The organism is Streptomyces sp. NPDC002499 (assembly GCF_053595415.1).
In genome coordinates this window covers 562,658-616,651 of sequence record NZ_JBSFXO010000005.1, presented here as the reverse complement: position 1 = coordinate 616,651, position 53,994 = coordinate 562,658, and the positions used below count along the sequence as shown (strand labels likewise).

At 69.6% G+C, this 53,994-nt stretch carries 61 protein-coding genes (1 of these 61 running past the window's edge); 34 read left to right on the top strand and 27 right to left on the bottom strand.

All coding sequences use genetic code 11. From position 1 onward, the window contains the following. Together ACWD5F_RS17010 and ACWD5F_RS17005 are read right to left on the bottom strand one after the other, a co-directional pair. A protein-coding gene (locus ACWD5F_RS17010; RefSeq protein ID WP_451255036.1) for an ABC transporter ATP-binding protein crosses the window boundary here: on the bottom strand, positions 1–278 show its beginning. Its footprint begins 628 nt before the window's first position; only the first 278 of its 906 coding nucleotides appear in the window; its start codon is at positions 276–278; the stop codon falls past the left edge of the window. Next, entirely contained in the window at positions 275–664 is a 390-nt protein-coding gene (locus tag ACWD5F_RS17005; protein WP_401716948.1) for a GntR family transcriptional regulator, read from the bottom strand. Before ACWD5F_RS17005 ends, ACWD5F_RS17010 begins: the two co-directional genes overlap by 4 nt. A gap of 166 nt (positions 665–830) precedes the next feature. On the opposite strand from ACWD5F_RS17005, the gene ACWD5F_RS17000 reads away from it, so the two are divergent. The 5 genes from ACWD5F_RS17000 to ACWD5F_RS16980 all read left to right on the top strand — a co-directional run bounded on the left by ACWD5F_RS17000 (position 831) and on the right by ACWD5F_RS16980 (position 5,346). Continuing rightward, entirely contained in the window at positions 831–1,385 is a 555-nt protein-coding gene (locus ACWD5F_RS17000; RefSeq protein ID WP_401715622.1) for an RNA polymerase sigma factor, read from the top strand. Beyond that, entirely contained in the window at positions 1,382–2,194 is an 813-nt protein-coding gene (locus ACWD5F_RS16995) for a zf-HC2 domain-containing protein (protein ID WP_451255034.1), read from the top strand. Before ACWD5F_RS17000 ends, ACWD5F_RS16995 begins: the two co-directional genes overlap by 4 nt. Then, positions 2,191–3,054 carry an ABC transporter ATP-binding protein gene (locus ACWD5F_RS16990; RefSeq protein ID WP_451255032.1) on the top strand — a complete coding sequence of 288 codons (864 nt, stop codon included), beginning with the start codon at positions 2,191–2,193 and terminating at the stop codon, positions 3,052–3,054. Before ACWD5F_RS16995 ends, ACWD5F_RS16990 begins: the two co-directional genes overlap by 4 nt. Then, the gene (locus ACWD5F_RS16985; RefSeq protein WP_451255031.1) at positions 3,051–4,583 is read left to right on the top strand and encodes an ABC transporter permease; all 1,533 of its coding nucleotides are present in this window, start codon (positions 3,051–3,053) and stop codon (positions 4,581–4,583) included. The genes ACWD5F_RS16990 and ACWD5F_RS16985 overlap by 4 nt, the downstream gene beginning before the upstream one ends. Positions 4,584–4,701: 118 nt before the next feature. Next, positions 4,702–5,346, top strand: a complete 645-nt coding sequence (locus tag ACWD5F_RS16980) for an ABC transporter (RefSeq protein WP_451255029.1) — start codon at positions 4,702–4,704, stop codon at positions 5,344–5,346. Positions 5,347–5,349: 3 nt separating this feature from the next. Here ACWD5F_RS16980 and mshD read toward each other — a convergent pair whose 3' ends face one another. Further along, positions 5,350–6,276: a mycothiol synthase gene (gene mshD, locus ACWD5F_RS16975; protein ID WP_123996615.1), complete on the bottom strand. Its 927-nt coding sequence runs from the start codon at positions 6,274–6,276 to the stop codon at positions 5,350–5,352. 156 nt (positions 6,277–6,432) lie between these two features. Here mshD and ACWD5F_RS16970 point away from each other — a divergent pair, with 156 nt between their 5' ends. Beyond that, positions 6,433–8,238: a bifunctional metallophosphatase/5'-nucleotidase gene (locus ACWD5F_RS16970; protein ID WP_451255027.1), complete on the top strand. Its 1,806-nt coding sequence runs from the start codon at positions 6,433–6,435 to the stop codon at positions 8,236–8,238. 646 nt (positions 8,239–8,884) lie between these two features. Further along, entirely contained in the window at positions 8,885–10,669 is a 1,785-nt protein-coding gene (locus tag ACWD5F_RS16965; protein ID WP_451255026.1) for an ABC transporter ATP-binding protein, read from the top strand. Here the strand turns inward: ACWD5F_RS16965 and ACWD5F_RS16960 are convergent. Further along, complete coding sequence (locus ACWD5F_RS16960) at positions 10,659–11,363, bottom strand: response regulator transcription factor (RefSeq protein WP_451255024.1); 705 nt, start codon at positions 11,361–11,363, stop codon at positions 10,659–10,661. The genes ACWD5F_RS16965 and ACWD5F_RS16960 overlap by 11 nt on opposite strands. 130 nt (positions 11,364–11,493) lie before the next feature. Here ACWD5F_RS16960 and ACWD5F_RS16955 point away from each other — a divergent pair, with 130 nt between their 5' ends. Continuing rightward, a complete protein-coding gene (locus ACWD5F_RS16955) occupies positions 11,494–11,781 on the top strand; it encodes a hypothetical protein (RefSeq protein WP_451255022.1) in 288 nt (95 codons plus the stop codon). Continuing rightward, entirely contained in the window at positions 11,778–12,176 is a 399-nt protein-coding gene (locus ACWD5F_RS16950; protein ID WP_451255020.1) for a hypothetical protein, read from the top strand. Before ACWD5F_RS16955 ends, ACWD5F_RS16950 begins: the two co-directional genes overlap by 4 nt. Here the strand turns inward: ACWD5F_RS16950 and ACWD5F_RS16945 are convergent. The 6 genes from ACWD5F_RS16945 to ACWD5F_RS16920 form a co-directional block, all read right to left on the bottom strand. After that, on the bottom strand, positions 12,170–13,630 hold the full coding sequence (locus ACWD5F_RS16945; RefSeq protein WP_451255018.1) for a HAMP domain-containing sensor histidine kinase: 1,461 nt from the start codon (positions 13,628–13,630) through the stop codon (positions 12,170–12,172). The genes ACWD5F_RS16950 and ACWD5F_RS16945 overlap by 7 nt on opposite strands. Beyond that, a complete protein-coding gene (locus ACWD5F_RS16940) occupies positions 13,627–14,358 on the bottom strand; it encodes a response regulator transcription factor (protein WP_123996621.1) in 732 nt (243 codons plus the stop codon). The genes ACWD5F_RS16945 and ACWD5F_RS16940 overlap by 4 nt, the downstream gene beginning before the upstream one ends. 100 nt (positions 14,359–14,458) lie before the next feature. Continuing rightward, positions 14,459–14,647: a hypothetical protein gene (locus ACWD5F_RS16935; RefSeq protein WP_451255016.1), complete on the bottom strand. Its 189-nt coding sequence runs from the start codon at positions 14,645–14,647 to the stop codon at positions 14,459–14,461. 54 nt (positions 14,648–14,701) lie between these two features. Beyond that, on the bottom strand, positions 14,702–15,919 hold the full coding sequence (locus ACWD5F_RS16930) for a S1C family serine protease (RefSeq protein WP_451255014.1): 1,218 nt from the start codon (positions 15,917–15,919) through the stop codon (positions 14,702–14,704). Positions 15,920–16,091: 172 nt separating this feature from the next. Continuing rightward, on the bottom strand, positions 16,092–17,120 hold the full coding sequence (locus ACWD5F_RS16925) for a LacI family DNA-binding transcriptional regulator (protein ID WP_451255012.1): 1,029 nt from the start codon (positions 17,118–17,120) through the stop codon (positions 16,092–16,094). A 115-nt stretch (positions 17,121–17,235) separates the two neighbouring features. Next, entirely contained in the window at positions 17,236–18,015 is a 780-nt protein-coding gene (locus tag ACWD5F_RS16920; protein WP_451255010.1) for a response regulator transcription factor, read from the bottom strand. Positions 18,016–18,208: 193 nt separating this feature from the next. Between ACWD5F_RS16920 and ACWD5F_RS16915 the strand changes: the two genes are divergently transcribed. From ACWD5F_RS16915 to ACWD5F_RS16905, 3 genes are read left to right on the top strand one after another with little or no spacing between them, the layout of a single operon-like run. Further along, a complete protein-coding gene (locus tag ACWD5F_RS16915) occupies positions 18,209–19,108 on the top strand; it encodes an alpha/beta hydrolase (protein ID WP_451255008.1) in 900 nt (299 codons plus the stop codon). Between the two features lie 56 nt (positions 19,109–19,164). Then, positions 19,165–19,419, top strand: coding sequence for a MoaD/ThiS family protein (locus ACWD5F_RS16910; RefSeq protein ID WP_123996627.1), 255 nt, complete (start codon positions 19,165–19,167; stop codon positions 19,417–19,419). A gap of 2 nt (positions 19,420–19,421) precedes the next feature. After that, positions 19,422–20,582 (top strand): hypothetical protein, encoded by a 1,161-nt coding sequence (locus tag ACWD5F_RS16905; protein ID WP_451255006.1) that lies wholly within the window; start codon positions 19,422–19,424, stop codon positions 20,580–20,582. Positions 20,583–20,731: 149 nt separating this feature from the next. Here ACWD5F_RS16905 and ACWD5F_RS16900 read toward each other — a convergent pair whose 3' ends face one another. From ACWD5F_RS16900 to ACWD5F_RS16875, 6 genes are all read right to left on the bottom strand, one after another. After that, positions 20,732–20,992 carry a DUF3099 domain-containing protein gene (locus ACWD5F_RS16900; RefSeq protein ID WP_280879399.1) on the bottom strand — a complete coding sequence of 87 codons (261 nt, stop codon included), beginning with the start codon at positions 20,990–20,992 and terminating at the stop codon, positions 20,732–20,734. Positions 20,993–21,092: 100 nt separating this feature from the next. Beyond that, the gene (locus ACWD5F_RS16895) at positions 21,093–21,380 is read right to left on the bottom strand and encodes a DUF1416 domain-containing protein (RefSeq protein ID WP_004986406.1); all 288 of its coding nucleotides are present in this window, start codon (positions 21,378–21,380) and stop codon (positions 21,093–21,095) included. Positions 21,381–21,421: 41 nt separating this feature from the next. After that, a complete protein-coding gene (locus ACWD5F_RS16890; RefSeq protein ID WP_451255003.1) occupies positions 21,422–22,261 on the bottom strand; it encodes a sulfurtransferase in 840 nt (279 codons plus the stop codon). 124 nt (positions 22,262–22,385) lie between these two features. Then, entirely contained in the window at positions 22,386–22,466 is an 81-nt protein-coding gene (locus tag ACWD5F_RS16885) for an Ms5788A family Cys-rich leader peptide (RefSeq protein WP_350751515.1), read from the bottom strand. 201 nt (positions 22,467–22,667) lie between these two features. Continuing rightward, a complete protein-coding gene (locus tag ACWD5F_RS16880; RefSeq protein WP_451255001.1) occupies positions 22,668–23,408 on the bottom strand; it encodes an LmeA family phospholipid-binding protein in 741 nt (246 codons plus the stop codon). A gap of 230 nt (positions 23,409–23,638) precedes the next feature. After that, positions 23,639–24,001 (bottom strand): DsrE family protein, encoded by a 363-nt coding sequence (locus tag ACWD5F_RS16875; RefSeq protein ID WP_451254999.1) that lies wholly within the window; start codon positions 23,999–24,001, stop codon positions 23,639–23,641. A gap of 101 nt (positions 24,002–24,102) precedes the next feature. Between ACWD5F_RS16875 and ACWD5F_RS16870 the strand changes: the two genes are divergently transcribed. From ACWD5F_RS16870 to ygfZ, 6 genes are all read left to right on the top strand, one after another. Then, positions 24,103–24,840 carry a hypothetical protein gene (locus ACWD5F_RS16870; protein WP_451254997.1) on the top strand — a complete coding sequence of 246 codons (738 nt, stop codon included), beginning with the start codon at positions 24,103–24,105 and terminating at the stop codon, positions 24,838–24,840. Then, positions 24,837–26,222, top strand: coding sequence for a hypothetical protein (locus ACWD5F_RS16865; RefSeq protein ID WP_451254995.1), 1,386 nt, complete (start codon positions 24,837–24,839; stop codon positions 26,220–26,222). Before ACWD5F_RS16870 ends, ACWD5F_RS16865 begins: the two co-directional genes overlap by 4 nt. Further along, positions 26,219–27,085, top strand: coding sequence for a hypothetical protein (locus tag ACWD5F_RS16860; RefSeq protein WP_451254993.1), 867 nt, complete (start codon positions 26,219–26,221; stop codon positions 27,083–27,085). The genes ACWD5F_RS16865 and ACWD5F_RS16860 overlap by 4 nt, the downstream gene beginning before the upstream one ends. A gap of 242 nt (positions 27,086–27,327) precedes the next feature. Further along, on the top strand, positions 27,328–27,903 hold the full coding sequence (locus ACWD5F_RS16855) for an FABP family protein (protein WP_401715661.1): 576 nt from the start codon (positions 27,328–27,330) through the stop codon (positions 27,901–27,903). A 15-nt stretch (positions 27,904–27,918) separates the two neighbouring features. Further along, entirely contained in the window at positions 27,919–28,356 is a 438-nt protein-coding gene (locus ACWD5F_RS16850) for a Fur family transcriptional regulator (protein ID WP_451254991.1), read from the top strand. A gap of 10 nt (positions 28,357–28,366) precedes the next feature. Beyond that, positions 28,367–29,332 (top strand): CAF17-like 4Fe-4S cluster assembly/insertion protein YgfZ, encoded by a 966-nt coding sequence (gene ygfZ, locus ACWD5F_RS16845; RefSeq protein ID WP_451254989.1) that lies wholly within the window; start codon positions 28,367–28,369, stop codon positions 29,330–29,332. Positions 29,333–29,377: 45 nt separating this feature from the next. Here ygfZ and dtd read toward each other — a convergent pair whose 3' ends face one another. Further along, on the bottom strand, positions 29,378–29,803 hold the full coding sequence (gene dtd / locus ACWD5F_RS16840; protein WP_401715663.1) for a D-aminoacyl-tRNA deacylase: 426 nt from the start codon (positions 29,801–29,803) through the stop codon (positions 29,378–29,380). Between the two features lie 158 nt (positions 29,804–29,961). On the opposite strand from dtd, the gene ACWD5F_RS16835 reads away from it, so the two are divergent. The 3 genes from ACWD5F_RS16835 (at position 29,962) to ACWD5F_RS16825 (ending at position 33,068) form a co-directional block, all read left to right on the top strand. Next, positions 29,962–30,612, top strand: coding sequence for an RsiG family protein (locus tag ACWD5F_RS16835; protein ID WP_451254987.1), 651 nt, complete (start codon positions 29,962–29,964; stop codon positions 30,610–30,612). A 103-nt stretch (positions 30,613–30,715) separates the two neighbouring features. Then, positions 30,716–31,678, top strand: a complete 963-nt coding sequence (locus ACWD5F_RS16830) for an asparaginase (protein ID WP_451254985.1) — start codon at positions 30,716–30,718, stop codon at positions 31,676–31,678. Positions 31,679–31,814: 136 nt separating this feature from the next. Then, positions 31,815–33,068 (top strand): GNAT family N-acetyltransferase, encoded by a 1,254-nt coding sequence (locus ACWD5F_RS16825; protein ID WP_451254983.1) that lies wholly within the window; start codon positions 31,815–31,817, stop codon positions 33,066–33,068. Positions 33,069–33,273: 205 nt separating this feature from the next. On the opposite strand, the gene ACWD5F_RS16820 is transcribed toward ACWD5F_RS16825, so the two are convergent. Next, a complete protein-coding gene (locus ACWD5F_RS16820) occupies positions 33,274–33,456 on the bottom strand; it encodes a hypothetical protein (RefSeq protein ID WP_401715669.1) in 183 nt (60 codons plus the stop codon). Positions 33,457–33,626: 170 nt separating this feature from the next. Here ACWD5F_RS16820 and ACWD5F_RS16815 point away from each other — a divergent pair, with 170 nt between their 5' ends. Continuing rightward, on the top strand, positions 33,627–34,544 hold the full coding sequence (locus ACWD5F_RS16815; protein WP_451254981.1) for a winged helix-turn-helix domain-containing protein: 918 nt from the start codon (positions 33,627–33,629) through the stop codon (positions 34,542–34,544). Positions 34,545–34,589: 45 nt separating this feature from the next. Here ACWD5F_RS16815 and ACWD5F_RS16810 read toward each other — a convergent pair whose 3' ends face one another. Continuing rightward, positions 34,590–34,778, bottom strand: a complete 189-nt coding sequence (locus ACWD5F_RS16810; protein WP_123996644.1) for a hypothetical protein — start codon at positions 34,776–34,778, stop codon at positions 34,590–34,592. 183 nt (positions 34,779–34,961) lie between these two features. Here ACWD5F_RS16810 and ACWD5F_RS16805 point away from each other — a divergent pair, with 183 nt between their 5' ends. Further along, complete coding sequence (locus ACWD5F_RS16805) at positions 34,962–35,840, top strand: GntR family transcriptional regulator (protein ID WP_451254979.1); 879 nt, start codon at positions 34,962–34,964, stop codon at positions 35,838–35,840. Between the two features lie 29 nt (positions 35,841–35,869). Further along, a complete protein-coding gene (locus ACWD5F_RS16800; RefSeq protein ID WP_451254977.1) occupies positions 35,870–36,583 on the top strand; it encodes an HAD family hydrolase in 714 nt (237 codons plus the stop codon). An 18-nt stretch (positions 36,584–36,601) separates the two neighbouring features. Here the strand turns inward: ACWD5F_RS16800 and ACWD5F_RS16795 are convergent, their stop codons facing one another. Then, a complete protein-coding gene (locus tag ACWD5F_RS16795; RefSeq protein WP_451254975.1) occupies positions 36,602–36,784 on the bottom strand; it encodes a hypothetical protein in 183 nt (60 codons plus the stop codon). Positions 36,785–36,955: 171 nt separating this feature from the next. Here ACWD5F_RS16795 and ACWD5F_RS16790 point away from each other — a divergent pair, with 171 nt between their 5' ends. Beyond that, positions 36,956–37,879: a winged helix-turn-helix domain-containing protein gene (locus tag ACWD5F_RS16790; protein WP_451254974.1), complete on the top strand. Its 924-nt coding sequence runs from the start codon at positions 36,956–36,958 to the stop codon at positions 37,877–37,879. On the opposite strand, the gene ACWD5F_RS16785 is transcribed toward ACWD5F_RS16790, so the two are convergent. Then, entirely contained in the window at positions 37,839–38,612 is a 774-nt protein-coding gene (locus tag ACWD5F_RS16785) for an HAD family hydrolase (RefSeq protein ID WP_451255125.1), read from the bottom strand. The two genes, ACWD5F_RS16790 and ACWD5F_RS16785, sit on opposite strands and share 41 nt — an antisense overlap. A gap of 243 nt (positions 38,613–38,855) precedes the next feature. Between ACWD5F_RS16785 and ACWD5F_RS16780 the strand changes: the two genes are divergently transcribed. The 4 genes from ACWD5F_RS16780 (at position 38,856) to ACWD5F_RS16765 (ending at position 45,011) form a co-directional block, all read left to right on the top strand. Next, complete coding sequence (locus tag ACWD5F_RS16780; RefSeq protein ID WP_451254972.1) at positions 38,856–39,944, top strand: phosphotransferase; 1,089 nt, start codon at positions 38,856–38,858, stop codon at positions 39,942–39,944. A 155-nt stretch (positions 39,945–40,099) separates the two neighbouring features. After that, complete coding sequence (locus ACWD5F_RS16775) at positions 40,100–42,232, top strand: phosphotransferase family protein (RefSeq protein ID WP_451254970.1); 2,133 nt, start codon at positions 40,100–40,102, stop codon at positions 42,230–42,232. Positions 42,233–42,262: 30 nt separating this feature from the next. Continuing rightward, complete coding sequence (locus tag ACWD5F_RS16770) at positions 42,263–42,886, top strand: TetR/AcrR family transcriptional regulator (RefSeq protein ID WP_451254968.1); 624 nt, start codon at positions 42,263–42,265, stop codon at positions 42,884–42,886. A 40-nt stretch (positions 42,887–42,926) separates the two neighbouring features. Further along, positions 42,927–45,011 carry a HelD family protein gene (locus tag ACWD5F_RS16765; protein ID WP_451254966.1) on the top strand — a complete coding sequence of 695 codons (2,085 nt, stop codon included), beginning with the start codon at positions 42,927–42,929 and terminating at the stop codon, positions 45,009–45,011. Positions 45,012–45,059: 48 nt separating this feature from the next. Here the strand turns inward: ACWD5F_RS16765 and ACWD5F_RS16760 are convergent, their stop codons facing one another. Beyond that, positions 45,060–45,944 carry a nitroreductase/quinone reductase family protein gene (locus ACWD5F_RS16760; protein ID WP_451254964.1) on the bottom strand — a complete coding sequence of 295 codons (885 nt, stop codon included), beginning with the start codon at positions 45,942–45,944 and terminating at the stop codon, positions 45,060–45,062. Positions 45,945–46,127: 183 nt separating this feature from the next. Between ACWD5F_RS16760 and ACWD5F_RS16755 the strand changes: the two genes are divergently transcribed. Both ACWD5F_RS16755 and ACWD5F_RS16750 read left to right on the top strand, forming a co-directional pair. Beyond that, a complete protein-coding gene (locus ACWD5F_RS16755) occupies positions 46,128–46,751 on the top strand; it encodes an RraA family protein (protein WP_451254962.1) in 624 nt (207 codons plus the stop codon). Between the two features lie 72 nt (positions 46,752–46,823). Beyond that, the gene (locus tag ACWD5F_RS16750; RefSeq protein ID WP_451254961.1) at positions 46,824–47,318 is read left to right on the top strand and encodes an HAD domain-containing protein; all 495 of its coding nucleotides are present in this window, start codon (positions 46,824–46,826) and stop codon (positions 47,316–47,318) included. Positions 47,319–47,581: 263 nt separating this feature from the next. Here the strand turns inward: ACWD5F_RS16750 and ACWD5F_RS16745 are convergent, their stop codons facing one another. From ACWD5F_RS16745 to ACWD5F_RS16735, 3 genes are all read right to left on the bottom strand, one after another. Beyond that, positions 47,582–48,436 carry a GNAT family N-acetyltransferase gene (locus tag ACWD5F_RS16745; RefSeq protein ID WP_451254959.1) on the bottom strand — a complete coding sequence of 285 codons (855 nt, stop codon included), beginning with the start codon at positions 48,434–48,436 and terminating at the stop codon, positions 47,582–47,584. A 28-nt stretch (positions 48,437–48,464) separates the two neighbouring features. Beyond that, complete coding sequence (locus tag ACWD5F_RS16740; protein WP_451254957.1) at positions 48,465–49,007, bottom strand: ATP-binding protein; 543 nt, start codon at positions 49,005–49,007, stop codon at positions 48,465–48,467. A 77-nt stretch (positions 49,008–49,084) separates the two neighbouring features. Beyond that, positions 49,085–49,678: a TetR/AcrR family transcriptional regulator gene (locus tag ACWD5F_RS16735; RefSeq protein WP_451254955.1), complete on the bottom strand. Its 594-nt coding sequence runs from the start codon at positions 49,676–49,678 to the stop codon at positions 49,085–49,087. 125 nt (positions 49,679–49,803) lie between these two features. On the opposite strand from ACWD5F_RS16735, the gene ACWD5F_RS16730 reads away from it, so the two are divergent. From ACWD5F_RS16730 to ACWD5F_RS16720, 3 genes are all read left to right on the top strand, one after another. Further along, positions 49,804–50,538 (top strand): SDR family NAD(P)-dependent oxidoreductase, encoded by a 735-nt coding sequence (locus ACWD5F_RS16730; protein WP_451255123.1) that lies wholly within the window; start codon positions 49,804–49,806, stop codon positions 50,536–50,538. Positions 50,539–50,611: 73 nt separating this feature from the next. Further along, complete coding sequence (locus tag ACWD5F_RS16725; protein ID WP_451254953.1) at positions 50,612–51,238, top strand: NADPH-dependent F420 reductase; 627 nt, start codon at positions 50,612–50,614, stop codon at positions 51,236–51,238. A gap of 571 nt (positions 51,239–51,809) precedes the next feature. Beyond that, a complete protein-coding gene (locus tag ACWD5F_RS16720; RefSeq protein ID WP_451254951.1) occupies positions 51,810–52,286 on the top strand; it encodes a hypothetical protein in 477 nt (158 codons plus the stop codon). A gap of 29 nt (positions 52,287–52,315) precedes the next feature. Here ACWD5F_RS16720 and ACWD5F_RS16715 read toward each other — a convergent pair whose 3' ends face one another. Beyond that, a complete protein-coding gene (locus tag ACWD5F_RS16715) occupies positions 52,316–52,897 on the bottom strand; it encodes a DUF6368 family protein (RefSeq protein ID WP_451254949.1) in 582 nt (193 codons plus the stop codon). 555 nt (positions 52,898–53,452) lie between these two features. Further along, positions 53,453–53,944 carry a hypothetical protein gene (locus tag ACWD5F_RS16710; protein ID WP_451254948.1) on the bottom strand — a complete coding sequence of 164 codons (492 nt, stop codon included), beginning with the start codon at positions 53,942–53,944 and terminating at the stop codon, positions 53,453–53,455. Positions 53,945–53,994 lie beyond the last annotated feature (50 nt).

The window sequence follows — 53,994 nt, the reverse complement described above, 5'->3', positions numbered from 1 at the left end:
AGCGGCTTGTCCTGGCCTACGAAGCCCACCCGGGACCGCGCCGACGCGGGGTCCGTGCCCAGGACTCGGATCGTGCCCTCGGTCGGCACCAGCAGCCCGGCGGCGAGCGCGAGCAGCGTGGACTTGCCGGCGCCGTTGTGGCCGACGACGGCGCAGACCCGGCCGGCGGGCAGCCGGAAGGCGCAGCCGCGCAGCGCCCACGCGGGGGACAGCCGGGCCCGGCCGAATCGCCTGCCCAGATCGGTCGCCTCCATGGCGAGGCCTGCGGTGTCGGTCATGCGGGGTCTCCCTGGAAGTGCTTCTCGAGTACGGCGGTGAAGAGCGCGGCCATGTCGTCCCGGTCGAGACCGGCCTCGCGGGCCTTCTCGGCCCAGGCGTCCAGCTCGTCGCGGAGCGGGGACTCGGCGGCCGGGGCGGTGCCCAGTGAGCGCCGGACGAAGGTGCCCAGGCCCCGCCTGGCCTCGACCAGGCCCTCGCGCTCCAGCTCCCGGTAGGCCTTGAGGACCGTGTTGGGGTTGATCGCGGTGGCCTCGACCACCTCGCGTGCGGTGGGCAGTTTGTCCCCCGGTTCCAGCAGGCCGAGACGCAGGGCCTGCTTGGTCTGCTGAACGATCTGGACGTAGGTGGAGACGCCGGAGCGCCGGTCGATGCGGTACTCGACCACCCGTTCCACCACCCTTTCACTAATTGAGTAGTGAAAGGGTGGTGGAGGGGAGGGCGCACTGTCAAGCCCGGTCGGCGAACGCGGTCGGAACAGCGGTCGGAGAAGCCCTCCGAAAAACAGGCGTGGTTTCGTGAACCGGACGGGACGCCCGGTGCGAAGAGGAGACGTGAGCGAAACGAGAAGCGACGCGGAGCTGCTGCGGGCCATCGCCGCGGACGCCGACCGGCGCGCCTTCGAGGAGCTGTACCGCCGGTACGCGCCTTGGCTGACCGCCCGGCTGCGCGGCCGCTGCGCCGACGCGGGGATCGTCGACGACGTCGTACAGGAGACGTTCCTCGCGGTGTGGCGGGGCAAGGCCCGCTATCGGGAGGAGGCCGCCGGGGCCGGTGACGCGGCCGGGTGGCTGTGGCGGATCGGGTCGCGGCGGCTGGTCGACGCGCTGCGCGGCGACGGGGCCCGCGGCCGGCTGCGGCAGGCGCTGTCCCGGCTGCGCCACCGCGACGAGGCGTCCGCCGAGGAACGCGTGCTCGCGGGGGTGGAGCACGGGGACCTGGCGGGCGCGCTCGTCCGGCTCTCGCCGGAACTGCGGGCCGTCCTCCAGGCCACGGTCATCGACGGGCTGACCACCCGGGAGGCGGCCGTCCTGCTCGGGATCCCGGCCGGCACGGTCAAGACGCGGGCGATGCGCGCCCGCAAGCAACTGCGGGAGGCGCTGGCATGACATGGCATGTGGATGCCGAGGACCTACGGGCCTACGCCCAGGGCGAGTTGGCGCCGCCGCTGCTCTGGTCCGCCGACGCGCACCTGACCGGCTGCGCCGAGTGCCGGGGCGTGCTCGCCTCGGTGAGCGAGGGCGTGGACGCCGGCTGGGACCGGATCGACGCCGAACTCGACGCGCCCCGCGCGGGGTTGTGGGAACGGCTGCTGGTGCGCGCCGGGATCCCCGACCACACCGCACGGCTGCTCGCGGCCACCCCGGTGCTGCGCCGCTCCTGGCTCGCGGCCGTGGTGTTCGTCCTGGTGGCGACGGTAGGGGTGGTGTACACGGCCGACTCGCCCACCGCGTTCCTCGCCCTCGCGCCGCTGCTCCCGCTCGCCGGGGTCGCGCTGGCCTACGGACCCGTACTGGACCCGACGTACGAGATGGCGGTCGTCTCGCCGGTGCACGGGTTCCGGCTGCTGATGATCCGTACGGTCGCCGTGCTCGTCACCGGGCTCGGGCTCAACCTCCTGGCCACGCTCGCCCTCCCGGCCTACGGGCTGCGCGCGCTGGCCTGGCTGCTGCCCGCCCTCGCGCTCACCGCCACCGGGCTGGCGCTCACCCCGCGGCTCGGGCAGGTCCTCGCGCCCTCGCTGGTCGGCGGGGTGTGGATCGGCCTGCTCGTCCTGGCCCGGGCCGACGGCGGACCGCTCGTGCAGTTCACCGCCGCCGGTCAGGGCGCCGCCGCCGCGGTGGCCGCCCTCGCCGCGGGCCTGCTCTTCCTCGCCCGCGACCGTTTCGACGTCTTCTTCTCCAGGAGTGCCGCATGACACCGACCGTCTCCGCCTCGGGGCTCAGCCTCCACTACGGCGGTACCCGCGCCCTCGACGACGTGTCGCTGCGGCTGACCCAGGGCGTCACCGGGCTGCTCGGGCCCAACGGGGCCGGAAAGACCACCCTGTTGCGAGTGCTGGCCACCGCCGTGTCCGCGGACCGCGGCGCCTTCACCGTCCTCGGGCACGACCCGGGCAGCGCGGCAGGGCGCCAGGAGGTGCGGCGCGTGCTCGGCTATCTGCCGCAGACGCCCGGCTTCCACCCGGACTTCACCGCCTTCGAGTTCGTCGACTACGTGGCGATCCTCAAGGAGCTGACCGACCGGACCGCCCGCCACCGCGAGGTGCGCCGCGTGCTGGACGAGGTCGACCTCGCCGACGTGCGCGGCAAGCGCATCAAGAAGCTGTCCGGCGGTATGCGGCAGCGGGTCGCGCTCGCCGCCTCCCTCGTCGGCGACCCCGGCTTCCTCGTCCTGGACGAGCCGACCGTCGGCCTGGACCCCGAACAGCGCATGCGGTTCCGGGAGTTGATCGCCCGGGCCGGCGAGGGCCGGACCGTCCTGCTGTCCACCCACCAGACCGAGGACGTGGCGATGCTCTGCCACCGCGTCCTGGTCATGGCCGCCGGCACCGTCCGCTTCGACGGCACCCCCGCCGAACTGACCGCGCGGGCCGCCGGACACGTGTGGAGCAGTGCGGAACGCGACCCCGGAGCGAAGGCGGGCTGGCGCACCGGCGTCGGCTCCTTCCGCAACGTCGGCGACCCGCCGCCCGGCGCGGACCTGCTCGAACCCAGCCTGGAGGACGGCTACTTGCTCACCCTGGACGGCATGAACGCGGAGGTGGCGGCGGCATGAGCGCGGTACTGACCCAAGAGATCCCCACGGCCGTGCGGACCCCCGGTCCCCGCCGCACCTGGGCGGCCACGCTCGCCCTGGCCCTGTTCGAGGCGCGCCGACTGCTGCTGCGCATCCCGGTGTTGCTCGCCTTCGCGGCCTACATCGGCTGGACCGTGTGGCGCGCCCCCGACTTCGAGGACGGCTTCCCCGCGCTCCAGGACGTCGACCGGGCCACCCAGGCCGCCCCGCTGCTCGTCGCCCTCGCGGTCCTGCTGTCCGTCAACCACGCGGTGCTGCGCTCCAGGCGGTACGACACGGAACGCCACTTCCAGGTCCTCGTCCTGGCGCCCGGATGGCGTACGGCGGCCCACGCGCTGTCCGTCGTCGCGGCGGCGCTGGTCACCGCGCTGGTCGTGCTCGGCCAGTTCGGCTGGGCGGCACTCCAGTCCGGCGCGGTCGGCGGCGGCTCGCCGGGCGAACTGCTCGTCGGCCCGCTGACGGTGCTGCTGTTCGGCGCGATCGGTGTGCTGCTGGCCCGGCTGATCCCGTCGGCCATGGCCGCGCCGATGGCCGTCGTACTGCTGCTCTTCCTGTTCGTCGCCGGGGCGTTCCCCGCCGGGGGCGGCGAGCGCGGGACGCGCTGGCTGGCGCCGATCGTCACCGAGTCGAGCAGCAACATCCTCCCCTCGGACCTGATCGGCCGCCCGGCCGCCTGGCACGCCCTCTACCTCGCCGGGCTCGCGCTGACCGTGCTGCTGCTCGCGGTCCTGGTCGGCGCGCCGCGCGACTGGAAGGTCGGTGCGGCCACCGTCGGGGCGCTCGCCCTCGCGGTGACCGGCGGTGTCGCGCAGACCGCGGACCTCCCCGGCCGGGTGCAGACGGCCCGCGAACAGGCCACCAACGCCCCGGAGAAGACGCAGAAGTGCGTCGAGCGGGACGGTTCGAGGTACTGCGCCTTCCCGGAGTGGACGGCCCGGACCGCCACCTGGGCCAAGGCCGCGGACCAGGTCAGGTCCCTGGCCGGTGGCACCGCCCACGACCAGCCGATCGTCGTACGGCAGCGGATCGAGGCCCGTTACGGCCTCCAGGGCGACGGCGCGATCGCCCCCGCCACCGCACCCCACCAGGTCACCGTCGGCACCGCCTGGGGCGGCAACCGCGTCCCCGAGTTCTCGGTCGCCGTCGCCGGTGTGCTGGTCGCGGGCGACGAGAAGGCGATGGACTCGCTGTGCGACGGCCGCACGGTGACCGTCATGTGGCTCGCCCTGGCCGGACAGGACGACCCGATGCAGTCCCTGCGCGACGTCCGCCTCGACGACAGCGTCAGCGGCTCGGCCATCGTCGTCTCCCAGACCGACCCGCTGCACATGGGCGCGGCCCAGACGACGGTCGTCCGCGAACTCCTGGGCAAGCCCCGCGACACGGTCGCCGCCCAGGTCAAGGCGCACTGGACCGAGTTGACCTCCCCGAAGCTGACGTCCGCGCGCGCCGCCGAGCTGCTCGGTGTGCCGGCGCCCAAGGAGAAGGACGAGAAGTGCGAGTCCTGATCGGCGAGTCGGAGCTCCCGGCGAGGCGGATGCCTTGCGTCTCGGATGCCGGGGCGAGCGGACGCGCGGCCAGCGGTTCGCTGCGTGGCGGTGCCGCGTGCACGAGAGGGGACGAGAAGTGCGCAGTCTGATCCGGGAGTTGACGCTCCCCGTGTGGCGGTCCCTGCCCTGGCGGGCCCTGTTGGCGAGCGGCGCGATGGCCCTGCTGCTCGCCGCGATACCCCGTATGTCCGACGAGCCGTCGACCTGGCTGGCCGTCAACCTCCTGCGCACCGCCGCCCTCGTCCTCGCCCTCGGCCTCGCCTTCGTCCTGGACGACCCGGCCCGGCACACCACCGCCGCGGTGCCGGTACGGCGCCCGGTACGGGCCGGGCTGCGGCTCGCGCTGGTCGCCCCGGTCCTCGCCTCGTGGTGGACGGCGGCGCTGCTGCTCGTCCCGTCGTCCGTCCGCCCCCCGGTCGGTGACATCACCCTGGAGGCGGGGGCGGCCTTCGCCCTCGCGCTCGCCGGCGCGACGGCCGCGATCCGGTTCACGGACCAGGCGGAACCGGGCCAGGCGGTCGCGGCCGGCCTCCTGGTCCTCGCGATCCTCACCCCGCTGCTGCTGCCGGAGAGTTGGGCCCTGTTCGTGGCGGTGGAGGACAAGCGGTGGGCGGCGGCGCACGACCGGTGGGCGGTGCTGTTGACGGGGGCGGCGGTGGTGTGGGGTCTGTGCATGCCGGAGCGGATCAAGCACCGGTCCGCGTCCCCCGTACTTCAGTGACGCTCACGTCTCCGTGCGGTACATCAAGTCCGTCTCGTACGTGACGAACCCCAGCCGCTCGTACACGGACACCGCCGCCTTGTTGTCCGCGTCCACATAGAGCATCGCCGTCGGCACCCCCTGACCCGCGAGATGGCGAAGCCCGATCGTGGTCAGGGCTTTGCCCAGGCCCCCGCCCTGCGCCCCCGGCCGCACACCGACCACGTACACCTCGCCAAGACCCTCCTCCGCGTGGACCTTCGTCCAGTGGAAGCCGATGAGTTCACCGTCGCGGAAGGCGAGGAAGAACCCGGCGGGATCGAACCACGCCTCGGCCGTCCGGTCGTCGAGATCCCGCTGGGTGAGGGACCCCTGTTCGGGATGGTGGGCGAAGGCCGCGGAGTTCACCGCGAGCCAGGCCGAGTCGTCCACGCCGGGACGGAAGGTGCGGACGGCGACCCCGTCGGGCAGCACCGGCTCGGGCAGGTCCAGGTCGGTCAACGGCCGCCGCATCTGCCGCAGTTCGCGGAAGAGGGTGAGCCCGAGGACCTGCGCGAGGTGCCGCGCCGCGGAGTGGCCGCCGTGGGCCCACACCCGAAGCCGCTTGCCGGACGCGCCGAGCAGCGCCGAGCCCAGCGCCCGCCCGTGCCCGTGGCCGCGGTGCGCGGGGTGCACGACCAGCTCGGCGGCCGGCGCCTCCACCGGGTCGGTGTCCTCCAACTGCGCGTAGCCGACGAGTTCGTCGCCGACGCTCAGCAGCAGATGGGTCACGCCCGTGCGCTCGCCGCCGCGCAGTTGCAGCCGCCCCTGTTCGGACACCGCCTGCTGTCCGTCCTGCCGGGCGGCCTCGGCGAGCAGCGCGAGCACCGCCTCGGTCTGCTGCGGGGTGAGCGCGGTGAGGTTCTCGATGGTGCGGGCCCGGTCGGGCCCGGCGGTGTCGTCGCTGGTCATGCGTATGAGGGTAAGCCGAGGACCCGGCAAAGTGGCCGCAAAGAGAAGGGCAAAGGGAAACCAGGATGTAACCCGGAAACCCCTGTCGCGCTACGCGCGTTGACCCTAGGCTGCGCCCGGACGGGCCACTACCTCAGCAGACCCACAGGGGGGCGCATGCCAGCCACTTCCCAGCCGAACCCGCGTCGCAGACGGGCGTACCGACTCCTGACCGCGGCCGCCGCTCTGGCCACCGTCGGGGCCCTCGGTGCGGCGATCCCGGCGGACGCGCACGACACCGGGCGCGGTCAGCACGACCGGTGGCCCAACCGCTATCAGGACGTCCAGTTGCTGTCCTTCAACGACCTGCACGGCAACCTGGAGCCCCCGGCGGGCTCGTCGGGCCGGGTGACCGAACTCCAGGCGGACGGCACGACGAAGACCATCGACGCGGGCGGTGTGGAGTACCTCGCCACCCACCTGCGCGAGGCCCGCAAGGGCAACGCGTACTCGGTGACCGCGGCCGGCGGCGACATGGTCGGCGCCTCCCCGCTGATCTCGGGCCTCTTCCACGACGAGCCCACCATCGAGGCGCTCAACAAGCTGGACCTGGACGTCACCTCGGTCGGCAACCACGAGTTCGACGAGGGCGCGAAGGAACTGGCCCGCCTGCAGAACGGCGGCTGCCACCCCACCGCGGGCTGCTACACGGACAAGAAGTTCAAGGGCGCCGACTTCCCCTACCTGGCGGCCAACGTCCTGGACGAGAAGACCAACAAGCCGATTCTGAAGCCGTATTACGTCTGGAAGAAGAAGGACGTCAAGATCGGCTTCATCGGCGTGACCCTGGAGGACACCCCGGGTGTCGTCTCCGCCGAGGGCGTCAAGGGCCTCAAGTTCAAGGACGAGGTCGAGACGATCAACAAGTACGCCAAGGAGCTGCAGAAGCAGGGCGTGAAGTCGATCGTGGCGCTCATCCACGAGGGCGGTCTGCCGGCCTCCGGCGCGTACAACTACAACTGTGACGCCTCGGGCGCGGGCAGCGGCATCTCCGGTCCGATCGTCGACATCGCGAAGAACATCTCGCCGTCGGTCGACGCCCTGGTCACCGGCCACACGCACGCCGCGTACGTCTGCACGGTCCCCGACCCGGCGGGCAACCCCCGCATGGTCACCTCGGCCGCGTCCTTCGGCCGCCTCTACACGGACACCACGCTCACCTACGACCGTCGCACCGGTGACATCGCCCGTACGTCGGTGAAGTCGGCGAACCACGTGGTCACCCGGACCGTCCCCAAGGCGGCCGACATGACCAGCCTGATCAGCAAGTGGGGCACGCTCGCCGCGCCCATCGGCAACCGCGCGATCGGCTACATCTCCGCCGACGTCCCGAGCACCGGCACCGAGTCCCCGATGGGCGACCTCATCGCGGACGCCCAACTGGCGCACGGCAAGGCGCTCGACGCGGACACCGACCTCGCGTTGATGAACCCGGGCGGGGTCCGTGCGGGCCTCACCTACGCGACCACGGGCGCCGAGGGCAACGGCGTGGTCACCTATGCCGAGGGCTTCACCGTGCAGCCGTTCTCCAACACCGTGAACCTTCAGAACTTCACCGGCGCCCAGCTGATCCAGGTGCTCAAGGAGCAGGTCAGCGGGACGAACGCGAGCGCGCCGAAGATCCTTCAGCCGTCCGCCAACCTCGCCTACACGCTGGACCTGACGAAGTCCGGCGCGGACCGGGTCGTCACGGACTCCATCAAGCTGAACGGCGTGGCGATCGACCCGGCCGCCACCTACCGCGTCGCCACCAACAGCTTCCTGGCGGGCGGCGGCGACGGCTTCACCACGCTGGGCCAGGGCACGAACGACCTGGTCGGCGCGGACGACCTGACGGCGCTTGAGCAGTACCTGACGGCCAATTCGTCGGCGAGCAGCCCGCTCGCCCCGCCGACGCCGAACCGGATCACGATCGTGCAGTAGTCTCTCGCTCCATCTGAAGGCGGTCGCGTTTTTGACGCGGCCGCCTTTTGCGTGCGCGACATAAAACCTGTGTGAATGCGGGTTCGGTTCCGCCCTTCCCCTGAGAGTTTTATTTCAGAGGCAACTCCTATCTATCCTTATTGAGGTCTAAGGTGAAAAGGCTTCTTTGGCTTCGGAAATCCCGTAGTGTTTTCCATGTCGAGAACGAACGACAACGCAAAACCGCAACCGAAGTCCAAGGAGACCAAGATGAGCTTCCACAAGATCGCCCCGGTGAAGAAGAACCACAAGCCCGCCCCGGCCCCCAAGAAGCCCGCTCCGAAGAAGCCTGCTCCGGCCCCGAAGCGTCGCCCCGTCGGCCACAAGTAAATTCGACATAAGAAATCCAGGGAGGGAATTACATCATGAGTTTCCACAAGATTGTTCCGGTCAAGAAGCACCGCAAGCCCGCCCCGGCCCCCAAGAAGCCGGCGCCGAAGAAGCCCGCCCCGAAGCGCCCCGTCGCGCACAAGGGCTGACGTCCGCCACGAGGCGGGGTCACCGGTCGGAGAGTCGCCCGACCGGGGCCCCGCCTCGGCCATGTCCGGCGCCGGGTCCTCTGCCGGTCCGGCGCCGAGACCGCCGTAGGAAAAGGGAGTCGTAGACCATGAGGGAAGTGCGTGCGGCCTTCCGGCGGTTCTGGCCGCTGACCCGCGGCGATCGCAGGTGGCTGCTGGTGATCATCGGGTGCGTGGTGCTGTCCGCGCTCGCCGAGACCGCCTCGATCCTGCTGTTCGCCGAACTCACCGACAACGCCCTCAAGGCCGGCTCGCTCTCCGCGTTCTGGGGCCCGGCCGGTGCCTGGCTGGGCGTGGCCGCGCTCGGCGCGCTGGTCGGCTACCTCGGCAACTCGCTCGCCACCTGGACCGCGGAGAGATTCGTCCTGCGGCTGCGGGCGGGCGTCTTCCGGCATGTCCAGGACCTGCCCCCGGACTTCTTCCAGAGGCACCGCCAGGGCGACCTCGTCGAGCGGCTCACCGGTGATGTCGAGGCCATCGAGCAGATGGTCGTCTCCGGTGTCGTCGGCACGGTCTCCGCCCTCTTCTCGGGGGTCTTCTATTCCTGCGCGGCCCTCTATCTGCGCTGGGACCTGGCCCTCGCCACCTTCGTCCTGGCGCCCCTTTTCCTGCTCGCCGCCCGCCGCTTCTCCGGCCGGATCCGCACCGCCTCCCGGGACGAGCGGGTCGCCGACGGCGCGATCACCTCCGTCGTCGAGGAATCCCTCGGCAACGTCGTCCTCACCCAGGCCTACAACCGCCGCCGCGACGAGGAGAAGCGGCTCGACGTCGAGGCCCGCGCCTGGATGAAGGCATCGGTCCGCGGGGCCCGGCTGAGCGAGTTGTACGAGCAGTTCGTCGAGGTCGTCGAGACGCTGTGCGTGCTGCTGGTGATCGGGCTGGGCGTGTGGGAGATCTCGGCGGACCGGATGACCCTCGGCCAGCTCCTGGCCTTCGCCGCCTTCATCGGCTACCTCTACCCGCCGGTCCGCAGCCTCGGCCAGCTCGGCCTCACCCTCACCGCCGCGACGGCCGGCGCCCAGCGCCTCAACGAGATCCTGGACACCCGCCCGGCCGTCGCCGACCCGGCCCGACCGGTCGCCGAGTGGCCGGTGAACGGCTGGGTCGCCTTCCACGACGTCTCCTTCCGCTACCCGGAGTCCCTCCGCGCCTCCCTGCGCGACGTGACCTTCCGCGCGAGCCCCGGCGAGCTGGTGATCGTCACCGGGGCGAGCGGCGCCGGCAAGTCGACCCTGTCCAAACTGCTGACCCGCTTCTACGACCCCTCGCAGGGCGTGATCACCCTGGACGGCGTCCCGCTGCGCGACCTGCGCCTCGAGTTCCTGCGCGAGAAGGTGGCGCTGCTGCCCCAGGAGACGCTCATCCTGAACGGCACGATCCGCGAGAACATCGCCTGCGGCCGCCCCGGCGCGAGCGACGCGGAGATCGAGCAGGCGGCCCGCGAGGCGGCGGCGCACAACTTCGTCACCGCGCTGCCCGAGGGGTACGACACCCACCTCGCCCCCGGCACGGCCGCCCTCTCCGGCGGCCAGCTCAAGCGCATCGCCATCGCCCGCGCCATGCTGCGCTCCGCCCCGGTCCTCGTCCTGGACGAACCGACGGCGGGCCTGGACGCGGTGGCCGCCCGCCAAGTGGTGCAGCCACTGCGCACGTTGATGGCGGGCCGTACGACGATCATGATCACGCACGATCTGAGCCTCGCGCCGGACGCGGACCGCATCCTGGTCGTCGACCGGGGCCGCCTGGTGGAGTCCGGCACCCACAAGGAACTGCTGGCCGGCGGCGGCGCCTACGCGAGCCTGGCCGAGCCGCTGCCGGACGCGGTGGCGGACCTGCCGCCGGCGCCGGACGAGACGATGATCCTCAGGTGGTGACCTTCAGCGAGTAACCGAGCCCCCGCACGGTCTGGATGAGCCGCGGTTCGCCGCGGCTCTCCAGTTTGCGGCGCAGGTACATCACGTACACGTCCAGCGTGTTGGACGTCGGCTCGAAGTCGAAGCCCCAGACGTCCTTGAGGATCTGCGCCCGGCTGAGCACCTTCGCCGGGTGCCGCATCAGGTACTCGAGGAGCAGGTACTCGGTCTTGGTGAGCCCGAGCGGCCGTTCGCCCCGGGTGACGGTCCGCGTCCGCAGGTCCATGGCGACGTCCTGGAAGTCCAGCCGCTGGTCCCGCCTCGGCTCGACGACCGCCCCGCGCGGGGCGCGGCGCAGCAACGCCCTTACCCGGGCGAGGAGTTCCTCGGTGGCGAAGGGCTTCATCAGGTAGTCGTCGGCGCCGTTGTCGAGGGCGACGATCCGGTCGCCGACCGCGTGCCGCCCGGTGAGCATCAGGATCGGGACCATGCACCCGGAGGCCCGGATCCGCCGCGTCGCGGCCAGCCCGTCCAGCTCCGGCATGGTCACGTCCATCAGCACCAGGTCGGGATCGCCCTCGGGCACCCCGATCAGATCGAGCACGGCCCGGCCGTCCCCCGCGAGGACGGTCTCGTACCCCTCGAACCTGAGCAGCCGCCCGACCCCGTCACGCACGGCCTCGTCGTCATCGGCCAGCAGAATCTTCCGTGCCATTCGAACACGGTGGGGCGGACGGCTGTGGCGGAGCTGGCAGAAGGATGTGGCTCAGCAAAGAGACCGCACGTTCGGGTGAGGTGAGTACGGAGGCGACACCAAGGAGCCATGACGGGACTATGGTGGCGCCATGGCTGAGAACACGACCATTCAGGTGTCCCGGCAGGCCCGCGATCACCTGGCCCAGGTCGCCAAGGAGCGAGGGATGACGCTGGGCCAGCTCGTCGAGCAGCTGGCCTCGGAGCAGCCGACGGCGGAGCAGATCGCGGAGCGTGTGGCAGCCGACCGGCGGGTGGTCCGCGAGGTGATCGGCCTGGACATCAGCGACGAGGAGTTCGACCGGGCGCCCGACGTCCTCGGCAACATCTACAAGATCGCGGCCGAGAAGGTCCGTCTGGCCAAGGGTACGGCCGCGTGATCATTCTGGACACCGGTGCCACCAGGGCGCTCGCGGACGGCCACAAGACCTTGAACCTGCTCGCCGCGAACATGGCGAACACCCCCGGCGACGTGCTTCGAGTTCCCGCTCTGTGCCTCACGCAGGCGGAGTCCGAGGACGCCGGCGCCGCGCGCAGGGTGCTCGCTTTCTCGTCGGTCGTCGTCGACCCTCTGGACACCGTCTCATCGGTCACGGTCGGCACCATGATCCGCGACGGGTTCGGCGGGCCCGACACCTGCCACGCCCTGTACTGTGCGCTGCCGCGTGCCGAGTTCACGGGCATGTCGATCCTGCTCACCACTCGGGCGGAGGCCTACCCACCGGGTGTGGTCACCGTCGACGTCGATTCCCCCGGAATGCTGGGCTTCTACTGAGCCGGACTCTCCGGCGGCGGTGTCGGCGCACCCGGCACGCGTACCGTCGCCACCGTGCCGCCGCCGGGTGCGCGGGCCAGGGTGACCTCGCCGCCGGCCTGCTCGACCGTGCGGGCGACGATGGACAGGCCCAGGCCCGAGCCGGGGAGGGCGCGGGCGCTGGGGGAGCGCCAGAAGCGGTCGAAGACGTGCGGGAGTTCCTCGGCGGGGATGCCGGGGCCGTGGTCGCGGACGGTCAGGACGCCGCGGCCGAGCTGCACCTCGATCGTGCCGCCCTCGGGGCTGAACTTCACCGCGTTGTCCAGGATGTTGACCACCGCCCGCTCCAACGCGGACGGCTCCGCCCGGACGTACCAGGGCTGGAGGTCGGCGTTGATCGTCAACTCCGGCCCCCGCAGCCGTGCCCTGCGCAGCGCGGCCTCGACGGTGTCCTGCATCGACACGTACTGCACGCGCTCGCCCCGCTGGCCCTCCGAACGGGACAGTTCCTGCAAGTCGCCGATCAGGGAGGCCAGTTCGGTCATCTGCGCCTTCACCGAGGCGAGCAGCGCCTTGCGGTCCGCCTCCGGCAAGGGGCGGCCGGTCTCCTCGCTGCGGGTGAGGAGTTCGATGTTCGTACGGAGGGAGGTGAGCGGGGTGCGCAGTTCGTGCCCGGCGTCCGCGATCAGCTGCTGCTGGAGCTCGCGGGAGCTGGCCAGGGAGGAGGTCATCGAGTTGAACGACCGCGACAGCCGGGCGACTTCGTCCTCACGGTCCTCGTCGACGGGGATCCGGATGCTCAAGTCCTCGGTACGGGCGACGTGTTCGACGGCTTCGGTGAGCTTGTCGACGGGCCGCAGTCCTGCGCGGGCGACGAAGAGACCTGCGGCTCCTGCGCCGAGCACACCGATACCGGAGACGAGGAGCAGGATCAGGGCGAGTTCGTTGAGGGTGGATTCCGTGCTCTTCAGCGGGACCGCGAACTGGAGCGCGGTGTCCTTGACGATGTAGCGGCCACTGGGGCCCTCCACGACCAGAGCCGTGGTCAACACACGCACCGAAGCGCCGTCACTGTCCGTCCCGTTGCGCAGCGTGATGGTGTCGATCTGCGGCTTCTTGGCCACCGCCTCATCGCTGCCGGTGGTCTTCACCAGGGTGGTGGATCCGCCGTACAGGCATGCCTTGCCGTCGGACTTGACCAGTTGGATGTAGCCCTTGAACCGGGACCCGAGACCGAAGGTGTCTGTCGGCGACTGCGGACAGGAGGTCAGCGCAGCCGCGATCTGAGCGTCCGGCAACCCGCGGGGAATGCTCGACTGCAAGTCGTTGTCGAGCTCGTCGTACAACTTCCCCTGCACGATGAACCAACACGTCACCGAAACCGCCGCCACCGCGAACGCCACAGCGGCAGCGACCAGCATCGACAACCGGGCCCGGATCGGAAGGGTCCGGAACCGGCGTAGGACCTTCCTCACTCCGCCCCACCCTGCCGCAACACGTAACCCACTCCACGAACCGTGTGCACGAGCCGCGGCTCGCCCCCGGCCTCGGTCTTGCGGCGCAGGTACATCACGTACACGTCCAGCGAGTTGGACGACGGCTCGAAGTCGAAGCCCCAGACCGCCTTCAGGATCTGCTCCCGCGTGAGCACCTGGCGCGGGTGCGCCATGAACATCTCCAGGAGCGTGAACTCCGTCCGGGTCAGTTCCACCGGCCGCCCCGCCCGCGTCACTTCCCGCGTCGCCAGGTCCATGCGGAGGTCCGCGAAGGTGAGCGCCTCGTCCTCCTGGGCCGCGCCCGCCGCCGCGGCGTAGGAGCTGCGCCGCAGCAACGCGCGGATGCGGGCGAAGAGTTCGTCGAGTTCGAAGGGCTTGACGAGGTAGTCGTCGGCGCCCGCGTCGAGCCCGGTGACGCGGTCGCCGACCGTGTCACGGGCGGTCAGCATGAGGATCGGGGTCGTCGTGCCGGCGCCCCGCATGCGGCGTGCCGCGGTCATGCCGTCCATGCGCGGCATCTGGATGTCGAGGACGACCAGGTCGGGCTGGTAGGCCGTGGCCTTCTCCAGTGCGTCCGCGCCGTCCACGGCGACCTCGGTGTCGTACCCCTCGAAGGCGAGGCTGCGCTGGAGTGCTTCGCGCACGGCCGGCTCGTCGTCGACGATCAGGATGCGCTGGGGGTCACGGTCGCCATCGGCGGGGCTCATGGGCTTCGGATTCCTCGGGTGCGGTGGGACGACATGGGCTGATTGTCATCAGCCTCGCATGTTTCCCTGCGGGCGCGTAAAGGGCGGAGCGGGACGGATCTCAGCCGCGGGCGGCGGTGCGGCGCCGTGCGCGGGCCGGGGCCGTGGCCCGACGGCCGGCGCCGTGCGCGACCGCCACCTCGGGGGCCCGGGCGGCCGGCGCGTGCAGTTCGTACGCCACGGCGAGGGCGAGGCCGAGGTCGGCCGCGCCGCCGGCGGCGCCGAGGTGGGAAACCTGCTGGATCTTCATGACGTACTCCCTGCTGGTTGCCGTGGATCCGGTGGTACGGAGGGGCACACGAGGTCAGCTGTCGCTGCCGCCCGCCCGCAGTGTGGCCAGGTCGGCCTTGACGGTGTTGATCGGGATGGCGAAGCCGAGGCCGACGCTGCCCGCGTCGCTGGAGGTGGCCGACGAAGCGGCCGAGTACATCGCGGAGTTGATGCCGATGATGTTGCCGTTGGCGTCGATCAGCGCGCCGCCGGAGTTGCCGGGGTTGAGCGAGGCGTCGGTCTGAAGCGCCTTGTAGGTCGTGGTGGAGGAGCCGGTGTCGCCGTTGAACTGCTGGCCGCCGAACTGGAAGGGCCACTGGTCGTCGCCCTGTCCCTGACCCTGGCTCTGGCTCTCGTCGGTCGAGACGGTCACGTCACGGTTGAGCGCGGAGACGATGCCGCTGGTGACCGTGCCGGTCAGGCCCTCGGGGGAGCCGATCGCGACGACCTGGTCGCCGACCTGGACACCGGCCGAGTTGCCGAGGGTGGCCGCCGTGAGGCCGGAGGCGTTCTCCAGCTTGATCAGGGCGAGGTCCTTCTTGCTGTCGGTGCCGACGACCTTCGCGGTGTAGCTCTTGCCGTTGCTGGTCTGCACCTTGATCGTGGAGGCGCCGGAGATGACGTGGTTGTTGGTGACGATCTCGCCGTTGCTGGTGATGATCACGCCGGCGCCGGTGGACTGACCGGCGTTGGACGTGGCGCTGATCTCGACCACGCTCGGGCTGACGGCCGCGGCGATGCTGGCGACGTCGCCCTTCTTGCTGGACGGCACGACGCTGGTGGTGGTGGAGCTGGTGGCGACCGTGTCGCTGCCGGTCAGCTCCTGGATGCCGTAGGCGGTGCCGCCGCCCACGGCCGCGGCCACGATCGCGACGGCGGCCAGCAGGGCCAGGGGCCCCCGGGTCCGCTTCTTCGCGTGCGGCGCGGCCCCGCCCGGCTCGGCGGTCAGTACGGCCGTACCGCCACCGTTGCCGTCACCGCCGTGTCCGGCACCCGCGCCCTCGGCGGTGAAGTCGGCCGGGGCGGCGGCGTGCGAGGACTGGGCGGGCCAGACCGTGGTGCCGGGCTCGATGGTGACCGGCTCCACCGGGGGCTGCTGGGCCGGCTGCTGCTGAACGGGCGGCTGCGCGGGAGGCGGCGGCCACTCCGGGTTCACGGGGGAGGAGGCGTGCTGCTGGGGGTACGCGTCCTGCTGCTGCTCGCCCTGGTACGGGTTCTCGTACTCGCCGCTTCGGCGGAGGCTCTCGGTCATGACAATGAGCATGTCGCCCGACCATGAGAGCTCCCTGAGTGCCCGCTGAGAAGCCCGGCAGAACCTCGTATGCCCGATATAAAGCCCGCTCAGGCGCCAGGAAGGGCTCTCTCAGAAAGCCTTCATACAGCCGGGGAAACCCCTAGTACGGCCATGAGAGAGCCTCAGCCGGTCAGGCCGCGGCGCATCCGCACGACCGTCGCGTCACCAGCCGCGAGGGGAACACCTTCAGCCGCTCGCGCCGGGAGCCGGCCACCCGCAGGCCGTCGTCGAGGACGAGGTCCACGGCCGCGCGGGCCATCGCCGAGCGGTCCGAGGCGATCGTGGTCAGCGGCGGGTCCGTCAGGGCCGCTTCCTTGATGTCGTCGAAGCCGGCCACCGCCAGCTCGCCCGGCACGTCGATGCGCAGCTCGCGGGCCGCGCGCAGCACGCCGATCGCCTGGTCGTCGGTGGAGCAGAAGACGGCGGGCGGGCGCCGGGGTCCGCCGAGGATCTCCAGCGCTATCCGGTAGGCGTCGTAACGGTTGTACGGCGCCTCGAACAGCCGGTCCTCGGTGTGCTTGCCGGCCTCCTCCATCGCGCGCCGCCAGCCCTCGACGTGGTCGGAGACCGGGTCGCCGACGGCGGGGGTGTCGGCGGTGCCGCCCATACAGGCGACGTACTCGTAGCCGTGCTCCAGGAGATGGGACACGGCGAGATGGGCGCCGCCCAGGTCGTCGGTGACGACGGCGACGTCGTCGATGGCCTCGGGCCGCTCGTGCAGCAGGACGACCCGGGCGTCCCAGGCCTCGATCTCGGCGGCCGCGTTGTCGTTGAGCGCGTGGCTGACGAGGATGAGTCCGGAGACCCGCATCCCGAGGAACGCGCGCAGATAGTGGACCTCGCGCTCGCCGATGTAGTCGGAGTTGCCGACCAGCACCATCTTGCCGCGCTCGGAGGCGGCCTGTTCGACCGCGTGCGCCATCTCGCCGAAGAAGGGCTGGCGGGCGTCCGGGACGATCAGGCCTATGAGGTCCGTGCGCCGTGACGCCATCGCCTGGGCGACTCGGTCGGGTCGGTACCCCAGCTCCTTGATCGCGGCGAGTACACGCTCGCGCGTGGCCGGTGCGACCGGCCGGGGTCCGTTGTTGATGACATAGCTGACCACGGCAGTCGACGTACCTGCCAGCCGCGCCACATCGTCCCTGGTTACCTTGGCCACGCGCGGAGTCTACGCGGAGAGACCCGCTCTGGGCAGGGCGTGAGGAAGCTTGCCTCGCTGCTCCCGGCGCCGGGAGCGTCCCCGGTGCGGGGACCATGCCCTGCCCACGCCTCCGCTACGCCTCTACCTGGACCTCGGTGTCCTCCAGGGCGGGCGTCTCGTCCGGCTCCTCCACCTTTGCCCGGGCCGCCTTGGCCTTGGCCTCCTCGGCGGCGCGGTCGACCTTCTCCGGCGTAACGAATCGATAACCCACGTTCCGGACGGTCCCGATCAGCGATTCGTGCTCGGGTCCGAGCTTGGCGCGCAGCCGTCGTACGTGGACGTCGACCGTTCGCGTACCGCCGAAGTAGTCGTAGCCCCACACCTCCTGCAGCAGCTGCGCGCGCGTGAAGACGCGGCCCGGGTGCTGCGCGAGGTACTTCAGCAGCTCGAACTCCTTGAAGGTCAGGTCGAGGACCCGGCCCTTGAGCTTCGCGCTGTACGTCGCCTCGTCCACGGAGAGATCGCCGTTGCGGATCTCCATGGGGGAGTCGTCGTTGACGATCTGCTGCCGGCCCATGGCGAGCCGCAGCCGCGCCTCGACCTCGGCCGGACCGGCCGTGTCGAGCAGCACGTCGTCGATGCCCCAGTCGGCGGTGACGGCGGCGAGGCCGCCCTCGGTGACGACCAGGATGAGCGGACAGCCGGGGCCGGTCGACCGGAGCAGCTGACACAGGCTGCGCACCTGGGGCAGGTCACGCCGGCCGTCGATGAGGATGACGTCGGCACCGGGGGTGTCGACGAGAGCGGGGCCCTCGGCCGGGGCGACCCGCACGTTGTGCAGCAGCAGTCCGAGGGCGGGGAGCACCTCCGTCGACGGCTGGAGGGCATTGGTCAGGAGCAGCAGCGAACTCATACGTCTGGTTCCTCCTCGGTCCCTGCGAGGACGTGTGTCGTGCGGCACAGCTCTTGCGATCCCGAGGGCCCTGTATCACCTGCGGCCACCTTTGGTTTCCCGAGGTTTCCCGCTTCGTATACAACGCTTCCGAAAGCACAAAAGGACCCGGGGGCTTCGCTGCCCGAGTCCTCTGCCGAGCAGAATAGCCCACATGAGCACTGGTCCGGCAGGTCATGTGGCACGATCCACCGTTCGTCCGAACTCTGAGACGATCAGACGTACACCTTTGCGGACGTTTCTGCACACCGACGACGGGGTGACGATCGATTCCGTATACGACCCGGGTCCGCCCGTATACGACGCTTCCGCGCCACCGTCCGTTGATCTCGCGTTCGTCGTGGCCCACGGTTTCACGGGCGATGTGGACAAGCCGCATGTACGGCGGGTGGTGGAGGCGTTCGCGCAGTACGCGCCCGTGGTCACGTTCTCCTTCAGAGGGCACGGGGCGTCCGGCGGGAGCTCCACCGTGGGCGACCGCGAGGTCCTCGATCTCGCGGCGGCGGTCGCCTGGGCGCGTGAACTCGGCCACGCGCGCGTGGTCACCGTCGGCTTCTCGATGGGCGGTTCGGTAGTGCTGCGGCACGCGGCGCTGTACGGCGGCGCGGACGGCGAGGGTGACGCGGATGCTCCGGACCGTTCGGGGCGCGCGGGGCGCACGGAAGCGCGTACGGACGCGGTGGTTTCGGTGAGTGCGCCGGCCCGTTGGTACTACCGGGGCACCGCCCCCATGCGTCGCCTGCACTGGTTGGTGACGCGTCCGGAGGGCCGCCTCGTGGGCCGCTACGGCCTGCACACCCGTATCCACCACCGCGAGTGGGACCCGGTCCCGCTCTCCCCGGTGGAAGCCGTCCCCAGGATCGCCCCCACCCCCCTCCTCATCGTCCACGGCGACCGCGACGGCTACTTCCCGGTCGACCACCCCAAGATGCTGGCCGAGGCCGCCGCGGGGCAGGCCGAGCTGTGGCTGGAGCCCATGGGGCACGCGGAACACGCGGCCAGCGACGAGCTGCTGGCCCGCATCGGGGACTGGGCTGTCGCCAAGGCGGGCTAGCCTGACGGGGTACACAGCCGAGTACACAGCCGATCGACAGAGGAACCGGTATCCGGATGCCAAAGGTGACGGTGCGCTATTGGGCCGCCGCGAAGGCCGCGGCCGGGGTAGCCGAGGAGCCGTACGACGCGGGCACGCTCGCCGAGGCGCTCGACGCCGTGCGCGAGCGACACCCCGGCGAACTCGCGCGCGTCCTGCGCCGATGCTCGTTCCTCATCGACGGTGACCCCGTGGGGACCCGCGGACATGAGACGGTACGGCTGGCCGACGGCGGCACGGTCGAGGTGCTCCCGCCGTTCGCAGGAGGGTGACGATGACCGACCAGCCGTACGACCCCAGAAACCAGGGCTACGACCCGTACCAGCAGCAACCCCAGCAACAACAGCAGCCGCAGCAACAGCAGTGGCCGGGCCAGCAGGGCTACGAGGACCCGCAGGCGGCCCAGCAGTACACGCAGCAGTGGCAGGGCCAGACCTGGGAGACGCAGGTCCACCAGCCGGTGCCTCCGGCGGCCCCGGCGGACACGGCGTATCTGCCGCCCCAGACACCCCCGGCCCATGGGTCGTACGGCAACGGGTCATACGGCAACGGGTCGTACGGCGATCAGCCCCAGCCCTGGCAGCAGCAACCGCCGGCTCCCGCGCCCGAGCCCCTCGCGACGGACGCCCCCGCTTCCGCCGCCGCCTACGGACCGGCCACCGTCGCGGGCAACGCCCGCATCACGGACGCCCAGCGCGCCCGCCTGGAGGGCCGCTCCCCGATCATCGACCCCGGCATGCAGCCGGCGGCGCTGACGGCACTGCTGGGCGTACTCCTCTCCGCCACGGCGGCAGCGGGCTCGTACGCGCTCCTTCTCCCCCTGATCGCCCTCCAGGGCGTGACGGCGGCGGGCTGGTTCCGGCTGAACGGCATGTGGCCGGCCCGCCAGGGCATCGCGCTGGCGTTCCTCGGCGCGCTCGTGGCGGACGTGGCCCTGCTGACGGCGGGCCGGGAGAACGGCCCGGCGGCGATCCTGGGCACCCTGGGCGTCTGGGTCCTGCTCTCCCTGGTCCTCCAGCTCCGCTCCCACGCCGACCCGGACGAGCGGATGTACGGCCTGATGGCAGGCGTTGCCTCGGCGGCCCTGGCGATCATCGCGACCGGCTACCTGGCGGCGGACCCGGAAGCGGTCACGGTAGGAGCGGCGGCGGCAGCGGTGGCCGTCCTGGCCCGAGCCCTCCCCCTCCCGACCCCCGCCTCCGTGATCGTCTCCCTGCTGGCCGCGGCCGGCGCGGGCATCGCGATGGGCGGCCTGACGGACTACGGCACGAAGGGCGCGCTCCTGGGCGCGGCAGCGGCGGCCTGCGCCCTGATCGGCCACCGGGTGGCGGCGTACGACTACCCGTCCCGCTTCGTCCACTTCACAGCGGGGGTCGCCCTGCCGCTGGCGGCTGCGGCACCGGTGGTGTGGGTACTGGGGCGGGCGCTGGCGTAACCGAGATTCCCCCGCGGGCTCGGCGCCTTCTCGGCGGGGGTCTGCATATTTCAGCCCGTCCGGCGTTTGAGGACGAGGCCGTTCAGGCCGAAGCGGGGGTCTGGGGGCGCAGCCTCCAGGGCACGCGAGCGACGGGCGAGTCCAGCGGCTCAGGGACGCCGTTTCTTGCCGTCCAGTTCGTCCCACCAGTCGTCCGACTTCGGGTCGCCCGACGGGTCGTCCCACCAGCGGTCGTCCGGGCCGCGCCGGTTCGCCACCATCGCGGCGACCGGCGGGATCAGCATGGCGACCACGCACATGCCCACCGCGACCGGTACGGACCACAGGCGCACGACACCCCACGCCAGGACGAAGAGCCCGATGCACGTGCCCATCATGGCGAAGTAGACATGACGCCGGCGAGCCAACATACGTCCAGCGTAGGCCCGAAACGGGCGGAGGGCCGCACCCCCGACGGGGTGCGGCCCTCCGGCCCACCAGGTACCGCTCACGTACCGCGCAGGTACCCGCTCAGACCGCGATCGCGACCTCTGCCAGCCCACCCTGCTGGGCGACGACCGTGCGGTCGGCCGTGCCACCCGGCACCAGCGCGCGAACGGTCCACGTGCCCTCGGCCGCGTAGAAGCGGAACTGCCCCGTCGCCGAGGTCGGAACCTCCGCGGTGAACTCGCCGGTCGAGTCCAGGAGCCGGACATAGCCCGTCACCGGCTCGCCGTCACGCGTCACCTGGCCCTGGATCGTGGTCTCACCGGGCTTGATCGTCGAGGCGTCCGGGCCGCCGGCCTTCGCTCCGCACATGTCGTCTCTCCTGAGGGGTGATGAAAGGTCGGTCGGTGGTCCTACTTGTTGGCGCCGAGCTCGATCGGCACGCCGACGAGGCTGCCGTACTCGGTCCACGAGCCGTCGTAGTTCTTGACGTTCTCGACACCGAGCAGCTCGTGCAGCACGAACCAGGTCAGGGCCGAGCGCTCGCCGATACGGCAGTACGCGATGGTGTCCTTGGCGAGGTCGACCTGCTCCTCGGCGTAGAGCTCCTTGAGCTCGTCGTCCGACTTGAAGGTGCCGTCGTCGTTGGCGTTCTTCGACCACGGGATGTTGCGCGCGGACGGGACGTGACCCGGACGCTGCGACTGCTCCTGCGGCAGGTGGGCCGGCGCGAGCAGCTTGCCGCTGAACTCGTCGGGCGACCGGACGTCGACCAGGTTCTGCGAGCCGATGGCCGCCACGACGTCGTCGCGGAAGGCACGGATCGCGGTGTTCTGCGGCTTGGCCTTGTAGTCGGTGGTCGCGCGCTCGGGCACGTCCTCGACCAGCTCGCGGGCGTCCAGCTCCCACTTCTTGCGGCCGCCGTCGAGCAGCTTGACGTTGTCGTGGCCGTAGAGCTTGAAGTACCAGTAGGCGTAGGACGCGAACCAGTTGTTGTTGCCGCCGTAGAGGATCACCAGCGTGTCGTTGGCGATGCCCTTCGCCGACAGGAGCTTCTCGAAGCCCTCCTGGTCGATGAAGTCGCGGCGGACCGGGTCCTGAAGGTCCTTGGTCCAGTCGATGCGGATCGCGTTGCGGATGTGGTTCTTCTCGTAGGCGGACGTGTCCTCGTCCACCTCCACGATCGCGATGTCGACGTTGTCCAGGTTGTCCTGGACCCAGTCGGCGTCGACCAGGACGTCGCTGCGGCTCATGCTCTTTCTCCTCCGGGGCAGGTGCGGCGGGGCGTGCGAGGTGCGGGGTGCGCGCGCTCGTGCGAGGGCGTGCGCACGGATGCCCTGAACAGGGCGGGGAGATGCGGAAGCCGAACGCTCCCGCTCAGAAGGGGCGACAGAGCATGGCGGCGACGCGGCACAGGTCGACTGCCCGCCGCTTCGTGAGATCCGCCTGTCGCTTCATGAGGACGATCGTAGGGACGGAAAGCCGGACATGTCACCGGCGTGTCAAATCCTGAGACGCGATCGTCCGCACTGTGGGATGCGGTGACAGGGCGCACGCGTCCCGCACGGCCGCCGGGCCCCTGCATGGGGTGTCGCATCTACGGTACGGACGGCACTGTCTCGTCTGTCGGACACCGTCCGTTCGTCAACGCCCCTCGTCCTACCCGGCCAGGTTGACGTTCGAACCCTTCACCGCGATCTCCACACCGCTCTTCGCGGCCTGCACACTGTCCAGCTTGATGCCGCCCGGCAGCTGGTCGATGGTCTGCTGGAAGTCGGTGATCGAACGCATCCGGGAGTCCGCGAGATCGACGACCAGCTTGGGCAGGTTGTCGGCGTGCACCTTGACCGTGTCGCCGGCGACGGTGACCGTGCTGAGCACGGGGTACGTCTGCGACTGGCCGAGCGCCGTGACCTTCACGTCGACCTTGATCTTGCCGTTGCCGCCGTCGGAGAGGCCGATGACCTGGGCCCGGACGCCGGTGAAGACCTGCGTCGGCTCGGACTTGGCCGCCTTGAGCAGTTCGTCGTAGGCGATGGTGGCGGTGCCGGTCGCGTTCGCGGCGGTGGCGGAGCTGTAGTCGCCGGAGAAGTCGACGCCCTTCATCTGGGCCTTGAGGTCGTCGATACGGATGGTCTGGGGACCGTCGCCCGCGCTGTTGCCGGTGTCGGCGTCGTAGTCCTTGATGCCGATCTCGACGTCGTCCAGCTCTCCGGACGCGACCTGGGTGAGGAACGGGAAGCCCTTGATGGACACGTCCGGGGTGGCGGACAGGTTCTCGGTGGTCTTCAGCTTGTCCGCGACCTCGCCCTGGGCGAAGTGCACGGCGACCCGGTCCGCGATCACGAAGAGGCCGCCCAGGATCACGACGACGATCAGAAGTATTCGCAGGGCGCGCATTCGGGTCCCCTACCTAGGCGGTCATCAGACGACGGTCACTGACGACCGGGTGGCCGCCCAGCGTGAGATTAACCCCGTGGCCTAGGAACGCAGTCGGATTGTTGATCAGCTGTGACAGGAGAACCCCCGACGCCTCACGCCCGGGAGCTGCCGGCGACCGGCGGCGGCAAGGACCCCGACCGAGGCGCCCTCGTCCTCTCCGTGGACGCCTGATCCGACTTCGTCGCGGCTCAGTAGACGAGCGCCTGCGTCCCGTCGGCCATCGCCTCCTGGACGAACACCTGCGCCCCCGCGATCCGTACGCCCTCGATGACGTCCTTCTCCGTGATGTCCCGCCGGGCCGCGCACTGGGTGCACAGGGTCACCTTGCCGCCGATGAGCAGCGAGTCGAGCAGATCGGGCAGCGGCGCGGCATGCGGGAGGTCGAACTCGGCCGCGCGCCCCGGAAGCGCGAACCACGCCGACTCGCCGGTCAGCCAGAGGGAGACGTCGACCCCGCTGGCCACGGCGACGGCAGCCACCGTAAAAGCCTGGGAGCACCGTTCGGGAGCGTCCGCGCCGGCCGTCACCTTGATCACGAGCTTCTTCGCCATGGCCGAATCGTAATCAACACCTCCGCAACTACCGCCGAGACCCATGAGTCTTCTGTGCGCGTACATATGGCATGTGCGCTACACGTTTCGTGGGGGACGTCTTGGAAGTACCCGAACCGGCGGAGCCGACCGCGCGCCGGCGTCGTGGCCGTACCACCCTGCTGATCGCCGGAGCCGCCGTGCTCGGCGTCGTCGCGGGGACCTGTGTCGGCTACCTGATCCAGGCCGACCGTGAGCCGACGAAGCTCCCCTCCCTGTCCCAGCCGGTGCTGACGCAGGCCAAGGGCCCGGCGCCCGAGCCGCTGTCGGCCGCGCAGGACCGTCAGGTGAAGGTCGACGGCGACCTGCGCAAGCTGCTGCTGAAGAAGCCGGGCGGCGCGAAGGAGGCCGACTGGCTGACCGGCGACGACGGCTGGATGGACCTGGGCACCTACGCCGACTCCTACGAGGAGCCGGGCGACATGTTCGGCGAGCTGGTCGGCGACGAGTTCCGCCGGGCCGCCGTCACCGGCTGGGAGTCGGGCAACCAGACCGTCGAGATCCGGCTGCTCCAGTTCCGCCAGGAGGAGTCCGGAGCGGCGGCCGACGTGGTGGACAACAACGAGTACTGGGCCGACGCCGAGTCCGGCACCGACAGCTGGTCCGTGCCGGGCACCGGCGAGGGAATGGCGTACGTCCACACCAAGCCGAAGACCGAGGCGGGCTACCTGCCGCAGTACAGCGCCGAGGCCACGGCCTCCCGCGGTGACATCGCCGTGGAGATCTGGGTCTACGACACCAAGCCGATCCCCAAGGCGAAGATCATGGACCTGGCCAAGCGGCAGATGGAGCGGCTGTGACTGAGAACGAGAAGGAGCCGGTCGACTCCGTCGGTGAGGCGGGTCCTGCCCCCGAGGCCGGTCCGGTCGGTGAGGCGGGTCCTGCCGCTGAGGCTGGTTCCGTTGGTGAGACGGGTTCTGGCCCCGAGGCTGGTTCCGTCGGCGAGGCGAGCGCTGCCCCCGAGACCGGTCCGGTCGACGAGGAGAGTCCTGCCGCTGAAGCCGGTCCTGTTGGTGACGTCGATCCGGTCCGCGAGCCGGGTTCTGCCCACGAGGCGGGTTCTGTCGGCGAGGTGAGTGGTGCCGGCGAGACCGGTCCCGTCGAGGCCGCCGGTCCGATCGACGCGGTCGGTCCGGTCGGAGAGGCGAGCTCTGCTGCCGGGGTCGTTCCGGTCGGCGAGGCGGCTTCTGTCTCCGAGGCGGGTCCTGCTGCCGGGGTCGGTTCAGTCGGCGAGGCGGGTCCTGCTGCCGAGGTCGGTTCCGTCAGCGAGACAGTTCCTGCCCCCGAGGTCGGTCCTGTCGCCGAGGTCGCTTCCCTCGGGGAGGTCCGTCCCGTCGCCGAATCCGGGCTCGTCGGTGCGGTCGGCCCCGTCGAACCCCTCGGGGAGAGCACCGCTCCCGTGCCGTCCGGCAAGAAGCCCGGGCGTCGTCGCCGTACCGTCTCCGTCACCGCCGTCGTGCTGCTCGTCGCCGCTGTCGCCGCCGGGGTCGCGTACACCGTCATCACCGTGCGCAACGCCGACCGTGACGCCCAGGCGCCGGAGTGGAAGTTCCCGTCGAGGCGGCTGGACGGGCAGGGCTCGGGCAGCCGGCCCAAGGTCGCGTCCGAGAGCGGGCTCGGCGGGATGCTCGTCCCGTACGGGACCGACGGCTGGAGCCGCGGGCCCGACCTCGGAGAGTTCGGCTCGGACGCGGAACTCAGCGGCGCGCAGGCCTCGGCCCTGCGCAAGGAGTCGCTGAGCGACCTGCCCCGCTCCCAGCGCACGCAGCTGCAGAAGCAGTACGACAAGCACCCCATCAAGGGCATGGCGATGCGCAGCTACCTCAACTCCGACGCGAGCAACCTCAGCACCAACAAGGGGATCTTCACCGTCAGCGTTCTGCTGACGCGGATGGACAGCCGGGCGCAGGCCAAGACGCTCTCCTCGGTCGAGAACGAGCTCTTCGAGGCCTTCGACCTCTTCCGCGAGGGCCCCGCCGTCAAGGGCCACAAGGACGCCAAGTGCTTCCTGCCGCCCAAGGACGCCGACTCCGACCTCACCGGCATGTACTGCTCCGCGCACGTCGGCGACGTCATGGTCAGCGTCAGCGCGGACGGGCCCAAGCCACTCGACACCAAGGGGGTCGCGTTGCTGATGAGCGAACAGCTCGACCGCATCGCGGAGCCGGGAGAAGCCGTATGACCGAGCAGACGGAAGCGACGACAGCGGTACCGCCCATGCCGACCGCCCCGCCCCTGGTACCGGAACCGGTCCCCGTACCGGAGACGGCCGCCCCCAAGAAGGACCGGCGAGTCCTGCGGAGCGTGCTGCGCTGGACCGCCGCCGTCGTCGTGTTCGCGGCGGTCGGGGCGGGGACGGCGTACGGGATCACCGGCATGGAGCGGACGGACGTACCCGGACTGGCCACCGCGTCGGACGGGCGGTGGGACTACCCGACGCTCACTCTGCCGCCGCTGCCCTCCGGCAGCCCGGGGCCCTTCGCCGAGGCGAACAAGGCCGGCGCGCACTACGCCGACCTGCGCGCCCTCGTCCTGCCCGCGCCGAAGGGTGCGACCGAGGACAAGAAGCTGCGCGGCGCTGACGGGTGGCTGGCGACGAAGGACTTCCTGGCGGTGTACGCCGAGAAGGACGACCGGACCGAGCTGGCGCAGAAGTTCGTCGACGCGGGGCTGCGGCACGTCGCGGCCCGTGGCTGGACCACCGCGGACGGCACGCACACCCGCGTGTACCTGCTGCAGTTCGGCACGGCCGCGGTCGTCGACGAGATGTTCAGCGCCGACATCGCGCCGTACAGCAGCCCGGGCTACACCCTGCGCGGCGCCGGTGCCTCCGTCTTCGACGAGGACTTCCCGGAGGCGGCCCGGCTGGAGAAGATCCCGCACTCCGCGTACGTCGAGACCAAGCCGTACGGCGCCGAGCAGGTACGGCAGGCGTACCTGTCCGCCGGTGACGTGCTGGCCCTGGTCGTGCAGTCTCGCAAGGGCGGCGCGGCGGCCGTGCCCTTCCAGCAGACGGTCACGCTGCAGAGCCAGCTGCTGGACTGACCCCGCAGGGTGTACCTCGCGGAGAGAGCCGGGCCCCGGCCGACTAAGCTGGGGCCCGGCTCAGTACCGCCCACTTCCGATCGTCCGAGGAGCCCCCCGTGCTTGAGGCATTCTTCGAAGCCCTGCTCGCTCTTGTCTGCGTCGGCGTCCTCGCCTTCGCCGGGCTGACCGTGAAGAAGCTGTACCAGGGCCAGCGCTGACCCCCGAACCACCTTTGAAGCCTTAGAGGAACTGCCGATCCCATGATCGAGATCCCGTCCGACCTCCACAAAGACCTGGTCCCCCTCGTCTTCCTGCTCGGCGACTGGGCCGGCGCGGGCGTGCACGACTTCCCCGGCTCCGAGAAGTGCAACTTCGGCCAGGAAGTCAGCTTCAGCCACGACGGACGGGACTTCCTGGAGTACCACTCCCACACCTGGGTGCTGGACAACGACGGGAACAAGGTCCGCCCCCTGGAGTCCGAGTCCGGCTTCTGGCGCATCGACGCGGACCGCAAGGTCGAGGTCACGATGACCCGCGACGACGGCGTCATCGAGATCTGGTACGGCGAGCTGGCCAAGCAGAAGCCGCAGATCGACCTGGTCACGGACGCCGTCGCCCGCACGGCCGCCTCCGCCCCCTACACCGGCGGCAAGCGCCTCTACGGCTACGTGAAGAGCGACCTCATGTGGGTCGGCGAGAAGCAGACCCCCGACGTCGAGCTGCGCCCCTACATGTCCGCGCACCTCAAGAAGGTCGTCACCCCGGAAGACGTCGAACGCTGGGCGAAGGCCCTCCCGGACGACATGCCGGACGACGGGATCGCTTTCTTCAAGTAGTCCTACACTTCCAGTGTGGTGAGCACCGACTGGAAGAGTGACCTCAGGCAGCGCGGCTACCGGCTGACGCCGCAGCGGCAACTCGTGCTCGAAGCCGTGGACACCCTGGAACACGCGACCCCCGACGACATTCTCGGCGAAGTACGGAAGACGGCTTCGGGGGTCAACATCTCCACCGTGTACCGGACCCTGGAGCTGCTGGAGGAGCTCCAGCTGGTCAGTCACGCGCATCTCGGGCACGGGGCGCCGACCTACCACCTCGCGGACCGGCACCATCACATCCACCTGGTCTGCCGGGACTGCGACAACGTCATCGAGACGGACGTGGCGGTGGCCGGCGAGTTCACGGCCAAGCTCCGCGAGACCTTCGGCTTCGAGACCGACATGAAGCACTTCGCCATCTTCGGTCGCTGCCAGGACTGCTCGCTCAAGAGTTCAACTACCGAGTCGTAGGCTTGTGCGCATGAAGAGCCCTCTGCTGTCCCTGCCCGGCGCGGTTCCCGCCGAGGGCGTGGACGAAAGCGTCGCCGCCCACTACGGCGACCTGTTCCGCGAGCAGCGTGCCCTCGCCGACGGCACCGGATTCGTCGACCTCTCCCATCGGGGCGTCGTCGCCGTCACCGGTGCGGACCGGCTGAGCTGGCTGCATCTGCTGCTCACCCAGCACGTCAGCGACCTGCCGGCCGGCCTCGCCACCGAGGCGCTGATCCTCTCCGCGCACGGTCATATCGAGCACGCGCTGTATCTGGTCGACGACGGCACGACGGTCTGGATCCACGTGGAGCCCGGCACCCAGGAGGCGCTGATCGCCTACCTGGAATCGATGAAGTTCTTCTATCGGGTCGAAGTCGCCGACCGCAGCGATGAGTTCGGGATCGTGTACCTTCCCGCCGGGTCCATCGCCGAGGTGCCCGAAGGCGTCGTCGTGCGCGAGACGCCGTACGGCCGTGATCTCTTCCTGCCGCGCGCCGAGCTGGAGTCCTTCGCCGCGAAGGCCGGACCGGCGGCCGGGATCCTCGCCTACGAGGCCCTGCGCGTCGAACACCACCAGCCCCGCCTCGGCTTCGAGACCGACCACCGCACGATCCCGCACGAGCTGGGCTGGATCGGCACGGCCGTTCACTTGCAGAAGGGCTGCTATCGAGGGCAGGAGACCGTCGCCCGGGTCCAGAATCTCGGCAAGCCCCCGCGTCGGCTCGTCTTCCTCCACCTCGACGGCAGCGAGGTCCACCTCCCCGCCGCGGGCACGGAACTCCGCGTCGCCGACGACGGCCCCGACGGCCGCAAGATCGGCTTCATCACGACGGCCGTACGCCACCACGAACTGGGGCCGATCGCCCTGGCGTTGGTGAAGCGGAACGTGGCGGTGGACGCGAGGCTGCTCGCCGACAGCACGGCCGCGGCTCAGGAAGTCGTCGTAGAACCGTAGGTCTTGGGGGGTGGGTGCGGCTCACATCTGGCTGTGGGGCGCCGCTCACATCTCCAGCAGGACCGTGAACGGGCCGTCGTTCGTCAGTGACACCCGCATCTGCGCGCCGAAGCGGCCCGTCGCCACCGTCGCGCCCAGGGCGCGGAGTTGGGCCACGACCTCCTCGACGAGGGGTTCGGCGATGTCGCCGGGGGCGGCCGCGTTCCAGGTGGGGCGGCGGCCCTTGCGGGCGTCGCCGTACAGGGTGAACTGGCTGATGACCAGGAGCGGGGCGTCGATGTCGCTGCACGACCGCTCGTCGTGCAGCATGCGAACCGACCAGAGTTTGCGGGCGAGTTGGGCCGCCTTCTCCTTGGTGTCCTCGTGCGTGACGCCGACCAGGACGCACAGGCCCTCGCCCTCGATCGCCCCGACCGTCTCGCCGTCCACGACGACGCTCGCGCCGTCCACCCGCTGCACCACTGCTCGCATGCCGACCATGATGCCGTGTCCGGAACACGAGTCCGAAGCCGGCTTCTTATTGATCCTTAACCCCCCATCTGGGGCCGATCGGGGGCACTCGGTCACATAGCGGCCACTTGGGGTGGCACGATGCTTCACACATCCGGTCGAGGGGACGGTAGAGGCACATGAGCACACCGAGTACCGGGCAGCCACCCGGGGCGGTCTCGTCGATCCGTGACGAGGACCGCACGCCGCTACGGCCGCCCGCGCAGCGCACCGACAGCCCGGGGCCGAGCAACGGGGGCCCGGGACAGCGCGGCGACAGCTCCGGTCTGCCCGCCGATCCGCCCGAGCCCGACCTGCCCGTGCTGAGCCTGCCCGAGCTGCGCACCCTGCGCCGCGACGCGCAGCGCGACGAGGCCGACCTCAGCTACGTACGCCGGCTGCTCCAGGGCCGTATCGACATCCTCCGCGCCGAACTCGCCCGGCGCTCCCCGGCCGGCGCCGCCTCCGTGGTCGTCGTCGAGCGGCTCGGCGAGATCCTGACCGACGCCCCGGCCCGGCACCGCTCCTCGGCCCGCCATGTGACGCTGGGTACGCCGCACAGCGAGGAGTACCGGCGGCTGGCCGCGGACATGCTCGCGGAGGTCGAGCTGTCGGACCTGGACGCCCGTACGGACCTGGAACTGAACACGGCGATGGGCCGGCTCGTGCGCTACGAGCAGCAGGTCTCCCGGCGCCGGCAGCGGCTGCAGCGCACGGCGGACGACTGCAGCGGGGAGATCGCCCGCAGGTACCGTGAAGGGGAAGCGCAAGTCGACGACCTGCTGATGTGAGGCGGGGCCCCGGCGATCCCGGGTGCGCCGGGCCTTGAGGCGGGTCCGTTCCACCCGGGTGCGGCAGGCCTCATCCGGGACCCTCTCCGGAAGGCCACCGCCGATGTCCGTCTCCGCCATATCCGTGCTGTCCCCTGTGCTCGCTGAGGTCGTCCGCTCCGGGTTCGTCGAGAGCAGACACCGGGGCAGCCTGGTCCTCCTGGACGCGGACGGGGCGGTGGAACTGGCCTTCGGCGAGGTGACGGAACCGGTCTTCCCGCGCTCCTCCAACAAGCCGATGCAGGCGGCCGGAGTACTGCACGCGGGCCTCGACCTCACCGGCGAACGGCTCGCACTCGCCGCCGCGAGCCACTCGGGCGAACCCTTCCACCGGGACCTGGTCCAGAAGATGCTGGACGAGCACGGGCTCGACGCGGGCCTGCTCCAGTGCCCGCCCGACCTCCCCCTCGACGAGGCGGAGCGCGAGACGTACCTGGCCGCCGGCGCCGTACGCGACCGCGTCACCATGAACTGCTCCGGCAAGCACACCGCGATGCTCGCCGCGTCCGCGCTGAACGGCTGGCCGCTGGACACCTACCTCGACCCGGCCCACCCGCTCCAGCAGCTCATCCACAGGGTTGTGGAGGAAGCGTCGGGGGAGCGGGTCGCGGCGGTGGGTACGGACGGCTGCGGGGCGCCCCTGATGGCGATCTCCCTGACCGGCCTGGCCCGCGCCTTCCACACCTTCGTCCTGTCGCCCCCCGACTCCCCGGAACGCCGAGTCGCCGACGCCATGCGCGCCCACCCCGAATACGTCGCCGGCACCCACCGCCACGACACTTGGCTCATGCGCGAGGTCCCGGGCGTCCTGTCCAAGATGGGCGCGGAGGGCGTCCAGGCGGTGGCCCTCCCGGACGGCCGCGCCCTCGCCTTCAAGATCGAGGACGGAGCGGCCCGGGCCCTGCGGCCGGTGCTCGCGCGGGCACTGACCCTGCTGGGGGTCGAGTCGCCGGTGGTGGAGCGGATCGGGCGGGTGGGGTTGTCGGGCGGTGGGCGGGTGGTGGGGGAGATCCGGGCGGGGTTCTGAGGACGTTGCCTGGGCGGACGAGGCGTCTCGCGTGTGGAGGAGGCGTCTCCGTGACCGGGGAGGCGTCCCCGTGACCGGGGGAGGCGTCTCGAAAATCCGCGCGACGACCCCACCGCCGTGGATCTACGGTGATTCCATGAGCCGATCCACGCATGTCGACGTCCGTCCGATCACCGAGGCCGAGTTTCCCGACTGGCTGCGTGCGGTGAACACCGGGTTCCTGCGGGAGCCGGTGGTGGGGGAGGACGAACTGGCGGCTCGGCGTACGCAGTTCGTGGCGGGGCGGTATCTGGGGGCCTTCGACGGTGACCGGTGCGTGGCGACGTTCCGGTCGTTCGCGCAGGAGGTCACCGCGGTCGGGGGTGCGCCGGTGGCCGCCGACGCCGTCACGGGGGTCACCGTCACGGCCACCCACCGCCGGCGCGGGCTGCTCACGCGCATGATGAACCAGGACCTCGCGGCCGCCAAGGAACGCGGCGATGTGGTCGCCACGCTGATCGCCGCCGAGTACCCGATCTACGGGCGGTACGGCTTCGGGCCCGCCGCCTCCTCGACCGAGTGGGTCGTCGACGTGCCGCGCACCGGACTCGACCGGCGTTGGTCGGGACCGGCGGACGGTGGGCGGATCGACCTCGTGGAGCCCGAGGAGGTGCGCAAGATCGGCCCGGAGCTGCATGAGCGGGTGCGTCGCGGCACGCCGGGTGCCATCAGCCGCGACGACTGGTGGTGGCAGCTCAGGACCGGCGCCGTGCGCGTCGAGAAGTCGTGGACGGTCCCGTTCTTCGTCGCGTACCGCGCTCCGGACGGCACGGTCGAGGGCCTCGCGGCCTACGAGGTGGACGACAACTGGGGTGACGCGAAGCAGCCGTTGGACACGGCGACCGTGCGCTGGCTGAGCGCGGCGACGCCGGCCGCCGAGCGCGCCCTGTGGCACTACCTCTGCTCGATCGACTGGGTGACCCGGGTGAAGTCCGGCCCCCGCGCCTCCGACGACCTGCTCCCTCTCCTCCTGCCCGACCCGCGCGCCGCGCGCATCACGACGCAGTCGGACTGGTTCTGGGTGCGGATCCTGGATGTCGTACGGGCTCTGGAGGCGCGTACGTACGAGGGGACGGGGTCCCTGGTCCTCGAGGTGGCCGACCGGGCCGGACTGGCGGGCGGGCGCTACCGGTTGGAGGCGTCGCCGGCGGGCGCGTCCTGTGTGCCGACCACGGAGAGCGCCGAACTCTCCCTCGACGTGGCCGAGTTGGCGGCGCTGTGGCTCGGTGACGAGTCGGTGGCGCGGCTGCTGGCGCTGGGCCGGGTCCGGGAAGAACGAGCGGGCGCCGGCCGGTCGGCCGACGCCCTGCTGCGTACGTCCAGGCGGCCTTGGTGCCCGGACATGTTCTGAGGCCTCCTCTTCTTCCGACGGCGATGACTGTTGCGGTACTCATCCGTAGCTGTGCTGTTCAGTTGTGACTGTGCCGGTGGAGCTGTTCAGTTGTCGGTGTTCAGTTGTGGCTGTGCGGTTGGTGCAGACTGACCAAGCTCCCGGCTCCCCTCCGGAAGGGAGCTCGGTCAGCCGGACTGGAGCGACTCGGCCGAACTGGGTCGGCTCAGCCGGACTGGGCGAGCAGCATCACGAGGATGACCGCTCCGATGCCGCTGATCATGGTGTTGCGGGCTTTGATCCCGACGGTCAGCGCGACGATGGCGATGATGCCCATCGGGCCGTACCGCCACTGGACGAGCTGCTCGAAACCGATGGCGAGGGCGGCGACGAAGAGTGCGAGCGGCATGAACGGTCCCTCCTTCGGGACGGGGAGGCGGACCCCGGTTGGCCAACCCTCCTGAAGTTTGACCATGTTGCTCAAGTTGGCGACCAACTTCACTTCACTTATCTCCACTTGGAAGCGTCTCATAACCACCTTCAGGAGAACTGCCCAAAGATGGCGGGAAGTTGTAGTGTTTGGTCGTGGACCCGAAACACGGCTCCGTCAATGGGCGGACGAGGTCACAGCGGCCACAGTTGTCCCATCACGACGTGGCCGACGAGCTGCGCGCCCGCATAGCGAGCGGCGCGCTGCGTGCGGGCCAACGCATGCCCACCCAGGCCAGGTTGGCCGACGAGTTCGGCGTCGAGCGCGGTGCCGTACGCCAGGCGCTGCGGATTCTGCAGTCCGAGCACCTGTTGACCAACGTGTCCAAGGGCAGCCCCGCGACCGTCGCCCTCGACCTGGGCCTCGGCAACGCCCTGACCGGCCCCGCAGCGCCCCCGCAGCCCACCACCGTCGCCCTCGCTCCCCGCATAGCGGCCGCCTTCGCGACCCCGCACGTCGAGATAGACGCCCTGTGTCTGACCTCGGTTTCGCTGACCCTGGCGATGGGGGAACCGCTGCGCCAGATCCACGCCGGACAGCTAAATCCGGCCAAGGTGGATGTCCGGGTGCTGCTTCCCTCGCGAGACATCGACCTGGCTTTCCCGACCCCGGTGGACGACGACTCCACCGACGACCGGCTGCAACGCCGTTGGCTGGCCCAGCGCAACGCCCAGGGTCAGGTGCTCCAGCACAACCTGCTGGCGTTGCGCGCCACGCACGGCATCGACGTGCACGTCACCTTCCGCGCCCTGCCCTTCACCCCGCCGGTGAAGCTGTACCTGGTCAACGGCAACGAGGCGCTCTTCGCGTACTACACGCTCACGCGGCGCGAGGAGGAGATCGGCGAGGAGCACCTGGAGATGTACGACGCCGAGGGCACGCAGTCCATGCTGTTCTCCTTCGCGCAGGGGGCCGGCCTGCGGGACACCACCTTCGTCGAGCAGTCCCACCTGTGGTTCAACGCACTGTGGGAGACGATCAGTTCGGAGCTGACGCTCACGAGCTGATGTCTCCCACGGGTTCCTTGGTGAGCGGTCGGACGGTGGCACCGCTCATAGAGCGGGCCCTGTCACCAGCAGGGCGAGCACGACGGCGCCGATGGAGCTGACGGCCGGGCTCTTGGCCTTGATGCCTATGGTGAGCAGGAGCAGCCCGATGATCCCGGTGACGCCGTACTTCCACTGGAGGGTCTGCTCGATGCCGACGACGAAGACGGCGGAGAGGAGAGCGAGGACTGGCACGGTGGTTCCCCCTTCAGGCTTCGCGGGCGGGACGGTGCGTGGGGGGTGTTGCCGGTAGAGGAAGCAAAACTTCCGCCAACTCAACCAAGTTGGCAACCAACTCCACCTAAGTTATCCCCACTTGGTACCTACTCATAAACAAGTCACCAACAACTCCCCGTAGATGGATTCGAGTTGTAGCGTTTGGTCGTGACACAGGAGAACGTGGCAGTGAACGGCAGCAGAAAGCTCTCCCCCCAGGAGATCGCCGACATCCTCAGGGACCGCATCCGCACCGGCGACCTCAAAGCCGGAGACCGCCTGCCCACCCAGGCCGAGCTCGCCGACGAGTTCGGCGTGGAACGCGGCACCGTCCGCCAGGCACTCCGCGCCCTCCAGGAGGACGGCCTCCTCAGCAACGTCAGCAAGGGCAGCCCGCCGCGCATCGCGGAGCCACCGGCGGTGAGCGGGGAGCCGCAGCCGACGATGGTGGGGCTGGCACCGCGGCTGGTGGAGGCGTTCTCGGTGCCGCATGTGCATGTGGACGCGGCCTGTCTGACCGCCGAGACCCTGATGCTCGGGCTCGGCGAACCCCTGCGCCGTATCCACGCGGGCGAGGTGCGCCCCGAGTCGATCAACGTCCGGATCATGCTGCCGTCCCGGGACATCCCGCTCGCGTTCCCGGTCCCGGTCGACGCCAGCGGCAGCGGCGACCCGGTCCACCAGCGTTGGCTGGCGCAGCGCAACGCTCAGGGCCAGGTCCTGAAGCACAACCTCCAGGCGCTGCGTGCCACGCACGGCATCGACGTCCATGTCACCTTCCGCGCACTGCCGTTCACCCCGCCCATCAAGCTCTACCTGCTCAACGGCACCGAAGCGCTGATCGCGTACTACATGATCACCAGGCGCGAGGAAGAGTGGGACAGCGGGACCCTCGAGATGTACGACACCCTGGGCGGCAAGTCCCTCCTCTTCTCCTTCGAGCAGCGAACCGGCCTACGGGACGCCGCTTTCGTCGAGCAATCCCAGAAGTGGTTCGACGCCCTCTGGGAAACCATCACCACGGACCTGACACTCTCTTAGTGACTTCTGAGACGACGCAGACTGAACTGGTGGCAGCTGAGATCGAGTACGACCCAGAGAGGCTTCAGGAACTGATCGCGCACGCTCGCGTCGTGCTGTGGGACTTCGACGGGCCGATCTGCCGGCTCTTCGCGGGGCACTCGTCGGAAGACGTGGCCGACCGAATCGTGGCGTGGTTGGGGACGCGCGGCCTGTCCGGCCTGCTGACGGAGGAGGAACGGGAGTGGGCCGATCCCCAGGCGATACTGCGGGTGGTCGACCGTCGGCACCCCGGCAGCGACCTGGTGGCGGAGATGGAGAAACGTCTCACTGACGAGGAACTCCACGCCGCTCCCACGGCGATGCCCACCGCCTGGGCCGATCCGCTGATCCGGACCTGGAAGGCCGTGGGCGCCGGTCTGGCCATCACGACGAACAATTCGCCGCAGGTGGTCCGCAGCTATCTGAGCACCCGCGGTCTGGACTCATGCTTCACCCCCCACATCTACGGCCGTACGCAGGTGCTGGAACACCTCAAGCCCCACCCGCACTGTCTCAACCGGGCGTTGAGTGCAATGGGGGCCGCGCCGTCCGCCGCGCTGATGATCGGTGATGCGCCCACGGACCTGGCGGCAGCGCGGCTGGCCGGTGTTCCGTTCCTTGGCTACGCGAGTAGCGAGCGCAAGGCCAAGCTCCTGAAGGACGCCGGAGCCGAGAACGTCCTGGGCTCACTGGAGCCCTTGTTGGGCCTGTTGCGTCGATAGCCGGCAGCGCGGAACCGATCAGGCCTGCATCATGAGCAGGACAAGCATGACTGCCCCCGCTGAGGCCCATGTCGGTCGGTGCGCCTTGATCCCGAGCCCCACAACGAGCAGGCACAGTAGGCCGAGACCGCCGTAGTGGTTCTGGATCACCTGATCCAGAACCACGGCGAACGCGGTGGACAGCAATCGCGCCTTGATCATGTCTCCCCCTGCCGCCAGTTCCGTGAAGCGATCAACTTGCAGTCCAATTGGACTGGTTGGCTTATCTGGGTTCTGCCCTGTCGTGCTGATCCCTTAACAAGCAGTCAAGTTGGCTTGTGGAGATGGCTGGAAGCAGGTTTGTGCGGCGGTCAGGAGAGGTACGGTCGCGATGTGAGCGGCGAGTACGGCAGCGAAGTCGGTGGCGGCAAGGAGTTCGATCGGGTCGCCGATGAGTTGCGCGCTCGTATGGCCGACGAGGTCTACCCGGTGAAATCCATGCTTCCGTCCCAACGGCTGCTGGCGGAGGAGTTCGGCGTCTCCAGGGACACCGTGCAGCGAGTCGTGAGGGAGCTGAGGGACGAGGGCTGGATCGAGTCGCGGCAGGGAAGCGGCTCCCGGGTGATCAGAACTCAGAAGGTCCATTCACCGAAGAGCAGCAAGCGAGAGGACCGCACGGTCACGCTCGGGCCGCTCATCGGCCGGGCCTTCGAGCAGAGCGAAGTGGTCCTGGACGTCTTCACGTTGTCGTCGGAGTCCCTGGACACACACATCCGGGTTCAGGCGGAACGGATCCAGAACGGGTTGATCGCTCCGCAGCGCCTGGCTCTGCGCATGCTGTTGCCCGACGAGTCGCTCGAGTTCCCCTACTGGCGGTCCGGGGAGAGCGGGCACGACCAGATGCTGAAGGACCGGTTCCTGGCGATCATGCGCCGGCATACCGCATCGCTTCGCGACAAGTTGAGCGACCTGAGGAGTCTGAAGCTCGTACCCTCCATGAGTGTCGAGGTACGTCGTGCCCCGCTGGTGCCGACGTTCAAGCTCTACCTGTTCAACGAAACAGAAGCGCTGCTGGGGCCTTACCGAGTCTTCAAACGACTCATTGCCGTTGGTCCGGACGAGATCGAGGCAACGGATGTGTTCGGCCGTGATGCCGGGCTCACACACCATGTCAAGGATTCCGACCCCCACTCCCAGGAAACGGTTCTTGTGGACCAGTGGCAGAGTTGGTTCGATTCGGCCTGGGATTTTCTTGCCGTCGCCGACGAGTCTTTTGTCATCCCTGACGAGCGGCGCGGAGCTTCTTCGCAGCCGTGACCACAGGTTGATGTGAGGCGACCACGACCTTGGCCCCTCTGTCCGTCATTTCCGCGGCCCGGTCCTTCTTCTTGGTGTATCCAAGAAATCGAGTTCCGGTCCGCTGGGCGACTTCCAGATCGGATAGCTTGTCGCCGACCAAGAGACAGTCGGAGGCGTCGAGGGCGAATCTGCTGATCGCGCGACGCACGCAGTGAGGATCCGGCTTCATGAGCCGTGCGTCGTCCGGGTCGCGGCCGAAGATGGAGCCCCCGAATTCGGACCCGAGCCCGATGTCATCTCGGTCCAGGAACGCCCGTACCGCGGCTTCGGCATTGTTGCTGACAATGGCCAGGCTCACGTCGAGGTCGGACAATAGCCTCACGAGAGTGACGATGTAGGGCGCTGGTACGGCAGTCCCGACGGCCCGGGCTTCCGCCTGCGCCACGATGTCCTCGGCAGCCTTGAGAGGTACCGCACTGAGCCCGTCCGGGTCTCCTTCGTACATGGCTCTGAGGTGCTGGAGGAGGTCATGCGAGTCGTCGCAACCCTCGACCTCCGGAGTGAGGAGGGGGAGTTCCCACTGCCTTCGTGCTGCCGTCTTGATCTCGTCGGCGATGCTCTTCGTGGGTGGACGACCCGACGGATCTCTGGGCAAACCACCGAAGAGGGAGCAGATGGGTCCGTCGAAGTCGAAGAGCACCGCCTTTGCCGGACCGAGAAGGCTCAGCAGGGCGTCCTGGCCGTCCGTCACGTCACCCAATGGCCCTCCTCGAGTTCAGGGGCGACAGTCTGGTCCACCGTTCGGCCCGGCCGCCAGCGCTTCCGGCCGGTTCACACGCAGGTGTCGAGGTCCTCGTTCGCACGTACGCCGGTTGGACCGGGAAGGCGACCGGCTCCACGAATGCCAGGGTTCTTCGCCGGAGCCTGATGCCGGGGTAGTAACGTGCGTCCCCTCTGCCTCATCGGCCCTCCCAGAATGGCCTGAAACCAGCGCATGACATCGCCTCCCGTTCCCGACAGCCGGCCGCACGCCGACGAGTTGGGCGTCGACGCCCGACTCGTCATGCGTCGCCCGTTCGAGGGATACCACCATGTGACGCATGTGCTGTCCTTGGCGGATCAGACGTGGATCAAGTTCCGGGAGCCGCGTGCGGAGATCCTGTGGTTCGACCGCAGGTGTTTCACGTCGGAGGAGGAGCTGCTCAGGGCTCTGAAGGAGCTCAAGATCGCCTGTGTGCCCGAGGTCGTGGACGTAGGCGGCACCGGGTTCCAGGGGTTCATCGAGGGGCGGACCGTCGGTTCGCGACGATGGTGGTCGAGCCGGCGAGTACCTGATGCGGTCTTCGATCAACTCGTCGAACTGTTCCGCGAAATGACGCGAATCAGGCCAGGCATGCTGACGGCCGAACGTCGATGCGAGGCCGACGACCGTCCGGATGACGGTGACACCGACGGCTTCCTGGAGCGTCTGATCGTCTTCATGGAGGACCGCGTCTACGGTGGGAACCGCCGACAGTTCGAGGGACTGTTCCGGGAACTCGGTGTGACGGACGAATCGTTCACCCTGCTCAGAAAACGTGTTTCCGGTCTGACTCGGCGGCCCTTCTGTCTGTTGCACGCCGATCTGCACCGCAAGAACCTGATCGTCGATCCGCGGGGCCGACTCTGGGTGATCGACTGGGAATTGGCGATGCTCGGTGATCCGCTGTACGACCTGGCTACCCATCTGTACCTCATGCGCTATCCGGAATTTCAGGAAGCCCGCATGATCGAGGAGTGGTGCAGGATCGCCGAGAATGTCAGGCCCGGCAGTTCTCTTGGCTGGCAGGAGGACCTGCCACGAATCCTTGAATTCAAGAGAGCTCAGTCGGTGTTCACCGATGTGATCCGTGAATCGCTGAGATTGCGTGCGGGAGCCGAACTCAACTGGATCGGACTTCCCCTGGCAGCCTGGAAGTTGCACCGGATCCTGAGGGCGGCGGCCGAGCCTCTTGGCCTGGAACAGGTGCCGACGCACAAGGAGATCACGACCGCCCTCGTCAACTGGCATAAGCAGATGCCCAGTCGGAGCCAGGTCTCCTGATCCCGCGTACCGGATCCGTGGTCGACAGTTGCCGTCCCGACGCCCGTCGGGGACTACCGTGTTGGTCTTGTTGAGTCCGGTTTCGGCGGTTGCCCGACGACCAGGAGCGGCCCGTGAGTGTTCGTCCTGCTCTCCCCGCGACTCGCCGTGTGCGAGTGGACGCTGCGCTGAGCACCGAGATCCTCCGACTTGCGTCGCTTGACGGGACGGAGTGCCTGGGACACCACAACGCCAACTATGTGTGGCGGTTGCCTGTGCGCGTGGCGGGACAGCTCGGCCTGGAGCCCGGCAGGACCGTGGTCGTGCGGGTCCGCAAGGACGACGTACTGCCTGTTGCCCTCCGGACGTGGTACGACGAGGGAGCCATCCTCGATTACGTCCGCCAGGTGCTCCCGCTCACCCCCGAGTGCCTGGCCGAGGGGCACGGCTTCACGATCCACAGCTATGCGGAGGGCGAGCCGCTCTCCAGCCGCTGCGAGAGCGGGAAGCCCGTCGACAGCCTGTTCGTCGGGGAGTTGGCCGATCAGCTCGCCCGGATGGCTCGGACAGGGACTCAGGGACTGCCCCCGTTGCCGTCGGCTTGGCCCCGCGACGGAGACAGCCAGGGCTTTCTGCAAGCCCTGGTGGCCCGCACGGAGTGGAGGATCCGGCGGTCCAATTGGGCTGCATTCGGCGGGCTGTTCAAGGCGCTGGGCGTTCCGGCGGACGCGCTTGTCCGGTTCGGCAGGCAGGTTCCCGGGATGAAGCTGACGAACCGGCCCTACGCGCTGCTCCATGCGGACCTGCACCGGGATAACGTGATCGTTTCCGAGGCCGCTGCTTCACCGGTCGTCTGCACGGATTGGGAGCTGGCGACCTACGGTGACCCTTTGCATGATCTGGCCACGCACCTCGTGCGTATGGAGTATCCCGACTATCAGTGGGACGAGGTCGTCGAGCTCTGGGCGAAGGCCCAGGGACGAATACGTCCCGAGGCTGTCCGCCGCCTGGACGACGACTTGCGTCACTACATCGCCTTCGAGCGGGCCCAGTCCGTCTTCCCGGATGTGATGCGCGCCGCCCGGGACCTGGAGTTCTCGTCGGACGAGGAGAGCCTGCACCGGGCGACCGCGCGTGTGTGCCGAGCCCTGGAGAACGCCGAGGAGCCACTTCGACTTTCCCGTGTGCCTGGCGTGTCCGAGGTCGGCCGCATTCTGTTCCGGTGGCAAGCGGCTCGTTCCGGCGTACGAGGCGCTCACCGTGGTACCCGTGCCCGGACGATCGACTGGACACCGGATCCGCGGTTGCCCGAGCGGCCGGAGTTCCCCCATTCCGCGGTCCGGGTCGCCCTCGCCGCGGAGGGTGCTGCCCCGGCCGAACGGATCCAGGAGGGCACCGTGCATCGCACCTCCGTGGTCTGGCCGACGGCGCTGCCCTTCCCTGTTGTGGTGCGGCGGCGGATGGCGAACGCGGTTCGGCGCGAACAGCGAGCCCTCAGCGAGCACATCGTGCTGCGGGCCATCGAGGAATCGAGCCTCCCGGTGTCGGCACCGAAGCTCTTGGCACTGGGAAGCAGTTGCGAGGGTGAGTCGTTCGCGATCCACACCCACGTCGGTGGACCGGACCTCGATGGTCCTCCGCACCACCCGGTGGACGGTCTGCTCCCGCATGAAGCGGACTCACTTGTCGATCAGCTCTGCGCCCTTGCGCAGGTGGACCACCGACAGCTCGATCCGGTAGCCGGCGAGGGCGGATTCCTCCGTCGGCTGTGTACGCGCCTTGTCAGCCTTGTGGCCGGTCTGCCCAAGGAGTCGCAGGAGGTGGCACGGCTCATGGGACTGCCCGACGCCGAGCGGCTGGATGAGATTCTGTCCCGCTGCCGGGTGACCGAGCGGAGGCCTGCCCTGCTCCACGGTGATCTGCACCCGTGGAATCTTGTACGGCACGACGGGTACCCGTGGCTGACGCTCATCGACTGGAAGATGTCCATGGTCGGTGACCCACTCTACGACCTGGTTCGACACATGCACCTGGCGCGGACGCTGCCCACTGTCTACGTGCGGATGTTCCGACGCTGGGAGTCCAAACTGGACGAGAGCCGTACGCGCGACTGGCGCAAGGATCGAAACACTTACCGGAGCATCGAGACCGTGCGCTCGGCATACGTCGACCTCGACTGCCTGGTCACGGGTGCGGGCCTGGAAGCTCCCCAGGTCCTCCGTGCCACGCGCTCCTACAGCACCACGTTGCTGGCGGCCGGCAGAGTCCTTGGGGTGCCCGTCCGCCCCGCGGTCCACGTCGTTCGGTAGGACCGGAAAGGCCGAGGCTACGCTCGCGCCATGGACGAGATCGGGCTGAGGCAGCGCAAGAAACAGCGGATGTACCAAGACGTCTCCGAAACAGCCATCCGCCTGTTCATGGAGAAGGGCTTCGACGCCGTCTCCGTCGCCGAGGTCGCCGCCGCGGCCGGGATCTCGAAGCCGACCCTGTTCCGGTACTTCCCGGCGAAGGAGGACCTCGTCCTGCATCGGATCGCCGATCATCAGGACGAGGCCGCACGGGTGGTCGTCGAGGCGGAGGGCGCGCCGGTTCCCGCGTTGCGGCGGCATTTTCTCGACGGGCTCGCTCGGTGTGACCCCGTCACCGGGCTCAGTGACCATCCGAACGTGCTCGCCTTCCACGCCCTCCTCTACGGGACTCCCGCCCTGGTCGCCCGGGTGTACGGCTACCAGGAGCAGGCGGAGGCCACGCTCGCCGAGGCGCTCGGCGGTGGGCTTGACGCGCGACTCGCCGCCGGGCAGATCGTCGCCGTGCGGCGGATCCTCGCGCTGGAGAACTGGCGGCGGATCGCCGACGGGGAGCCGGTCGAGGACGTGCGGGCGGATGCCGTCGCCGCGGCGGAGCGGGCGTTCGGGCTGCTCGCGGCCGGGTTGCCGCACTTCAGTCAGGGTGAGACTCGGTAATATATTTAACTCGGTTACGTTTTTTGGGTACGGTCGTCCCATGACGTCAGCCCAGCCGCACTCCCCCTCCCACTCCGCCCTCACAGAATCCCTCCACCGCGAGCGCGCCCACCACGACCGTTGCCGTACCGCCTTCGACGCCATGGTCACCGGCGCTCAGGAACACGTCGTCACCGGCGAGGACGTCTCCGCCTCCGGTGCGGACGCCGAGGTGCTCGGTTATCAACTGCGCAGCAAGGCCAAGGAGTTGGGGGAGCTGCCGCAAGGGCCTTTGTTCTTCGGGCGGTTGGACTTCGCCCGCGATGCCGATGGTGCAGGTGTCACCGACGGTGGTCGTGAACACTCCGGGCAGCGCTACTACATCGGCCGACTGCGCATCTCCGAACACCCCGCCGCCCCACCCCTCGTCGTCGACTGGCGCGCCCCCGTCTCTCGCGCCTTCTACCAAGCCGGCGCCCGTGACCCGCAAGGCGTCGAGGTGCGCCGGCGTTTCGGATGGGCGCCCGGGAGTCGCGGGGACTCCGTCGATCTCACCGGACTGGAGGACGAGCGGCTCGGTCAGGGCGAGTCCGGTACCGGGAACATGCTCGCGCGTGAGATCGAACGGCCCCGTGTCGGGCCCATGCGGGACATCGCCGCCACCATCCAGCCCGAACAGGACGATCTCGTACGCGGTGACATCGGGCTTTCGGTGTGTGTGCAGGGCGCCCCCGGCACCGGCAAGACCGCCGTCGGCCTGCACCGGGCCGCCTATCTCCTCTACACCCACGCCCAGCGCATCCGCCGCGCCGGCCTCCTCATCCTCGGCCCCAACCGCACCTTCCTCTCCTACATCTCCGAGGTGCTCCCGGCCCTCGGCGAGACCGGCGTGCGGCAGTCGACGCTGGGGGAGGAGATCGCGCGGCATCCCGTGCGGGGGACCGACAGCGAGCGGGCGGCCGTGGTCAAGCACGACGCCCGCATGGCGGAGGTGCTGCGCCGCGCGCTGTACGCCCATGTCTCGGTCGACGGCGTGGTCAACTCCCTCGCCATCCCCGACGGTTCGTATCAGTGGCGGGTCGGGGTCGGTGAACTCGCGCGGATCGTCGAAGGGGTGCGCGCCGAGGAACCGCCTTACGGGATCGGGCGCGAGCGGGTGCGGTCGCGGGTCGTGCGGAGCGTGCAGTTGCAGGCCGAGCGGCGGAGCGGGCCGCGCTCGGGTGCATGGGTGCAGAAGATCTCACGGGCGCGGGCGGTCGGCGCGTACGTCGATGCCGTGTGGCCACGCGTGCGGCCCGAGGAGGTCGTGGCCGAACTCCTCGCCGACCCGGACGTGTTGAACGCGGCCGCCGAGGGACTGCTGGACGCCGAGGAGCAGCGGGCCGTGCTCTGGGAGCGGCCGCCGCGGTCGTGGAAGTCGGCGCGCTGGTCGGCCGCCGACCTCGTCCTGCTCGACGAGGTCGCCGGGCTCGTCGAACACCCCGAGGGATACGGCCATGTCGTCGTCGACGAGGCACAGGACCTCTCCCCGATGGAGTGCCGGGCCATCGCGCGCCGCGCGCCCTTCGGTTCGCTCACCGTCCTCGGCGACCTGGCGCAGGGCACCACGCCCTGGGCGGCACGCTCCTGGGACACCTCCCTGCGCCACCTGGGCAAGCCGGACGCGGCCGTCGTACCGCTGACCGTCGGCTTCCGCGTGCCGGAGGCCGTCGTCACCCTGGCCAACCGGCTGCTGTCCCGGCTCGACGTCGACGTGGCACCGGGCAAGTCCCTTCGCCGGGACGGTGAGTTGAGGGTGCGGGAGGTGGTGGACGGGGATGTGGCGGGGGCGGTCGTGGCCGCCGTACGCGATGCGCTCGGGCGGGAAGGGTCGGTCGGGGTCGTCGCCGCGGATGCGGATGTGGAGTGGGTGCGGGGCTCGCTCGGTGCGGCCGGGGTCGTGGTGGGCGGGATGGACGAGCTGCGGGCGCGCGTGACCGTCGTACCGGCTTCTCTCGTCAAGGGGTTGGAGTACGACCATGTCGTCGCCGTCGAGCCCGCGGCGATCGCGGAGGCGGAGGCGCGCGGGCTGCATCGGCTGTATGTCGTGCTGACCAGGGCGGTGTCGCGGCTGGAGGTGGTGCACGGGCGGCCGTTGCCGTTCTGAGGACGGGATGGGAACGGGAACAGAACTGCGACGGCCGCCCGTGGTGGTTCAGGCGTGCGCGTCGAGGATCGGGATCAACTCCCCCTCCTCGTAGTCCAGGTGAGCTTCCAGGGCGAGCGTCAGGCGCTCCACCTCCGCGCGCACGGTGGCCGGGTCGCCTGCCTCGGTGCCTTCCGTGGCCAGGGTTCGGCGCAACTCCTCCACGAGCTCCGCGATCTGCTCGTGCTCCTCGCGCAGTCGCGCGATGGCTGTCGCCGTCTGCGGGTGGCGGTCGGCCACGAACGGGAACAGGGCCTGGTCCTCGCCGGTGTGGTGGTTGTGCAGGCCCTGGCAGAACGTGAGGCAGTTGACGCGGAGTTGGGCGCCGAGTGTGCCGCCCCCGTCGTCGGCCTTGCTCATCTCCTCGCGGATCAGGGCGAGTTCGCGGCGGAAGGCGTCGTGCACCACCTTGATCGCCTCGCCCATCGAGGAGGCGTTGATGTTTCCCGGGCCGCCCTGCGCGGTGTTGTGGAGGGCGACCACCGGGATCACCCGCTCGGTCTTCCTCTGGTACGCCGCCCAGCCCGGGTCGGCCTCCACCGCCCGCGCCCAGGCGGAGTCCCGTTCCTCGCCGGTCAGTACGACGGCCCGTGCCTCGTACGTGAACACCCCGCTCTCGACCGTGACATGGGGGTCGGCGAGGAGGTTGCGGTACCAGTCCGGGTGCCGGGGCGAGCCGCCCGCCGAGGCGATGACCAGGACGCGTTCGCCGCCGTCGGGGAGGTAGCCGACGGGGGTGGTGTGACGGGTGCCGGTGCGGGCGCCGGTGGTGGTCAGCAGGAGCAGGCGGGCGCCCTCGAAGTAGCCGCCGACGCGGCCGCGGTTCGCGCGGAACTCGTCGATGACCTGCTGGTTGAAGTCCTGGAAGGTGGTGGTGCTGTTCTCGTCGGGCAAGTCTTCTCTCTTCTCTTTCTCTCTCGCTGGATTCCGGTGGCGTGTTCCGGTGATGCAGATCGCGAAGAGAAAGAGACGGCGGGCCTCTGGCCCACCACGGCCTCACTCGGAGGCCGGGTACCCGACTCGCTCACGGCACAAGGCCGACCCGGCAGTCATGGGAGGGACGGTAGCGTCCGACGTATGACTGACGCCACCGGTTTCCAGCGCGTTCCCACCACCACCCTCGGCGAGATCCTCGACCGCGACCGGATCATGGACTTCGGCATCCGGCCGTTGTGGGGGCCGGTCGGACGGGTGGCCGGACCCGCGTACACCGTGCGCTGCGCACCCGGCGACAACCTGATGCTCCACACCGCCATCTACCGCGCCGAGCCCGGTTCGGTGATCGTCGTGGAGTCCGGTGACCTGGACTGGGCGCTGGCCGGTGGCAACGTCTGCGCGATCGCCCAGCGCCGGGGCGTCGCGGCCTTCGTCCTGGACGGGCTGATCCGCGATCTCGCCGAGGTGCGGGAGGCGCGGTTCCCGGTGTTCGCGCGCGGTGTCATCCCGATCCCGGGTGCCAAGTCGGCCGTAGCACCGCTGGGCGAGCCGGTGACCTGCGGTGGGGTGCGGGTCGAGGCCGGCGATGTGGTCGTGGCCGACGAGGAGGGCGTGGTGGCGGTGCCGTTCGCACGGCGGGCCGAGGTGCTGGACGCGGCCCTGGCCAAGCTGGCGAAGGAGGCCGACCAGACGCTGGACGACTGGGAGGCGGCGCACCGGGCTCGGGTCGAGAAGATCTTGGCGGAGCGGGGGTTCGAGGGCTGACCGGCACGAGCTCGGCGGGTTCGGTCGCCGTACCGCTTTCGCCGATCCCCGTCCTGGTCGATCCTGGTGGTGATGCTTCTTTTCCTCGACGTCGACGGAACGTTGCTCCCGTTCGGTGCGGCCGGGGCCTATCCGGCGTACGCGCCGCGCTTCGACGTGCCCGGGGTGGCCGACGGGCATCCCCTGCTGAGCCGCGTGGATCCGGCGCTCGGGGCCCGACTGGCCGCGCTGGACTGCGAGTTGGTGTGGGCCACGACCTGGATGGAGGACGCGAACGTCTGTCTCGCGCCGTGGCTCGGGCTGCCCCGGCTGCCGTCGGTGGACTGGCCGGACGAGGACGAGTTCCCGGCGCCGCTGCACTGGAAGACCCGGCCGCTGGTGGACTGGGCGGCCGGGCGGCCCTTCGTCTGGGTCGACGACGAGATCACCGACGTGGACCGCGCCTGGGTCGCCGGCCACCATCCCGAACGGGCCCTGCTGCACCGCGTCGACCACCGCCGCGGGCTGACCGACGCGGACTTCGACACGCTGGAGGAGTGGATCGGAGCGAGCCGTGCGAGGCGGTGAGCAGCGGAACTCTCGGTGGACCCAGGGGTGGTGGACGCAGGCGGCGATGCAGTGGGCGATGCAGGGGTGGAGGCGGAGGTGTCCGGCGAGCGGGTGGTGAGCGGCTGGTGGAACCACCTCGAGGAACGGACCCGCGAGGAAGTCGACGCCGACGTCCTGCGCGACCGGCGGCTGCGCCGGGCACCACGGCCGCCGTCTGCCGTCCGCCGTCCGCCTCGAGAACATCGCCCACTTCCGCCCCGGGGCAGAAACCGTAGGCCGCTTTAGAAGTCGTACGCCGCCCAGTCCGTGAGCGTGCGGTAGCCGAGGCGCTGGTAGAGGGCATTGCTCGTGGGGTTGGCGAGGTCCGCGAACAGGACGACGTCCTTCGCGCCCGCGGCCAGGGCGGCCCGGCTCACCGCCGCCGACGCCGCGGCCGCGTAGCCGTGGCCGCGCAGGTGGGACGGTGTGTAGACGACGTCCACCTGGATCTGGCCGCCGATCAACGGGTTCATGCCCGCGACGGAGACGGGGGTGCCGTCCGGGGTCTCCCAGAGCGTGTAGCGCTTGTCGGCGTAGCGGGTGTCGGCCCAGGTGTCGGCGTTGATGGTGACGTTCTCGCCGACGGCCTTGGCGAACTCGCCGCACCAGAACATGACTTCATCGAGATCCTGCTCGCCCAGGACGCGGCTCCGGCCGGCCGGGTGGGGCTCCGGCGGGGTGAGCGTGCCGAGGCCGTACAGGCGCACCCGTGTGCCGCGGATGGTCGGCGTCGCCCCGGTGTGCCGCTGCCAGGCCTCGGCGAAGGCGGTGGCCGTGTCGTTGCCCGCGCTGACGGAGCGAAGGGGGTGTCCGAGGGCGGCCAGCCGGGCGGCGAGGGAGTCGGCCTGCTCGGGGGTGAGCGGGGAGGGGCCCAGGGAACCGGGCGGGAGTCGGTAGAAGGTGGCCCGGACCTCGCCCGCCTGCTCCAGTACGCCGAAGACGGGGGTGCCGGCGAACGCCTCCGCCCCACGCTTCCGTACCCTCTCGGCCCAGGTCAGCTGCATGACGTGCAGGCCGGGCCGGGCGCGCAGGAAGTCTCCGGCGCGGGCCAGGAAGTCGTCCACGTCTTCGGTGAGGTACCAGTCGTCGGGTCGCATGCTCCATGGTTCCCCACGCCGGGAGACCTCAACTCTCAGCGCTCTGGGAACTCTTGACGGCTTCCGCGATCCTCGTCGCGGCCTGAGCCGGCGTCAGACGCGTGGTGTCGACGACCTCGGCCTCGTCGTGCAACCACGTGCGGGCCGCCTCCGCGTAGGGCTCCAGGTAGCGCAGGCGGAACGGGGAGTCGGGGCCGATGACGGTGTCGCCCGCGATGCGCGCACGGAGGGTGTCCTGGTCGGCGTGGAGGACGAAGTGCCGTACCGGAATGGCGTGTTGGGCCAGGCCTGCGCTGATCTCCCGCCAGTACTCCTCGACCAGCACGGTCATCGGCATCACCAACGTGCCGCCGGTGTAGTCGAGCACCCGGCGGGCGGTCTCGACCACGAGCGGCCGCCATGGCGGCCAGTGCTGGAAGTTGTCCGTCTCGGGCAGCCCCGGCGAGATGTCCATCAACGTCTCGCCGACCTTCTCGGCATCGAACACCCGCGAATCCGGGAGAAGTTGCCGCACGAGCACACTGGTCGTCGTCTTGCCCGCGCCATGGGTGCCGTTGAGCCATACGATCATGTGGCCGACGCTAGCGTGCCTTTCCGATCAGGTCTGCTCCGTGCTGTGGCCGAGGACGCGACTCTGACCAGGGTGCTCTACAGCGCTTGCGCCGCCGATGCCGGCGCCGTGGCGATGGCGTTGTCGATCAGGACGGCTGCGATGGCCGCCGCGGTCGTGAACGCGTCGGTGTTGAGGACTCGGCCGCGGGCCGAGGCGCCGTCCAGGAGCAGCGCCAGTTGCTCGCCGAGCTGTTCGGGGTCGGTGGCGCCGGCCTCGCGGGCGGCCTGGGTGAGCCGGGCGGCGAAGGCTTTTTTGTAGTCGCGGGCGTATACGCGTGCCGGGTGGCCCGGGTCGGGGATCTCGACGGCCGCCGCGATGAACGGGCAGAGGGGCGCGTGCACCTCGAACGCGGCGAGGAGTCGTTCGCGAGGTGTCAGGTCGGTGCGGTCGAACACCTCGGGCAGGATGTCGGGATCGAACCGGCGCAGGCCTTCGGCGACCAGCTCGTCCTTGCCGGCGAAGTGCTGGTACAGCGTGCGCTTGGACACCTCGGCGACCGCGCAGAGCTGGTCCATGCCGGTGCCGTTGATGCCCTGATCGCGGAACAGCTGTTGTGACGCGCTGACGATGCGCTCGCGTGCGCCCCGGCCGCGGCGCAGGCCTCGCGGTCCCTTCTCCAACTCCGTCATGGGCACAGCGTAGCCGACGTGGGTACGGATCGGTGTGCATAGCTTGCGCCCCGAGCGGCTGATCTATACGTTAAGTGAACAGCCCGGTGTACTTAACATCGGCACGGCAGGTGAATGGAGCGGTCGTGGGAAAGCTCGATGGCAAGGTCGCGGTGATCACAGGCGCGACGAGCGGGATGGCGCTGGCCGGTGCGAAGTTGTTCGCCGACGAAGGGGCTCATGTCTTCATCTCGGGCCGGCGGAAGGACGCGCTGGACGAAGCCGTCAGGCTGATCGGCCGGAACGTGACCGGCGTGCAGGGCGATGCGGCCGACCTCGACGATCTGGACCGTCTGTTCGAGACGGTCAAGCGGGAAAAGGGCACGGTCGACGTGTTGTGGGCGAGCGCCGGCACGGGCGAGCAGGGCGGCCTCGGCGAGATCACCGAGGAGCAGTTCGACGCCGCCTTCTCGCTGAACGCGCGCGGCACGCTGTTCACGGTCCAGAAGGCGCTGCCGCTGTTCAACGACGGCGGCTCGATCTTCATGACCGGGTCGAACGCGTCGCTCCGGGGCTACCCCGACTGGAGTGTGTACGCGGCGAGCAAGGCCGTGCTGCCCGCCTACGCACGGGTGTGGGTGTCCGAGTTGAGGGACCGGCGGATCCGGGTGAACGTGCTGACCCCCGGCCAGGTCGCCACGCCGATCCTGGAAGAGGTGATGGACGACCGGACGAAGGCGCAGTTCGAATCCGTGATCCCGCGGCGGGAGATGGGCCGCCCTGAGGAGATCGCGTCGGTCGCGTTGTTCCTCGCCTCGGACGACTCGAGCTACGTCAACGGCATGGAACTGGTCGCCGACGGCGGCACCACGGTGATCTGAGCGCGTCGCCGACGGTCGTCGCCGCCGTCAACCTCTCCCCGACCACTCCATACGCACCAAGGGAAGACACGTCATGACCACCACCATCAGCATCATCGGCGCGGGCAACATGGCCACCGCCATCGGCACCCGGGCGGCGAAGCACGGTCACACCGTCGAGTTCATGAGCCGCGACACGGCCAAGGCCCAGGCGCTCGCCGAGCAGATCGGCAACGGAGCCACCGTCGGCACGTTCGGCGCGAGGCCGGCCGGTGACATCGTCGTCGTGGCCGTCCTCTACACCGGCGCGGTCGAAGCGGTCGCGCACTACGGCGACGCGCTGGCCGGCAAGATCCTCGTCGACATCACCAACCCGTTCGACGCCCACGTGAGCGGACTGGTGACCACCGCGGGCAACTCGGTGTCCCAGCAGATCGCCGCCGTCGCCCCCGAGGGCGCACACGTCGTGAAGGCGTTCAATTCGATCTTCCGCGTCGTCCTTGCCGAGGACAGTCCCGTGGACGCGTTCTTCGCGGGCGACAGCGCCGAGGCGAAGGCGCGGGTCGCGGCGTTTCTGGAGAGCTTGGACCTGCGGGCCCTCGACGCGGGAGGGCTCGAGATGACCCACGCCCTCGAATGGGCCGGCATCCTCCTGGTCGGCCTGGCACGCAACGGCGCCGGCTTCGACATCGCCCTCGGTGCCAAGGTCCTCGGACGGTAGGGACAGGACGGGCGGGGTCCGTCCGTACGGCTGTGACTCGCAGTGATAACTGTCACCGATCGGGGGTTCTGACCTGGTCCTCCCGGTCGAGTTCGCAGCGGTAGTTGTCACCAATTGGTTGGGCTGGTTGTCACAAGGTTCGTGTTCACAGTCGGGTTGTCACCAATTTCGAAGCGCGCTGGTGCGCGCGCCGTGGTGGGCGGTTCGCTTGAAGGCATGGCCGACAAGGACGGACTGCTGCCTGCGGCAGACCTTGCGGCGGGGGCGGTGTGGTCACCCCACCGATGCCTGCTCCGCCATAACTGCTTCGAATGTGGACATCCCGGCCTGGAGGCCCAGGGCGTCTTCCTCATCCCACGAATCAAGGACGAAGACCTCCACCCCAACCAGTGGCACCGTCGTCGAAGGCCGACCGGGCCGCCTCAATGCCCCGGTCTGCGGCGCCCGCCATCACCAAAGCCCCACACCCACCTGCAGCGAAGCCATCCTCAAAACAGCCCTCGCGCTTCAGGGAGAACTGCTTATCGCTCTGGGGCCGGACGGCCCACGAGAAGTGGGAAGCGTTGGCTGGATGATCGACACCAGTCAGTACTTCATCGACTTACACACCGTCGCCGGCCTCATCACCCTGACCTGGCCAGCAGCCCGAGACCTCGCCCTCAGTGACGAGCACGCCCGAATCCTTGAGCGCGATGCTCAGCTGAGGGAAGACCTTAGGGGCCGCCTGCACGCGGTCAGAGGCAAGTTCCACTACCTTCACGTGCTGACTGGCCCGGCCCCCGACTCCCGGGCCTACGTGGCAGCGACCGGCATTGCCCACCAGATCTTGAAGGGAACTGACCTACGAGCTTTGGACATGCTCGCTCCGATCCATGCACATCTGCAGAAGGTTCAGGGCCCTGTGAAAGCTGAGGGTGACAGGATGCGCAACTCTCCGAGGAACTCCCCGCCGCTGAGATTTCTCCTCACCCACAGGACTCCCATCACGATCGAGGGAATCCGCCAGTACGCGACAGCACGCGACCGCGAGTGGCGACCTGCACCGTGAGCCGGGACGCGACGATCGACGCTGAAGTGCTATTTGATCAAGTGGAAGTCGGGATGTTGCAGCCAGGCTTCCAGATACTCCACGTCTCCGACATGTCGAAGCCACCGGCCCCCACCGCCGGTGTCATAGGAAACCTCCGCGAGCCTTCCCGGGAGCTCTGATGTCAGTGCTCTCGCCCGGGCCAGGACTGCCTCCTTGCTCGTGTCCTCTCCCGTGGTGCGGTGACTACCCAAGAGGCCGTCGAAATCGACCAGCGCATCGAGACGGCGGGCGAGAGCGAGCGTCAGGTGGCCGAGCAGCACGTGGTTCACCGACCCCGAGCAGCCGGCGCAGAGGATCAGCCCCTGCACTGGTGGCCGCGAGAAAGTCGAGTAGTCCTCGTCCTCGGCAGGCATCTCCTCGTCCTCCGACAGGAAGAACACGCCGACGTCGGCCGGGTCGAAGGCGTGCAGGCCCAGGGCCGAACCGTCTCGCACCCAGAAATCCACGTCACCGCTGGCCTTGGCCTCCACCGGCTCGCAGAAGGTCTCCAACCACGGGACCACATCGGCCAGGATGTCCGCGAACCCGCGTGGTTCGAAGAGCCACAGTCCAATTGCCGGTCCCGACATACCGCCCCCAGAGCTTCGTGGCCCAAGTGCCACCGGGACCCGGTTCTACCAGGTCCCGACGGCAGACGCCTGATCATTGCGGGCCACAGCCCAAGCTCAAGATCGATTCCAGCGCTGGAGCGCTCCGGTTCAGTCCCCCCAGGGACAGCTACCGATCGACGTCGACGGGAACTCCACGCATCTGCAGCCGGGCCCTCAGGAACTCCATCTCCGACAACGTCCCCACCAGACCGTCATGGCTCAGTTCCCCGACCAGTTCACGAGCCCGCGACAACGAGGCCGCAGCGACCTCCCGAAAGACCTTCAAAGCTGGGACGAAACTGGGAACCGAACCGACCAACCGCAGCCTGACGGACCCGTGCGCTGCGAGGAGAGCCTCCCGAACATCATCAGGTGCTGGTCCCGGACCAGCGTGTTCGCACAGGTAGGCGCCACAGGACCCGCAGGAGAACTCCGAATCCCACCACAACTCATCGTGAAGGATGAACTGGTTCACCTGCCGCACCGCCATGCTGCCGCACTCGCAAGGCGATGCGATCTTCGCGGTCTGGCCAGTCACCCGGGCTCACCGACGTTCCACTCCCGTGGCAGATCCTCGCCGCAGAAGACGCATACGAAGTCCTTCTCCCGCACGATGTTGAGCTCTCGGCAGGAGTGGCATCGGCGAAAGACCACCTCGTGCGTGAATCCGGGCGGTCGATGGATCCCGATCCGATCCAGAGCCTTGGCCACGGCGGGCCATGAGCTGATGTCCGGGCAGTAGCCGGTCGACTGGTTGCTGACCTCCTCGACCACCCACCGCCCGGACTCCTCGCGGAAGCTCATCTCACCGGCGCTCAGGACCTCTCCGCCGCCGGCACACACCACGTGTTCACTGCGGCGCGGAGCCAGTCGCAGTACCTCGCCGCCATCGACGACGAACGTGAACGGCTCGGCCAACTCGTCCAGGGTCAGCGCCGAGACCCACTCGCCGAAGTCCGCCGCCGAGCGGATGCTCCGTCCCTCACCACCCGTCCGGACGAGCTCCTTCAGCTCAGGCGGACCCACATACCGATACTTCTGCCCCCGTGTCTCCACGCACACGAACCTAGTGGCTC

Bases quoted from the DNA above. Each gene is read 5' to 3' on its own strand.
- ACWD5F_RS16725 (WP_451254953.1), top strand. From the start codon at position 50,612: ATGACCACCACCATCAGCATCATCGGCGCGGGCAACATGGCCACCGCC.
- ACWD5F_RS16825 (WP_451254983.1), top strand. From the start codon at position 31,815: ATGAGCCGATCCACGCATGTCGACGTCCGTCCGATCACCGAGGCCGAG.
- ACWD5F_RS16720 (WP_451254951.1), top strand. From the start codon at position 51,810: ATGATCGACACCAGTCAGTACTTCATCGACTTACACACCGTCGCCGGC.
- ACWD5F_RS16755 (WP_451254962.1), top strand. From the start codon at position 46,128: ATGACTGACGCCACCGGTTTCCAGCGCGTTCCCACCACCACCCTCGGC.
- ACWD5F_RS16930 (WP_451255014.1), bottom strand. From the start codon at position 15,919: ATGACCGAGAGCCTCCGCCGAAGCGGCGAGTACGAGAACCCGTACCAG.
- ACWD5F_RS16965 (WP_451255026.1), top strand. From the start codon at position 8,885: ATGAGGGAAGTGCGTGCGGCCTTCCGGCGGTTCTGGCCGCTGACCCGC.
- ACWD5F_RS16960 (WP_451255024.1), bottom strand. From the start codon at position 11,363: ATGGCACGGAAGATTCTGCTGGCCGATGACGACGAGGCCGTGCGTGAC.
- ACWD5F_RS16915 (WP_451255008.1), top strand. From the start codon at position 18,209: ATGAGCACTGGTCCGGCAGGTCATGTGGCACGATCCACCGTTCGTCCG.
- dtd (WP_401715663.1), bottom strand. From the start codon at position 29,803: ATGCGAGCAGTGGTGCAGCGGGTGGACGGCGCGAGCGTCGTCGTGGAC.
- ACWD5F_RS16895 (WP_004986406.1), bottom strand. From the start codon at position 21,380: ATGTGCGGAGCGAAGGCCGGCGGCCCGGACGCCTCGACGATCAAGCCC.
- ACWD5F_RS16910 (WP_123996627.1), top strand. From the start codon at position 19,165: ATGCCAAAGGTGACGGTGCGCTATTGGGCCGCCGCGAAGGCCGCGGCC.
- ACWD5F_RS16935 (WP_451255016.1), bottom strand. From the start codon at position 14,647: ATGAAGATCCAGCAGGTTTCCCACCTCGGCGCCGCCGGCGGCGCGGCC.
- ACWD5F_RS16880 (WP_451255001.1), bottom strand. From the start codon at position 23,408: ATGCGCGCCCTGCGAATACTTCTGATCGTCGTCGTGATCCTGGGCGGC.
- ACWD5F_RS16905 (WP_451255006.1), top strand. From the start codon at position 19,422: ATGACCGACCAGCCGTACGACCCCAGAAACCAGGGCTACGACCCGTAC.
- ACWD5F_RS16765 (WP_451254966.1), top strand. From the start codon at position 42,927: ATGACGTCAGCCCAGCCGCACTCCCCCTCCCACTCCGCCCTCACAGAA.
- ACWD5F_RS16835 (WP_451254987.1), top strand. From the start codon at position 29,962: ATGAGCACACCGAGTACCGGGCAGCCACCCGGGGCGGTCTCGTCGATC.
- ACWD5F_RS16830 (WP_451254985.1), top strand. From the start codon at position 30,716: ATGTCCGTCTCCGCCATATCCGTGCTGTCCCCTGTGCTCGCTGAGGTC.
- ACWD5F_RS16955 (WP_451255022.1), top strand. From the start codon at position 11,494: ATGGCTGAGAACACGACCATTCAGGTGTCCCGGCAGGCCCGCGATCAC.
- ACWD5F_RS16735 (WP_451254955.1), bottom strand. From the start codon at position 49,678: ATGACGGAGTTGGAGAAGGGACCGCGAGGCCTGCGCCGCGGCCGGGGC.
- ACWD5F_RS16750 (WP_451254961.1), top strand. From the start codon at position 46,824: ATGCTTCTTTTCCTCGACGTCGACGGAACGTTGCTCCCGTTCGGTGCG.
- ygfZ (WP_451254989.1), top strand. From the start codon at position 28,367: ATGAAGAGCCCTCTGCTGTCCCTGCCCGGCGCGGTTCCCGCCGAGGGC.
- ACWD5F_RS16860 (WP_451254993.1), top strand. From the start codon at position 26,219: ATGACCGAGCAGACGGAAGCGACGACAGCGGTACCGCCCATGCCGACC.
- ACWD5F_RS16990 (WP_451255032.1), top strand. From the start codon at position 2,191: ATGACACCGACCGTCTCCGCCTCGGGGCTCAGCCTCCACTACGGCGGT.
- ACWD5F_RS16770 (WP_451254968.1), top strand. From the start codon at position 42,263: ATGGACGAGATCGGGCTGAGGCAGCGCAAGAAACAGCGGATGTACCAA.
- ACWD5F_RS16900 (WP_280879399.1), bottom strand. From the start codon at position 20,992: ATGTTGGCTCGCCGGCGTCATGTCTACTTCGCCATGATGGGCACGTGC.
- ACWD5F_RS16820 (WP_401715669.1), bottom strand. From the start codon at position 33,456: ATGCCGCTCGCACTCTTCGTCGCCGCCCTCGCCATCGGTTTCGAGCAG.
- ACWD5F_RS16745 (WP_451254959.1), bottom strand. From the start codon at position 48,436: ATGCGACCCGACGACTGGTACCTCACCGAAGACGTGGACGACTTCCTG.
- ACWD5F_RS16740 (WP_451254957.1), bottom strand. From the start codon at position 49,007: ATGATCGTATGGCTCAACGGCACCCATGGCGCGGGCAAGACGACGACC.
- mshD (WP_123996615.1), bottom strand. From the start codon at position 6,276: ATGACCAGCGACGACACCGCCGGGCCCGACCGGGCCCGCACCATCGAG.
- ACWD5F_RS16890 (WP_451255003.1), bottom strand. From the start codon at position 22,261: ATGAGCCGCAGCGACGTCCTGGTCGACGCCGACTGGGTCCAGGACAAC.
- ACWD5F_RS16970 (WP_451255027.1), top strand. From the start codon at position 6,433: ATGCCAGCCACTTCCCAGCCGAACCCGCGTCGCAGACGGGCGTACCGA.
- ACWD5F_RS16855 (WP_401715661.1), top strand. From the start codon at position 27,328: ATGATCGAGATCCCGTCCGACCTCCACAAAGACCTGGTCCCCCTCGTC.
- ACWD5F_RS16985 (WP_451255031.1), top strand. From the start codon at position 3,051: ATGAGCGCGGTACTGACCCAAGAGATCCCCACGGCCGTGCGGACCCCC.
- ACWD5F_RS16715 (WP_451254949.1), bottom strand. From the start codon at position 52,897: ATGTCGGGACCGGCAATTGGACTGTGGCTCTTCGAACCACGCGGGTTC.
- ACWD5F_RS16940 (WP_123996621.1), bottom strand. From the start codon at position 14,358: ATGAGCCCCGCCGATGGCGACCGTGACCCCCAGCGCATCCTGATCGTC.
- ACWD5F_RS16920 (WP_451255010.1), bottom strand. From the start codon at position 18,015: ATGAGTTCGCTGCTGCTCCTGACCAATGCCCTCCAGCCGTCGACGGAG.
- ACWD5F_RS16995 (WP_451255034.1), top strand. From the start codon at position 1,382: ATGACATGGCATGTGGATGCCGAGGACCTACGGGCCTACGCCCAGGGC.
- ACWD5F_RS16875 (WP_451254999.1), bottom strand. From the start codon at position 24,001: ATGGCGAAGAAGCTCGTGATCAAGGTGACGGCCGGCGCGGACGCTCCC.
- ACWD5F_RS16885 (WP_350751515.1), bottom strand. From the start codon at position 22,466: ATGAAGCGACAGGCGGATCTCACGAAGCGGCGGGCAGTCGACCTGTGC.
- ACWD5F_RS16780 (WP_451254972.1), top strand. From the start codon at position 38,856: ATGACATCGCCTCCCGTTCCCGACAGCCGGCCGCACGCCGACGAGTTG.
- ACWD5F_RS16795 (WP_451254975.1), bottom strand. From the start codon at position 36,784: ATGATCAAGGCGCGATTGCTGTCCACCGCGTTCGCCGTGGTTCTGGAT.